At 45.7% G+C, this 41,075-nt stretch carries 24 protein-coding genes and 1 pseudogene; 15 read left to right on the top strand and 10 right to left on the bottom strand.

What is annotated here, in order from left to right; genetic code table 11:
• The 7 genes and pseudogenes from BACCELL_RS13825 to dxs all read right to left on the bottom strand — a co-directional run.
• Window positions 1-275: pseudogene (locus tag BACCELL_RS13825) on the bottom strand (NADH-quinone oxidoreductase subunit B); the annotation flags it as partial.
• Window positions 263-616 (bottom strand): NADH-quinone oxidoreductase subunit A, encoded by a 354-nt coding sequence (locus BACCELL_RS13830; RefSeq protein ID WP_007212460.1) that lies wholly within the window; start codon window positions 614-616, stop codon window positions 263-265. The gene BACCELL_RS13830 and the pseudogene BACCELL_RS13825, both read right to left, overlap by 13 nt.
• Window positions 617-731: 115 nt before the next feature.
• A complete protein-coding gene (locus BACCELL_RS13835) occupies window positions 732-1,109 on the bottom strand; it encodes a hypothetical protein (protein WP_007212461.1) in 378 nt (125 codons plus the stop codon).
• Window positions 1,110-1,211: 102 nt separating this feature from the next.
• Complete coding sequence (locus BACCELL_RS13840; protein WP_007212462.1) at window positions 1,212-2,663, bottom strand: TrkH family potassium uptake protein; 1,452 nt, start codon at window positions 2,661-2,663, stop codon at window positions 1,212-1,214.
• Between the two features lie 39 nt (window positions 2,664-2,702).
• Window positions 2,703-4,043, bottom strand: a complete 1,341-nt coding sequence (gene trkA, locus BACCELL_RS13845) for a Trk system potassium transporter TrkA (RefSeq protein WP_007212463.1) — start codon at window positions 4,041-4,043, stop codon at window positions 2,703-2,705.
• Entirely contained in the window at window positions 4,040-4,891 is an 852-nt protein-coding gene (locus BACCELL_RS13850; RefSeq protein ID WP_007212464.1) for a BRO-N domain-containing protein, read from the bottom strand. The genes trkA and BACCELL_RS13850 overlap by 4 nt, the downstream gene beginning before the upstream one ends.
• Window positions 4,860-6,794, bottom strand: coding sequence for a 1-deoxy-D-xylulose-5-phosphate synthase (dxs, locus tag BACCELL_RS13855; RefSeq protein WP_026367718.1), 1,935 nt, complete (start codon window positions 6,792-6,794; stop codon window positions 4,860-4,862). Before dxs ends, BACCELL_RS13850 begins: the two co-directional genes overlap by 32 nt.
• Window positions 6,795-6,993: 199 nt before the next feature.
• Here dxs and BACCELL_RS13860 point away from each other — a divergent pair, with 199 nt between their 5' ends.
• The 7 genes from BACCELL_RS13860 (at window position 6,994) to BACCELL_RS13890 (ending at window position 16,647) form a co-directional block, all read left to right on the top strand.
• Window positions 6,994-7,464 (top strand): DUF6078 family protein, encoded by a 471-nt coding sequence (locus BACCELL_RS13860; RefSeq protein ID WP_007215273.1) that lies wholly within the window; start codon window positions 6,994-6,996, stop codon window positions 7,462-7,464.
• Window positions 7,465-7,795: 331 nt separating this feature from the next.
• Entirely contained in the window at window positions 7,796-8,512 is a 717-nt protein-coding gene (locus BACCELL_RS13865; protein WP_044154017.1) for a LexA family transcriptional regulator, read from the top strand.
• Between the two features lie 4 nt (window positions 8,513-8,516).
• Window positions 8,517-9,506 carry a GSCFA domain-containing protein gene (locus BACCELL_RS13870; RefSeq protein WP_007212468.1) on the top strand — a complete coding sequence of 330 codons (990 nt, stop codon included), beginning with the start codon at window positions 8,517-8,519 and terminating at the stop codon, window positions 9,504-9,506.
• Entirely contained in the window at window positions 9,482-11,983 is a 2,502-nt protein-coding gene (locus tag BACCELL_RS13875) for a bifunctional UDP-N-acetylmuramoyl-tripeptide:D-alanyl-D-alanine ligase/alanine racemase (RefSeq protein WP_007212469.1), read from the top strand. The genes BACCELL_RS13870 and BACCELL_RS13875 overlap by 25 nt, the downstream gene beginning before the upstream one ends.
• Window positions 11,984-12,116: 133 nt before the next feature.
• Window positions 12,117-12,335 (top strand): Sec-independent protein translocase subunit TatA/TatB, encoded by a 219-nt coding sequence (locus tag BACCELL_RS13880; RefSeq protein ID WP_007212470.1) that lies wholly within the window; start codon window positions 12,117-12,119, stop codon window positions 12,333-12,335.
• 98 nt (window positions 12,336-12,433) lie between these two features.
• On the top strand, window positions 12,434-13,255 hold the full coding sequence (gene tatC, locus BACCELL_RS13885) for a twin-arginine translocase subunit TatC (RefSeq protein ID WP_007212471.1): 822 nt from the start codon (window positions 12,434-12,436) through the stop codon (window positions 13,253-13,255).
• Window positions 13,255-16,647, top strand: coding sequence for a DEAD/DEAH box helicase (locus tag BACCELL_RS13890; RefSeq protein WP_007212472.1), 3,393 nt, complete (start codon window positions 13,255-13,257; stop codon window positions 16,645-16,647). The genes tatC and BACCELL_RS13890 overlap by 1 nt, the downstream gene beginning before the upstream one ends.
• Window positions 16,648-17,060: 413 nt before the next feature.
• On the opposite strand, the gene BACCELL_RS13895 is transcribed toward BACCELL_RS13890, so the two are convergent.
• A complete protein-coding gene (locus tag BACCELL_RS13895; RefSeq protein ID WP_007212474.1) occupies window positions 17,061-18,578 on the bottom strand; it encodes an MFS transporter in 1,518 nt (505 codons plus the stop codon).
• Window positions 18,579-18,879: 301 nt separating this feature from the next.
• On the opposite strand from BACCELL_RS13895, the gene BACCELL_RS13900 reads away from it, so the two are divergent.
• Together BACCELL_RS13900 and BACCELL_RS13905 are read left to right on the top strand one after the other, a co-directional pair.
• A complete protein-coding gene (locus tag BACCELL_RS13900) occupies window positions 18,880-20,100 on the top strand; it encodes a glycoside hydrolase family 88/105 protein (RefSeq protein WP_007212475.1) in 1,221 nt (406 codons plus the stop codon).
• Between the two features lie 4 nt (window positions 20,101-20,104).
• The gene (locus BACCELL_RS13905) at window positions 20,105-21,073 is read left to right on the top strand and encodes a pectinesterase family protein (protein WP_007212476.1); all 969 of its coding nucleotides are present in this window, start codon (window positions 20,105-20,107) and stop codon (window positions 21,071-21,073) included.
• A 114-nt stretch (window positions 21,074-21,187) separates the two neighbouring features.
• Here BACCELL_RS13905 and BACCELL_RS13910 read toward each other — a convergent pair whose 3' ends face one another.
• A complete protein-coding gene (locus BACCELL_RS13910) occupies window positions 21,188-21,535 on the bottom strand; it encodes a cupin domain-containing protein (RefSeq protein WP_007212477.1) in 348 nt (115 codons plus the stop codon).
• Window positions 21,536-21,682: 147 nt separating this feature from the next.
• Between BACCELL_RS13910 and BACCELL_RS13915 the strand changes: the two genes are divergently transcribed.
• From BACCELL_RS13915 to BACCELL_RS13935, 5 genes are all read left to right on the top strand, one after another.
• Entirely contained in the window at window positions 21,683-23,449 is a 1,767-nt protein-coding gene (locus BACCELL_RS13915) for a pectinesterase family protein (RefSeq protein ID WP_007212479.1), read from the top strand.
• A gap of 45 nt (window positions 23,450-23,494) precedes the next feature.
• The gene (locus tag BACCELL_RS13920) at window positions 23,495-24,811 is read left to right on the top strand and encodes an acetylxylan esterase (RefSeq protein ID WP_007212480.1); all 1,317 of its coding nucleotides are present in this window, start codon (window positions 23,495-23,497) and stop codon (window positions 24,809-24,811) included.
• 265 nt (window positions 24,812-25,076) lie between these two features.
• Window positions 25,077-28,418: a SusC/RagA family TonB-linked outer membrane protein gene (locus BACCELL_RS13925; RefSeq protein WP_007212482.1), complete on the top strand. Its 3,342-nt coding sequence runs from the start codon at window positions 25,077-25,079 to the stop codon at window positions 28,416-28,418.
• A 31-nt stretch (window positions 28,419-28,449) separates the two neighbouring features.
• Window positions 28,450-30,579, top strand: coding sequence for a RagB/SusD family nutrient uptake outer membrane protein (locus BACCELL_RS13930; RefSeq protein WP_007212483.1), 2,130 nt, complete (start codon window positions 28,450-28,452; stop codon window positions 30,577-30,579).
• 1 nt (window position 30,580) lies between these two features.
• Entirely contained in the window at window positions 30,581-31,726 is a 1,146-nt protein-coding gene (locus BACCELL_RS13935) for a dienelactone hydrolase family protein (protein ID WP_044153883.1), read from the top strand.
• Between the two features lie 188 nt (window positions 31,727-31,914).
• On the opposite strand, the gene BACCELL_RS13940 is transcribed toward BACCELL_RS13935, so the two are convergent.
• Window positions 31,915-36,333, bottom strand: a complete 4,419-nt coding sequence (locus tag BACCELL_RS13940) for a hybrid sensor histidine kinase/response regulator transcription factor (RefSeq protein ID WP_007212485.1) — start codon at window positions 36,331-36,333, stop codon at window positions 31,915-31,917.
• 85 nt (window positions 36,334-36,418) lie between these two features.
• Between BACCELL_RS13940 and BACCELL_RS13945 the strand changes: the two genes are divergently transcribed.
• A complete protein-coding gene (locus BACCELL_RS13945; protein WP_007212486.1) occupies window positions 36,419-40,891 on the top strand; it encodes a hybrid sensor histidine kinase/response regulator transcription factor in 4,473 nt (1,490 codons plus the stop codon).
• Window positions 40,892-41,075 lie beyond the last annotated feature (184 nt).

Consider the following 41,075-nt stretch of genomic DNA (forward strand, 5'->3'; position numbering starts at 1 on the left):
TGGCGCGGACTGGCACGGGCTACTTCAAATCCGAAACGCGCCATGTCATAGCGCGCGGCACCCAGTGCCATGAACTCGATACCGCAACAGCTTGTTGCAAACGTAAGCGGCCACAGCGAATTGCTGCGTCCCCAGTTGATGAAATCGTCCAGTACGCCGAGGGCGACATTGGCACCTCCGGCATTAAGTTCGCGAACGAGTTTCTCCAACGTTTCATTATCCGTAAATTCTTCATACGGGATAGACTTTATTTTAGGCTTTTTTATTCTTTCCATTCCAATGCTCCTTTCCGCCATGCGTAGGCAAGTCCTAATACCAGGATAAGTAAGAAAAATAAGATACTAAGCAATCCCGCTATTCCCAGGTCGCGGGCAATGACTGCCCATGGAAACAGAAATACCGTCTCCACGTCGAACATCAGAAACAGGATGGCAAACAGATAGTAACCCACCCGGAACTGCATCCATGATTTACCACGGGTAGGAATACCGCACTCGTACGCTTCCATCTTCTGTGGATTGTACGAACGGGGTGATATCGCCTTAGACAACGCGATAACAATACCCACGAAAGCAATTGCCGTCAGCAAGACGACTACTAACAAAGTAAAGTTCATAAATCTAATTAACTTTTAGATGTATATAATAGGATAGTTGGTCGAAGGTAGCAATACCTCTGAATTGCCTTCGACGGACCTTGGCAAGCCTGTAGAACTTGCCTGACTTAGTTTATCAAATAATTATCTTTCTCAGCCCGAATACATAATAGGAGAGCGGGTCGGGCACAGGGTAGAAAGCGGGATGCAACAACGGATTGCTAGTCGGCGAATCGGCCAGCCAGTACATCCGGAAGTAATTCAGTAAAATGAAAAAACTCTTGTTGCCGGGCACCTGTGTACTGTCCACATTGTCCATATATAAGGGCATGGACGAGAAATGATTATATATATTACGAATGTTTTGCTGATGTGAGGTAGGAGCCTGAGAAAGGAAACAGCGCTCGCTATCGTTACTTATCAAAGTGCACGATATACCTGCCGCCTGAGCTGCACCGTCGTACAATAATACGCCGAGTAGGATAATCATAAAGTATTTTATGCACTGTTTCATTCAACTACTTTTTCATTCGGCTGCAAATGTATAACAAATATTGGCTATTTTGTTATATAGAGATGGCAAATAAGTTTCTTTTTAGCACTTTTTTGCCTTATATCAACTTCTCCTCCAGAATTCCGGAGTGAAAAGTAATAATACGGTAAATAATTCCAGGCGTCCCAGCAACATAAGGAAAGCCATTAACCACTTCGCCACATCGGGTAGTGCATTCCATGAGAAGGCAGGACCGGTTTCTCCTAGCCCGGGACCCATGTTGCCGATACTGGATACGACACACCCCACGGATTCTACAAAACCAATACCCATTCCCATCATAATCAATACGCTAATGATAATGATTACTGCATATATAAAGCAGAAAGCCAGTACTGTAGATTGTATGGAGGGGGAAATCACCTGCTTGTTGATACGTACCGGAAGTATTGCGTTAGGGTGGAGGATATGTTTAAATTCATTGCGGGCCACTTTGCCGAGGATTACCATACGGATACATTTAAGACCACCCGTTGTGCTTCCTGCACAGGCACCCATCAGCATGACGATGGTCAGCAAACCCCACGTCACGGCGGGCCACAACATATAGTCGTCCGTGGCGAATCCGGTGGAAGTGTGCAGTGAAATCACCTGAAACAGTGACTTGCGGAATGCATCTTCCATGCCTATGGGGTTGGAATAATAAAGTATCACTGCGATCAGGCCGGTAAATAATACTACCGACCAGAAATACCACTTTAACTCAGCATCGTGGATAACTTTCTTGAACTTTCGGTTGACAAAGAACAGCAGTAACGTGAAGTTGATACCGGATATGAACATGAAGATGGATATTACATATTCAATATAGGGTGATTGGTAGTAAGCTACACTGGCTTGCTTGGTGGAGAATCCACCTGTGCCTGTAGTAGCAAAGGCATGGCAGACACTGTCGAACCAGTCCATTCCCCCCAGCATCAGCAGGGCGACAAGGATACAGGTGATACCAGCATAAATGCTCCAGATCCATTTGGCTGTGATACCGATGCGCGGATGCACTTTGTCATGTGTAGGTCCGCTGGCTTCGGCAGCAAACACTTGTAAACCGCTGACACCGAATATCGGAAGAATGGCGATGGTGAACATGATAATACCCAAGCCGCCTATCCATTGTGTCATGCTGCGCCAAAAAAGCAGACCGTGGGGGAGTGCTTCGATGTCATCCAATATTGTAGCGCCTGTGCTGCTGAAGCCGGACATCGTTTCAAAGAAGGCGTTGGTAATGCTGGGTATATATCCACTGATGTAGAACGGTAGCATACCGAAAAGCGAGAAGGCTACCCAGGCAAAGCTGACGAGTACATATCCGTCCCTTCGTGTCAGTTGGCGGTCACCGCCTTTGCCCATGGCTGCCAGGAGTAGTCCGGCACCTGCCGTAATACCTGCTGATACCCAGAAATCTACCAACGCTTCATCCTGGTAATAGAATGAAACGCCCGAGCAAAGCAATAGCATCACCGTCTCCAGCAATAGGAGGATACCGATAATCCGTATAACTGTCTTGAAATTAATCATATCATATGAATGAAGAATGTTCTTTTTTTAGTTCTTCATTTAATTAAAGTACTTCTCAATCTTCTTAATCATCATGCTTAGGCAGAATACAACTACGTGATCGCCCGGCAGAATTTGTGTATTACCTGTCACTACGACTCCTTCGCCCTGTCGGATCAATCCGCCGATAGTGGTTCCCTTCGGCAGCCCGAGGTCCTTAACCTGGTGTTTGGTAATTTTAGAGTCGGCTTTCACGGTGAACTCTGCAACGTCGGCATTGGCAAAGGTCAGGCATTTTACGTTACTGACGTCAGCATCCAGCATCATCTGATAGATGTGGCTGGCGGTAATCATCTTCTTATTGATTACCGTACCGATGTCGAGGCTCTCTGCCATACCTATATAATCTATATTTTCTACTTCCGCCACTGTCTTGCTGACGCCCATACGTTTGGCGGCAAGGCAGGAAAGAATGTTTGTTTCCGAGTTTTCCGTCAAGGCTACGAAGGCTTCTGTGTTCTTCAGACCTTCTTCGATAAGCAGATCCATATCGCGTCCGTCCCCGTTGATAATCATAACCTTATCGTCAAGAAGTTCTGTCAGGCGGTTGCAACGGCTCAAGTCATTGTCTATGATCTTCACCTGCATATAGTCGGGTACATATTGGGCGGTTCGCACGGCAATACGGCTTCCACCCATGATCATTACGTTGCGTACGTCGGCATAATCTTCCTTTCCGGCTATCTTACGTATATAAGGTACATACTTGCGGGTAGTGGTGAAGTAAACGATGTCATGCAGTTTGATTACATCGTCACCGCGCGGAATCAGTGTTTCGTTGCAGCGTTTGATGGCTACTACGTGATAGGGCTTGTCTGTTTCGGCAAGCTGGTGCAGAGGAATATCCAGTATTTCCGCTTTTTCACGCATCTTGGTACCGATAAGTATCAGCGATCCGCCACAGAATTCCCACCATTGGCGCACCCAACTCATACGTATGGAAGATACGATTTCTTTAGCGGCAAGCATTTCAGGGTAAATCAATGAGTCAACACCCAGTTTCTTGAAAAATTCCTTGTTCTTAGGCAGGAGATACTCGTAATTGTCAATACGGGCAACGGTCTTTTTTGCACCGAGGTTGGTGGCCAGCATACATGCGGTCATGTTACGGCTCTCATCGGGAGTGACGGCTATAAACAGGTCAGCATCTCTAGCCCCCACTTCTTTCAATCCCTGAATGGAGGTAGGCGATGCCGTGACCGTCATTAAATCGAAGTTGGAACTAAGCGTGCTCAACCTCTCTTCATTGTCGTCCATCAATATGATGTCCTGCTTCTCGCGAGACAACAATTTTGCCAAGTGTGTGCCTACTGCGCCGGCACCGGCAATAATAATTTTCATTGCTCTTTATTACTCTTATCCTTGTTTTGTTCTAATCTCAGAACCTCTTTTGCATTCAGCGGAGAAATAACAGCTTGTCCGGTCTCTTCTTCCAATCTTATTCTGGCATCGCGAGCGATACTTCCTCCGCGGCGGGCAACATCAACATGTTCGTTGAAGCTTTCCGGATTATTGGTTTCTGAAATCTCTTTAGTAGAGAGTTCAGCCAGCATATTCAACACTAATTCTTTATTAGTCATATTATCTCGGAGGTTCTCTTTTTTCAAGCCTTTGAAACGTTTGTACTCTTTGGTGGTCTTATCCGCCCAAGTTTGGTAGATAATGTCTGTTAAGGTAGCAAATTGGGCGCCTTCCTCCAGGCCGCAACGTTTCCACTCGTCGGTTAGTTCTTTGCGTATCTCAATACTTTTCAGGCGTTGATTTATCCAGTTGTCCGAATATCCCAATGCTTTGTATTCCATCATGGAACGTTGAATCGTGAGTTCCGGGTCCTGCATTTCATCCAGCCGCTCTTTGGCAGTTTGGGCCATCCAGAGCTTGAAGGGTTCAGCTTTGGGGGAAGGAATGGATTGAATGAGGCGAAACATTTGCTCAGTAGTGGCAACGTCTGTGAAACGCATCTTACCGTCTGCTGACAGCATTTTTAACTGGTGACAGTTTGTCACCGTTTCATTTCCTTCCTCTTTTAATCGTTGTTTAAGCTTATTCCAATATTTCCTACCGTCAACACTTTCGGTAAGAATGCTTACTACATCTACTATTGAGAAATACCATTCCTCCGTCTCGTCATCCCAAGCCGTACGTACTTTTTTCTCCTCAAATATCTTTATTGCTTCTTTCTTTGTCATGACAATTTATGTTTATGGCCTCTAAGATTCCTTCCTCATCCATGCCACACAGATGATACAATTCCTGTATCGTGCCATGTTCTACAAACTTGTCCGGTACTCCTATGCGGTGTACGTGTGGTGTATATTCGTTGTCCGACATAAATTCCAGGATGGCAGTCCCCATGCCGCCTTTCCGTATGCCGTCTTCAATGGTGATGATGCGGGAAAATGAGCGTCCTATTTCGTGGAGCATCTCCTCGTCCAGTGGCTTGAGGAAACGCAGGTCGTAATGTGCTATTGAGATGTCTTTTTCTTTTTCCGCCCGTTCGATGGCCTTTGCGGCAATGTTCCCTATCGGGCCGAGGGTAACGACTGCCATATCTTTACCGTCCTTCAGCTTGCGTCCTTTGCCAACCGGGATTTCTTCCAACGAGCATTTCCAATCCTTGAGCACACCGCGCCCACGGGGGTAGCGGATAACGAACGGACCTTTGTCCGGCAGCTGTGCCGTGTACATGAGGTGGCGCAGTTCGTGCTCGTTCATGGGTGAGGAAATTGTCAGGTTGGGGATAGGGCGGAAGTAGGCTAGGTCGAACACGCCGTGGTGGGTCGGTCCGTCTTCTCCTACCAGCCCGGCACGATCCAGGCAGAGCACAACGGGGAGTTTGAGTATGGCGATATCATGAATGACATTGTCGTAAGCACGTTGCATGAATGACGAATAGATGTTGCAGAAAGGTTGCATCCCTTCTTTGGCCATACCACCTGAGAAAGTGGCTGCATGTCCTTCGGCAATGCCTACGTCAAAAGCACGGTCGGGCATTGCCTGCATCAGCATATTCATGGAACACCCTGTAGGCATGGCGGGAGTGACGCCGACGATGCGTGGATTCTTTTCGGCAAGTTCCACCAAGGTTTCGCCGAAAACGTCCTGATACAGCGGTGGCAGGTTGTGTGTATCCGCTGTAAAGCGTTCACCTGTTTCGGGATCGAACTTTCCCGGTGCATGCCAAATGCCCGGAGCCTTCTCGGCAGGTTCGAAGCCTTTCCCCTTAATGGTGTGCAGGTGCAGGATTTTCGGTCCCTTCATATCTTTGATGTCCCGCAGGATACGTGCGATGTTCTTCACATCGTGTCCGTTGATGGGGCCGAAGTAGCGGATATTCATTCCTTCGAAGATATTCTGTTGTTGGGCAGCTATTGATTTCAGGCTGTTTCCAAAGCGGATAAGTGCTTTACGGCGATCTTCGTTGAGAATGCCCACTTTGAACAGCATCTTGGATACTTTGAAGCGGAGCTGGTTGTATCGGTTTGAGGTGGTCAGGTTGAAGAGATATTGCTTCATGCCGCCTACACTGCGGTCTATGGCCATCTCGTTATCGTTCAGAATGATAAGCAGGTTGTTGGAACTTGCTGAGGCATTGTTCAATCCTTCGAATGCCAGTCCGCCGCTCATGCTGCCATCGCCAATTACGGCAACCACATGGCGGTCTTTTTCTCCTTTTTCTTCTGCCGCTACCGCCATGCCGAGAGCCGCTGAAATGGAGTTCGAAGCATGTCCGCAAGTGAAAGTGTCATAATCGCTTTCATCGGGAGAAGGGAAAGGGCGGATACCTTTGAATTTCCGGTTTGTGGAGAATGTTTCCCGACGTCCGGTCAGTATCTTATGGCCATACGCCTGATGGCCTACGTCCCACACGATGCGGTCGTAAGGAGTATTGAACACGTAATGCAGGGCGACGGTCAGTTCTACCGTCCCCAAACTGGCTGCAAAGTGTCCCGGGTTGCACGAAACTTCTTTAATAATGTCCTGCCGCAATTCTTTGCAAATTTCCGGAAGCTGATCAACGCTCAGTTTACGCAGATCTTCGGGATCAGAAATAGAATTTAGCAAGTTATATGTTGTTGGTTCTGTCTTCATCTCTGTTCTGAGGATTACAAATTGCAAAATTAGTAAAAGAAAACGGAAGGTATTCCCTTTTTTTGGGAAAAATATGAATCCTTGCCGCTTTAACATTAGTTCTTCTCCTTTTTTATCTTAATATTTCAAGAACTCTTCTCCTTTGGATTGTTCCGTCAGAATAGATTCACTACATTTGTCCCCTCAAAAACAGAATATCATGGAAGACTGCTTTAATTATGATTCGGTGCCTTTAAATTACCTCCACTGTCTTAACCCTGATTGTGAGCGAAGTGAAAGTTGCCTGCGCCATCTTGTTACGTTGCATGTGCCGCAAAGTGTGAAGAGTATTGTAACGGTGAATCCTGCCAATTATCCTATGGATGCCGGTCAGTGTCCTTACTTCCGAAGCACTGTGAAACTTCGTTATGCCTGGGGCATCAGTACCCTCTTTGATAACATCCCCTATAAGAAAGCGTTGCTGTTGAAAGGGATGATTCGTACTCTCTTTCCAAAACCCACTTATTACCGTATCCTGCACAAGGAACGTGGACTCTCACCGGCAGAACAGGCGGAAATTGCCGGGCTTTTTGCACAAGCGTGCATTACGGAAACTCCTGCATTCGATAGTTATACCGAAGAATATGCCTGGGACGGATATCATGTGCCAAAAGCCATAAATTCCCTCTAAGCTGTTGTCTGATAAGAGGATGGGTGTGCCACTCGATTTAGTCGTACTGAAACACTCGTTCAGTCGTAGTGGGAAGTACCTTCAGTCGTAGTGGGAGGTGCCTTCAGTCGTAGTGGGAAATACTTTCACTCGTAGTGGGAAAGATATTCTGTTATAGTGCCAGTATTGTTTCCCTTACTTTTATTTGCCCCTTTAAAACAAATTGATTAGTTTTGTTGCTGTAATGTATAACTTCGTTTTCGTATGGAAAACATCATATATTGACTTTTGCATTTAAAAAATGCAGAAGTGTATGTTGAAGGCAACATTAGAACTTATTTACATAAATAAAATGGAAAAGGATCTCTTTTTTAATGTAGCGGATATCGTGAAGCGTGCCAAGCGTGTATTGAACTTCAAAATAGATGCCGATCTGGCTGCCTACCTGGGTGTATCGCGTTCCACACTTAGTAACTGGATTGCACGAAACAGCATTGACTTCCCGTTGTTGCTGAGTAAGATGAAAGACGTGGATTATAACTGGTTATTGGTAGGGAAGGGAACCCCTATGAGCCATTTACAAAGTTACCATAGCGAACTGGCGACAGGTAATGTTGAGATAATACACAATCCCAAAACGCCGGATGCGATGAAAGACCGCAGTGTAGTGCTGTACGACATTACTGCTGCCGCTAATCTGCGTACATTGCTTGCCAATAAGCACCAGTTTGTGATGGGAAGAATACAAATACCTAGTATTCCCGTATGCGACGGTGCCCTTTATATTAGTGGGGACAGTATGTATCCCATCCTGAAATCGGGAGATATTGTAGGTTTCAAGGAAATGAACAGCTTCAGCAATGTCATTTATGGTGAAATGTATCTAGTCTCATTCGATATTGATGGCGATGAGTATCTGGCAGTGAAGTATGTGAACCGTTCGGAGCAGGAGGGTTGCATTAAACTTGTGAGTTATAATCCGCACCATGAACCGATGGATGTTCCCTTTGCTTCCATTCAGGCAATGGCTATCGTGAAATTCTCTATCCGGAAGAATATGATGATGTAAACGTATGAACTTTTCTACCCCTGTTGAATTACCTTCCGATCTGCCCCGTTTTACTCAGGCGGACGAACTTCTGTTGATGGGTTCCTGCTTTGCCACCAACATCGGTGTACTGCTTGCGGATGCCAGATTTCGTCCGGATGTCAATCCATTTGGGGTTCTTTATAATCCTTTGTCTGTTTCAACAGCTTTGCGTGAGTTGGTGACGGGCAGACTGTATAAAGAAGAAGACCTGTTTTTCTTTCGTGAGTGCTGGCATAGCTCGATGCATCATGGTGATTTTTCTTCTCCCTCTGCAGAAGAAGTGTTGCAGCGTATTAATATCCGTCTGCAAACAGCGCACGAACGTATCCACCATTTGAACTGCCTGATGTTGACTTTTGGTACAGCATGGGTGTACGAACAAAAATCCACGGGACATGTGGTTGCTAATTGTCATAAACAACCGGAGTCTGTCTTTACCCGTCGCCGGCTCAGCGTGCAGGAGATTGTATCGGATTATACCTCTCTCTTCTCCGGTTTGATTGCTCGGAATCCGAAGTTGAAAGTGATTCTTACGGTCAGCCCCATCCGCCACGTACGCGACGGGATGCACGCTAATCAATTGAGTAAAGCTACACTTCTGCTTGCCATCGATCAGTTACAGACTTCTTTTCCCGGACATGTCTTTTATTTTCCGGCTTATGAACTCTTACTCGACGAGCTTCGTGACTATCGTTTTTATGCCGATGATATGGTGCATCCATCTCCCTTGGCGGTACGCTATGTATGGGAGAAGTTCGTGCAGACCTGTCTCTCTGAGGACGCGTTAGAGATTATGCAGGAAAGTGAAAATATCAATAAAGCGCTATCTCATAAGCCCTTCCATCCGGAGTCAGACGAGTATAAGCGTTTTTTAGGACAAATTGTGTTAAAAATCGACCGACTTAACAAAAAATACCCGTACTTAGATTTCAAAAAAGAGAAAGATATATGTCATATACGATTGAAACAATAGCCGAACGCATCAGTGCACGACGTGTGGGGGACACGCCGGCAACCATAGATTGGTTACTTACCGATAGCCGTTCCTTGAGTTTCCCCGAAGAAACCTTATTTTTTGCCTTAACTACCAAGCGCAATGATGGCGCACGCTATATTCCTGACTTGTATTCACGCGGTGTTCGCAATTTTGTAGTCAGCAAAGAAGCTTATAAATGGGTGGAAAGCGGACAACTGGCAATGAGTAATTCGGATATGTTAGCTGTTAATTTCCTTGTGGTCGCCAATCCGTTGAAGGCTTTGCAGAAGTTGGCGGAACAACACCGTGAACAGTTTCAGATACCGGTTATCGGCATAACGGGCAGTAACGGAAAGACGATTGTAAAGGAATGGCTTCATCAATTGCTCAGCCCTGAACGGGTGATTGTTCGTTCACCACGCAGCTATAATTCGCAGATCGGCGTGCCGCTGTCCGTTTGGCAGATGAACGAGCAGTCCGAACTCGCTATTTTCGAAGCTGGAATTTCGGAGATGGGAGAGATGCGTGCCTTGCAGAATATTATCAAACCTACCATTGGCATACTGACCAACATCGGCGGAGCTCATCAGGAGAACTTCTTCTCTTTGCAAGAGAAGTGCATGGAAAAACTGTCGCTCTTCAAGAACTGCGATGTGGTGATCTATAATGGTGATGATGAGTTTATCAGTAATTGTGTGGCGAAGTCTATGCTCAGTGCCCGTGAAATAGCATGGAGCCGGAAAGATATGGAGCGTCCCCTGTTTATAAGTAAGGTGGAGAAAAAGGAGGATTGTACCGTCATTTCTTATCGTTATCTGGAGATGGATAATACCTTTATACTGCCTTTTATTGACGATGCTTCTATTGAGAACTCGCTTAACTGCCTGGCTGCCTGTCTTTATCTGATGCTTCCTGCCGAGAAGATTACGGAACGTATGGCGACACTGGAACCGGTGGCTATGCGCCTGGAAGTGAAGGAAGGTAAAAATGGTTGCCTGCTGATAAATGATAGCTATAACAGTGATCTCGCTTCACTGGACATTGCACTCGATTTTCTTTACCGTCGTTCGCAGAGTAACGGACTGAAGCGGACTCTTATCCTCTCGGATATACTGGAAACCGGACAGAATGCGCCGACGCTTTACCGGAAAGTATCGCAGCTTGCCGGTAGCCGCGGCATTGAGCGTATCATCGGAGTAGGCAGTGAGATATCTTCGTGTGCCGCACGCTTTGACATCGAGAAGGCTTTCTATCCTAATACAGAAGCCCTGTTGCGCGCTATTTCCCGTGGAGAACTGCGGTTGGAGAATGAGATTATATTGATAAAAGGTGCCCGTCAGTTCGGTTTTGATGCTTTGACGGAAGAACTGGAGAAAAAGGTACACGAGACCATTCTTGAGGTGAATCTTGGAGCCATGATAGCTAATCTGAACTATTACCGCAGTCGGCTGCGTCCGGATACGAAGATGGTGTGTATGGTGAAAGCATCAGCCTATGGAGCCGGTTCGTATGAGATTGCCAAGACATTGCAGGAACATCATGTCGATTTTCTGGCTGTGGCTGTGGCTGATGAAGGTTCCGAACTCCGCAAAGCGGGTATTACGGCAAGCATCATCATTATGAACCCGGAGATGACCGCGTTCAAGACCATGTTCGACTATAAACTGGAACCAGAAGTGTATAGCTTCCACCTGCTGGATGCACTGATTAAAGAGGCGGAGAAGGAGGGAATCACTAACTTCCCGATTCATATAAAACTGGATACGGGTATGCATCGCCTGGGCTTTGCTGCCAAAGATATGCCGCGATTGATTGAACGGCTGAAAGGACAGAATGCAGTGATTGCCCGTTCGGTATTCTCGCATTTTGTGGGTAGTGATGCGGCACAGTTCGATGCGTTTACACGTGGACAGATTGAAATGTTTGAAGCGGCATCCATGCAGTTGCAGGAAGCATTTCCGCATAAGATACTCCGGCACATCTGCAATTCGGCCGGTATTGAGCGCTTCCCGGGTGCACAGTTCGACATGGTACGGTTGGGTATCGGTTTGTATGGTGTCAGTCCCATTGATAACAGCATTATCAATAATGTGAGCACACTGAAAACTACCATCCTGCAAATACGTGATGTACCCCAGGAAGACACAGTAGGCTATAGCCGCAAGGGGCATCTGACACGTAATTCACGGATTGCCGCATTGCCTATCGGATATGCCGACGGGTTGAACCGTCATCTTGGCAACGGCCACGCCTATTGCTTGGTGAATGGCCAGCGTGCGCCCTATGTGGGTAACATCTGTATGGACGTTTGCATGATTGACGTTACGGACATTGACTGTAAGGAAGGGGATGCCGTAGAGATTTTCGGCGATCATCTGCCTATTACGGTACTTTCCGATATTCTTGAAACCATTCCTTACGAGGTGCTGACAAGTATTTCTACACGGGTGAAAAGAATCTATTATCAGGATTAATCGTCCGTTCGTGAGCTGTATATGCTTCCCGGTTATTCGGCTTGACACAGAAAGTTTTCGTTTTAATCTGTGTAAATCTGTGTAATCTGTGGTGAAACTATTATATTTGCAACAAATTTAAAAGACTACGGATATGACAAACTTACTTTTATTAGGCTTTCTGCCCAGCGGTTCCGAATGGGTTATCATCGCCCTGTTAATACTGTTGTTGTTTGGTGGTAAGAAAATCCCCGAACTGATGAAAGGACTCGGTAAAGGTGTGAAGAGCTTCAAAGATGGTGTGAATGAAGCAAAAGAAGAAATAAACAAGGCAAAGGATGATATAGAAGAGCCGGCTTCAAAAAATAAATGAGTTACATAAGCTACGAGCTACAAGCTACAAAGCTACAAGTGGTTGCGCGATTATGCCGCATGGCACTCGTAGCTTGTAACTCGTAGCTACTTACTACTATGGCAGATAAGGAATTAACCTTTTGGGATCATTTGGACGAACTGCGTCGTGTATTGTTTCGGGTACTCGGTGTATGGTTTGTATTGGCTGTCGGTTATTTTATTGCGATGCCGTGGCTGTTTGATAACGTAGTGTTAGCTCCCTGTCACAATGACTTCGTTTTCTACGACGTGCTGCGCTATGTGGGAAAAGTTTTCGATCTCCATGATGATTTCTTCACACAGGATTTCCACGTTAAACTAATCAATATTAATCTGGCTGCCCCGTTCTTTATTCACATGTCCACTGCATTCTGGATGTCGGTGGTGACGGCTACGCCTTATATCTTTTTTGAAATCTGGCGGTTTATCAGTCCTGCGCTCTATGCTAATGAGCGGCGTGGCGTGAAGAAAGCCCTGTGCATTGGTACGGTGATGTTCTTTCTCGGTGTACTTCTGGGCTATTTTATGGTCTATCCGCTGACGCTGCGCTTTCTTTCCACCTATCAATTGAGCGCGGCTATTGAGAACCAGATTTCTTTGAATTCCTACATAGATAACTTCATGATGCTGGTGCTCTGCATGGGACTGGCTTTCGAATTGCCGCTAGTGACGTGGCTGCTTTCGCTCTTGGGACTGGTACATAAATCTTTCCTGCGCAAATACCGCCGTCATGCACTGGTGCTTATCGTGATTATTTCAGCTATCATTACGCCGACTGGCGACCCCTTCACCCTGACTGTGGTTTCCGTTCCGCTTTATCTGCTCTATGAGTTGAGTATCCTGATGATTAAGGATAAAAAGACCGACGCGGACGAGACTGATGAAGAGAAGGAGGAATAATGAAAGAAGAAGCACGGGAATACTACCATTTCTTGCTCGCTGTCTGCCGGGATGAAAATATTCCGCTGGTAACAGTTTATCGTCAGCTTCGTGAATTTCTGGAACGCCTTTGCCGTACGCAGATGCCGGACGGTAGCCTGCAAATGACGGACCTTTCCGCTCGTGTCAGTTTTGTGGCCTCAAAAGTGGGGCTCTCCGTAGTGGAACAAAACCGCTTGCACACCTTCCGACTGACTTCCAATGCCGTACTGAATCGGCAATCCGAACCTTCACGCGAGAATCTGTTGCGTGACATCAAGACATTGACCTTCTTTGTGAAACGGTTGACGGGTGAGGATATCCCTGCTGAACTATATCATCAGCTTCCCCGTGCGGATGCCACTTATATTGTTGCTCCGCCTGCAAAAGAACGGATACGCCGGATGCGTGTCTGCTTCCAGTATGCTGACGACACTTTTCTATATGTATTGCCTGTAGATACCGTTGCCGATGAACCGCTGAGGGTACGCTACAATGTATCTCAGGTGAATGAGGAATTTGCCGAGACTTGCAAACTGCTGTGGCGTCATGCGCAGGTTAACCTGCTGGATGTAGCTGTAGATGAGGCTGGTATACTGACGCCTTCCTTTATTATACTGGAACCGGACTATCTGTTGGATATCAGCTCGTTGGCAGAGTGCTTTAAAGATTACGGGCATCATCCTGCCAATTATTTGCTGGCACGCCTGCAATCTCCTGACAATACGCGTCCGCTGTTGCTTGGAAATATCGCCAATCTTTTTCTGGATGAGTGGATCTATGCCAAGGAGGAACCGGACTATCTGACTTGTATGAAGAAAGCGTTCCATACCTATTCCATTGATTTGGCCGCGTGTGCTGATTTGTTGGATAAAGAAAAGGAAAAGGAATTCTTCGCTGATTGTAAACGGCACTTCGACCATATCCGACAAACGGTGACGGAGACTTTCCGTGCTCCCGGTTATGAACTGGATAAGACGGATGCCGTACTGGAACCTACCTATATCTGTGAAGCTCTGGGATTGCAAGGCCGCTTGGACTATATGCAGCGCGATATGTCTTCCTTCATAGAAATGAAGTCGGGCAAAGCTGACGAATATTCTATCCGGGGCAAGGTGGAGCCGAAGGAGAATAATAAGGTACAGATGTTGTTGTATCAGGCGGTATTGGAATACTCCATGGGAATGGATCACCGCAAGGTAAAAGCTTATTTGCTCTATACCCGCTATCCGTTGTTATATCCCGCTCGTCCGTCGTGGGCGATGGTGCGCCGTGTAATGGATGTACGTAACCGGATTGTGGCGAATGAATATGGTATGCAATTACGTAATAGTCCGCACTATACGGCAGAGCGGCTGAAGGATATTCATCCGGATACACTGAATGAACGCCACCTGAACAATACATTGTGGAAACGCTATCTTTACCCTGCCATTGATGCCGTGATGCAGCGTCTTCGGGCGCTTACACCGTTGGAACAATGCTATTTCTATACACTTTATAATTTTATTACGAAGGAACTATACACTTCAAAATCGGGAGATATTGATTATGAAGGGCGTACAGGTGCTGCCGCCTTGTGGCTTTCTAAGCTTGAAGAAAAGTGTGAAGCGGGAGAGATATTATACGATCTGACAATCACAGAGAATCATGCGGCGGATCTGCATAAAGCATACCTTGTGTTGGCACGGGCTAATCAGCGGTCGGCGCAGACATTGCCGAATTTCCGTGAAGGTGACTCCATCGTTCTCTATCAACGTAATAATGATACGGACAACGTAACCAATAAAATGGTATTCAAAGGAAATATTGAGCAAATCACCGACCGGGATATCCGTATCCGGCTTCGTGCTTCGCAACAAAATACTTCCGTGCTTCCTCCCGACAGTCGTTATGCCATCGAGCATGATTATATGGATACTTCTTTCCGCAGTATGTATCTGGGACTTTCTGCCTTTCTTTCTGCCAACAAGGATCGCCGGGACCTGTTGCTATCCCAGCGACAGCCGGAGTTTGACGTTTCTTTCGATCCTCGCATTGCAGTTGCTCCGGATGATTTCTCCCGTATCACCCTGAAAGCCCAGGCTGCTAAAGATTATTTTCTTTTGGTAGGTCCTCCGGGCACCGGAAAGACTTCCCGTGCTCTACGCGGTATGGTGGAAGCCTTCTATCGTGAGGGGAAGCAGATATTATTGCTCTCGTACACTAATCGTGCAGTGGATGAAATCTGCAAAACCCTCTCTGCCATTACGCCTGAGATTGATTTCATCCGTATAGGGAGTGAACTTTCCTGCGATATACCTTTCCGTTCACATCTGATAGAGAATGTGCTGGAATCCTGCTCTTCACGTCGTGAGGTGCATGCCTGCATAGAGCGTTGCCGTGTTTTTGTGGGCACTGTCTCCACATTCTCCTCCAAAACGGAATTGTTCCGTCTGAAAACTTTCGATGTGGCTATTGTGGATGAGGCTACTCAGATACTGGAACCACAACTGCTGGGGCTTCTTTGTGCGCGTAATGTGGCGGGTGGAAATGCTATTGGTAAGTTTATCCTCATTGGTGATCATAAACAATTGCCCGCTGTCGTGCTTCAATCCGAATCCCAATCTGAAGTCTGCGAGGACTGCCTGCATAGCATCGGTTTGCATAATTTGAAAGATTCCCTTTTTGAACGCCTCTACCGGAATTCTGCCGATACCACTCATCACTTATCACCCATAACTAACCGCTCCTACGACATGCTTTGTCGCCAGGGACGTATGAATGTGGAAGTGGCTCGTTTTCCTAATCATGCCTTTTATGGCGGACTACTGGAACCTGTCGGTTTGCAACACCAGCAAGGGGAATTGACACTTGCTCCGGGGTTGGAAAATGATGAATTTGCAGATATACTGGTGCGTCGTGTGGTTTTTCTTGCCTCAGTGCCGGAGGTCGCTTCGCAATCTGCAAAGATTAATCATTTTGAAGCGCAGCTCGTAGCCAGACTGGCAGCTGCTATCTATCGGCAATATGACGGTACTTCCGGTTTTCGTCCTGCCTTGACTTTGGGGATTATCACTCCCTATCGTAGTCAGATAGCTCTTATTAAAAGTGAAATAGCCGCTTTGGGTATTCCGTGTTTAAACGATATCCTGGTAGATACCGTAGAGCGCTTCCAGGGGAGTGAGCGCGATGTGATTATTTATTCCTTCTGTGTGAACCGTACTTATCAATTGAAATTCCTTGCCAATCTTACGGAAGAGGGTGGGGTATGGATTGACCGGAAATTGAATGTGGCTCTCACCCGTGCCCGTAAGCAATTGTTTATGACAGGTGTACCCCATCTGTTAAGGCAAAATCCTATCTATGCGGACTTGTTGGATAGTATTTTCTAAAATGGAAGGAACTGTGACTTTCAGGAGGATAATCCGAGTCTCATTTAGCAAATCTTAAACGTTCCTCTTTTCTTTATATCTTTTATTAGTATTTTTGAATGTAATAAACCCTTATCTTTGTCGAACGTTTTTTTCATAGAGATTTAGATTTAAGGTTAGAAGAATTGTGGAAGTCGTGAGACTTCCCTTTTTTTCATCTTAAAGTTTTGCGCTCCTGTATCTCTCATGGACCGTTTGAAGGTAAATTTGCTAAAGTATACTGAGGTTCATGTTTTTCACGGGAGAGTGCAGAAGAGAGTCGCTTCGTGAGAAGGGGCTTTTTTTGTGCCGATACTTTTCTGTCTTTTATATATATCAAAAAAGGTGCTCACTGCTGAGCACCTTTTTTATTATCTATATATACTATTCCAGTATTATTCCAATACAATAGGTTTATACTTCGGAACCAGAGCCTTCATTACAACCCAACCAATCAGGTAAGCTACTGCGCATACACAGAAGATGATGAAGTATCCCGCAGGTTTACCGGAGAAGCCCATAAATTCCATGGCAGGGCGTACGAACTGTGCACCTTGTTCCAGTAAATCATGAGTCATTTCCACTTCTTTTCCATCTACCATTGTACTTCCTGATGAATATACGAACAAGTTACCTGCTACTTTCTGAAGAATCATTGAACCGAAACCACCGGCCATACCACCGATACCAGTGATACTTGCAATGGCTGCTCTCGGGAACATGTCACTTACGGTAGAGAAAATGTTGGCAGACCAAGACTGGTGAGCTGCACCACCGATACCGATCATGATAACCGGTAACCACGGAGAGATAGTACCCAGAGGCTGTGCCAGCAATACTACCAGCGGGAAGAATGCAAATATCAACATGGCACGCATACGTGCTGCATACGGATTCAAACCGGTTCTGTTGATAATGATAGTAGGCAGTTTACCACCATAAATAGAAAGCATCGTGATGGCATACAGAGTAAAGATCAATGCGATACCCAATCCTTCGGAAGTCTTGATACCGAATTGCGTATTCAGATAAGAAGGAGTCCAGAACAGGAAGAACCACCAAACACCATCGGTCATAAATTTACCGAAAGCAAATGCCCAAGTTTGTTTGTAGCTGAAGCATTGCCAGAATTTCATCTTCTTCTCGTCTTTTTCTTCTACGACAGGAGCAGCACCTTCTTCGTGCTTGTCTTGCTCAATGTAATCAAGCTCAGCCTTATTTACGTGCTTGCTTTCAGAAGGTTTAGAGTACATGAATACCCAGAAGCCCATCCAGATAAATCCAAGACCACCAATTACGATGAAAGCCATTTCCCAACCCCATGCTTTAGCCAGCAAAGGAATTGTCAACGGAGCAACCAGAGCACCGATAGAAGCACCGGCATTAAAGATTGAAGTAGCATACGCGCGGTCTTTCTTAGGGAAATACTCGGCAGTTACTTTGATAGCGGCAGGGAAGTTACCAGCCTCACCAAGTGCCAGTACACAACGGGCTGCCAGGAAGCAGTACATACTAATAGTAGCAATGGTTACTACCACATCACCTGTGGCACCCATTAATTCGGCTGCACTATGCAGACCTACGAAATGCTCGGTTACGATACCACAAAGAGCGTGGAGACAAGCACCTGCCGACCATACACCGATAGCCCAAAGGAAACCTTTCTTTGTACCCATCCAGTCGATAAAGCGACCGGCGAACAACATGCAGACTGCATAAACAATAGAGAAAACAGAAGTGATTGTTCCGTAGTGTGATTCATCCCAATGGAATTCGGGTTTGATAAATTCATCCCACGTCAATGACAGCACCTGGCGGTCAAGGTAGTTTACTGTTGTCGCAAAAAATAGCATGGCGCAGATGGTCCACCTGTAGTTGGTCATCTTTCCCACTGCATTTTGATTTAAACTCATGATACGTTGATTTAAAATTATTAATTCTTATTTCTGGGGCCAAAAATACACATTATTTGATGTATATCAATACTTTTTTCGTCTAATTTCCTGCAATTTTTGTTCGAAATGCAAATAAATGGCAAAAAAACTCGTTATCGTGCACGAAAACACTCGTTCTCGCACACGAAATACTAAGTTTATAGAAGGTGAAAATAAATAATGCACCTTTTCAGTCGAAAAGTACACAACGCTTTAGGTGAGAACCGCTATCTTTGTCACATTACTTAATATAATCTATATACCTAAAAACAAGAACAGAATGATGAACAATCTGCTTTGTAAAACTTTTGTGATGGGAGCGCTGATTTGCTCCACTCAGTTGTCTGCTCAGAAAGTAAGCGATAAGCAACCGTGGTCGGTACGTATGGTAGAATCGGAGATGATTCGTTGCCCGGAATCCTGGCAACTGGATTTCCAGCCGAAACTGAAATGGGATTATTGTCATGGGCTGGAATTACAAGCCATGCTGGATGTGTATGATACGTATGGAGATCAGAAGATGTTTGACTATGCACTAGCTTATGCGGACACCATGATACACAAGGACGGAAGTATTGAGACCTATAAACTGAATGAATACAATATCGACCGCTTGAATTCAGGTAAATTCCTGTTCCGCATCTACGAACAGACGAAAGATGAAAAATATAAGAAGGCTATTGATTTGTTGCGTAGTCAGCTTGACACCCATCCGCGTAATGAGGACGGCGGTTTCTGGCATAAGAAAGTATATCCGAACCAGATGTGGTTGGATGGTCTTTATATGGGGGCACCTTTCTATGCTGAATATGCTTTCCGCAATAATCGTGTACAGGATTATAAAGATATTGTGAACCAATTTATTACAGTGGCACGCCATACGTATGATCCGAAGAATGGACTTTATCGCCATGCCTGTGATGTCAGTCGTAAGGAACGTTGGGCAGATCCCGTTACCGGACAGTCACAGCATAGCTGGGGACGTGCGATGGGATGGTATGCAATGGCATTTGTAGATGCACTGGACTTTATTCCGAAACATGAGGCAGGACGTGATTCCATGCTCGTTATCCTTAATAATATTGCCGCACAGGTGAAGCGCATACAAGATCCGAAGACCGGATTATGGTATCAGGTGCTGGATAAGAGTGGTGAGAAAGGAAATTATGTAGAATCTTCCTGTTCTACTATGTTTGTCTATGCTTTGTTCAAAGCTGTTCGTAAGGGATATATTGATAAATCATATCTGAAAGTGGCTCTCAAAGGATACCAAGGTATTCTTGATAACTTCATAGAAGTAGATAAAGACGGTGTGGTGACTATTACCAGAGCCTGTGCAGTTGCCGGCCTGGGTGGCAAAAACTACCGTATGGGAGATTACACCTATTATATAAATGAAACAATCCGCAGCAACGACCCCAAGGCAGTAGGTCCGTTTATCATGGCAAGTCTGGAGTGGGAGCGTCTGCAACAAGTAAAGGAAATCGTTAATCAGAAATAAGACAATGAAACGGCTAACTTATTATTTATGCGGCATACTTCTTCTCTTGGTGGGGATCATGCCGCTATCGGCACAGTCTCAATATAAAGATACGCTTGTGGTTGCCCGTGATGGTTCGGGAGACTATCGCACGTTGACGGAAGCTATGGAAGGCATTCGTGCTTTTATGGATTACAAGGTTACAGTGCTGATAAAGAATGGAACATATAAGGAGAAAGCGATAATTCCTTCTTGGGTGCAAAATGTGGATTTCATCGGTGAAAGTGTGGAAAATACGATTATCACGTATGATGACCATGCCAACATTAATAAGATGGGTACTTTCCGTACCTATACTGTAAAAGTGCAGGGAAACAATATTACCTTCAAAAACCTGACTATAGAAAACAATGCTGCCAGACTGGGACAAGCGGTTGCCCTTCACACGGAAGGGGATAAACTGGTATTCATCAACTGCCGTTTGCTGGGAAATCAGGATACCATTTATACAGGTGCCGCAGGTACACGCCTTTATTTCGTAGATTGCTACATTGAGGGAACTACCGACTTTATTTTCGGTCCTTCTACCGCTTTGTTTGAGAACTGCGAAATCCGTAGCAAAACAAATTCATACGTGACGGCAGCTTCTACGCCCGAAGACATTGCGGTGGGCTATGTTTTTAAAAATTGCAAACTGACGGCCAATCCGGGTGTGGACAAGGTTTATCTGGGGCGTCCTTGGCGTCCGTATGCTGCCACCGTATTTATCAATTGTGAAATGGGTAAGCATATTCGTCCCGAAGGATGGCATAACTGGGGAAAAGAGGAAAATGAGAAGACAGCCCGCTATGCTGAGTACAATAGTACAGGAGAAGGTGCTGCGGCAGCCGGTCGGGTAAAATGGGCGAAACAGTTGACCAAGAAAGAAGCAGCCCAATACGATGATCTGAATTACATCTATCGGATGTGTAGTGACTGGAAACCTGAAAATTAATAACTTAGCTTCCTGTCTACAAAGAGCCAACTTCCTGCTTACAAGGAGTTAACTCCTTGTCGACAGGAAGTTAACTTTTTGTTGGCAAGAAGTTAACTCCTTGCAGACAAGGTATTAGCGCTTTAGAAAATCCGCTCTCATGGGGCTGAAACAATCTATCAGAATACCAGCTTCCAGACATACGCACCCGTGTTCCGCATCCGGTTCAATGTAGACGCCGTCTCCGGTTTCTACAATTTGTTTTTCACCGTTCACGGTAAACTCAAATTTACCGCTTGCCACATAGGTGGTTTGTGTATGGTAGTGGGTGTGTGGTGTACCGATGGCACCTTGCTCGAATTTTACTTTAACCAGCATCACTTGCCCGTCGTAGCCCATTATTTGGCGTACTACTCCTTCGCCTGCCGGCTCCCATGCGATTTCTTTTTCAAGAATGAAAGTGTTACTTCTTGTCTTTTTCATTTTGTTGCCAGATTAGTTGTTTTGTCGGCAAATATACGATTAATATTAATTTTTCTACCGATTGCGACTTTTTTTACACTTCAGATCCTTTGTTTTTGGGTAATATTGCACCGGAAAATAATAATACTATTTATATTTTGATGAATTATGAAGCACAAGTTGACATTATTGCTGGGGTTGTTTTTCCTGCTCTCGGCTTTCAAGGCTGACAAGCCTGTGATTACGATTTTCATGATTGGAGACTCCACTATGGCCAATAAGTCATTGACAGGTGGAAACCCCGAACGTGGCTGGGGACAGATGTTGCCCGGCTATCTTTCCGAGGAAATCCGTGTAGACAATCATGCTGTGAATGGACGTAGTTCCAAGAGTTTTATTGACGAGGGACGGTGGGAAAAGGTAATCTCACAGGTGAAGAAAGGGGACTATGTATTTATTCAGTTCGGACATAACGATGAGAAGTCCGATCCGAAACGGTATACGACTCCGGGAAGTACTTTTGATGAGAACCTGAAACGTTTTGTAAATGAAACCCGTGCCAAAGGTGGTATTCCTGTTTTGTTTAACTCCATTGTACGCCGTAATTTTGGTACGGCAAATGGGAATGCAGTGGCTCAGGCTATTAGTCAGGATGATATACAGAAAGGAGTGAATCCGGATGCAAAGCGGGAGGCTTCGGAGCAACCTGCTGTTACTGAAGGTGACAAGCTAATTGATACACACGGTGCTTATCTGGATTCTCCGCGGAATGTAGCGAAAGAATTGGGTGTGGCTTTTGTGGATATGAATAAGATTACGCATGACCTTGTAGAGGGCATGGGGCCGGTAGACTCCCGAAAATTATTTATGTGGGTACCTGCCAATCAGGTTGCCGCGATGCCGAAGGGACGTGAAGATAACACTCATCTGAATGTTTATGGCGGGCGTGTTGTGGCTGGTTTGGCCATGGATGCCATTGCCAAGGAAGTACCGGAACTGGCTAAGTATGTTCGACACTATGATTTTGTAGTGGCGCAGGATGGTAGCGGAGATTTCTTTACCGTGCAGGAGGCTATTAATGCTGTTCCTGATTTCCGCAAGAATATCCGTACTACGATATTGGTGCGTAAAGGCGTGTATAAGGAGAAGATTGTGATACCGGAAAGTAAGATCAATATTTCTCTGATAGGTCAGGACGGGGCAGTGCTTTCGTATGATGATTATGCGCAGAAGAAAAACTGCTTTGGCGAAGAAAAAGGGACCTCCGGTTCGTCTTCCTGTTATATTTATGCTCCTGATTTTTATGCTGAGAATATTACGTTTGAGAACTCTTCCGGTCCGGTAGGGCAGGCAGTGGCCTGTTTCGTAAGTGCCGATCGTGCTTATTTCAAGAATTGTCGTTTCCTTGGCTCTCAGGATACACTTTATACGTATGGGAAAAATTGCCGTCAGTACTATGAAGATTGCTATATAGAAGGTACGGTCGACTTTATATTCGGCTGGTCTACGGCTGTCTTCAATCGTTGCCATATCCATAGTAAGAGCGGTGGGTATGTCACTGCACCTTCTACGGATCAGGGACAGAAGTATGGTTACGTATTTTATGATTGTCGCCTGACTGCGGATGACGGTGTACGGGATGTCGCTCTTTCACGTCCTTGGCGTCCGTATGCGCAGGCTGTGTTTATCCGTTGTAATCTGGGCAAACATATCTCTCCTGCCGGCTGGAATAACTGGGGAAATAAAGAAGCGGAAAAGACAGCTTTCTATGCAGAATATGAAAGCACGGGTGAGGGTGCTAACCCCAAAGCGCGTGTTCCTTATTCCCATCAATTGAAGAATCTCAAAGGGTATGAGATGGAAACCGTACTTGCCGGAGATGACGGATGGAATCCGGTGAAAAATGGGGATGAACTGCTAAGCATAAAGCGCTGATTGATATTTGGATTTGATAAATAAACTTATAACAATTAGAACACAATGATGAAAAAGAATTTGTTTGTATTACTGCTCGCTCTGATACTTCCACTTTCGTTTGTATGTGCGGAGAATTACCCGTATCGGAGTGATGTGCTTTGGGTTACCGTGCCCAATCATGCTGACTGGATTTATAAGACCGGAGAAAAGGCTACGGTTGAAGTTCAGTTCTATAAATATGGTATTCCGCAGGATGGAGTAACTGTATCTTATGAAATAGGCGGTGATATGATGCCGGCAGAAACTTCCGGTTCGGTTACGTTGAAGCAGGGAAAAGCGGTTATTCCTGTGGGAACCATGAAAGAATCCGGCTTTCGCGACTGCCGCTTGACAGCCACTGTGGATGGAAAAAGTTATAAGCATCATGTAAAGCTGGGTTTCTCACCGGAGAAGATTAAGCCTTATACGCAGATGCCGAAGGACTTTAAAGAGTTCTGGGAAAACAATAAAGCGGAGGCTGCCAAGTATCCGTTGACTTATACGAAGGAATTGGCAAAGGAATATTGTACCGACAAGGTGGATTGCTATCTTATTAAGCTGATGTTGAACAGTCGCGGACAGAGTATTTACGGCTACTTGTTCTATCCGAAGAATGCAACAAAAGGTTCTTGTCCGGTAGTTCTTTGCCCTCCGGGTGCCGGAATTAAAACAATCAAGGAGCCTTTACGTCACAAATATTATGCAGAACAAGGCTGTATTCGTTTTGAGATTGAGATACACGGATTGAATCCTACCTTGACAGAGGAGGCATTCAAGGAAATCAGCAACGCTTTTAACGGTAGAGAGAATGGCTATCTGAATAATGGACTTGATAACCGTGACAACTATTATATGAAACGAGTGTATCTGGGTTGTGTGCGTAGCATCGACCTCCTGACTTCCTTGCCCGAATGGGATGGTAAGAATGTAATTGTCCAGGGCGGTAGTCAGGGAGGAGCTTTAGCTTTGATTACGACCGGTTTGGATCCTCGTGTAACAGCTTGTGTAGCCAATCACCCCGCTTTGAGTGATATGGCAGGGTATAAAGCAGGGCGTGCCGGAGGATATCCCCACTTTTTCCGTACCGAAGGGATGGATACGCCGGAGAAGTTAAAAACGATGGCATATTATGATGTAGTGAACTTTGCCCGTCTGATAAAGGTTCCTACTTATATTACCTGGGGATATAATGACGATGTGTGTCCGCCGACCACCAGCTATGCTGTTTATAATACGCTGGATTGTCCGAAGGAAGCATTGATCACCCCGATTAATGAGCACTGGACTTCCAATGATACGGAATACGGACAGTTGCAGTGGATATTGAAGCATCTGAAATAAATAAAATCTATCTTATTTCTCATCCCCCCGGATCTCTCTTCAATGAAAAGAGTGAATCCGGGGGGATTTTTTGTGATTTTACTGTGAGAAAATCCCCCTATCTCTTTGTCTGTGGTGTTTTGAGTGGTATAGAGCGATTTTTCCACCGATTCAAGCATATTTTTCACCTGAGAGAGATAGATTATCTGCTATTTTGCAAGTGCAAGGCAGACATAAATGCTTTGTAGTGAATTCAGAATTTGTTTAATCAATAAATCATTTACTTATGAATTACAGGAAAAAGGTCGTGTTAATGCTCGGGGTTTTGTCCTACCTCAATTTGGGAACTTTTTCTCAAGCTGCTCCCCTGACAGTGGATCATACTTCAGTAGCCGGTGTGCAGCAAGCCTCCAATGACAAGAAGACAATTAAGATTTCCGGTTCGGTCAGAGATGCGGCCGGTGAATCTATTATTGGTGCTACCATTTTAGAGAAAGGAACTTCAAACGGTGTCGTTTCCGATATGGACGGTAACTTTTCTATGACTGTGGCTGCTAATGGGATATTACACATCTCATATATAGGTTATGTAGACCAGGACATAGCGGTTGCAGGTAAGAGTCTTTTCAATATTCAGTTGCTTGAAGATACGGAAATGTTGGATGAAGTGGTTGTTATCGGTTACGGTACGGTGAAGCGTCGTGACCTGACGGGAGCCATAGCTTCGGTAAAAGGAGATGAGGTTGCTGCCAATCCTGTATCCAATGTTGCACAGGCCTTGCAGGGACGTCTGCCGGGTGTGAACGTTGTGTCGCAGGACGGTCGTCCGGGAGCTACAATCTCGGTACGTGTCCGCGGAGGAGGGTCCATAACCCAGTCCAATGATCCGCTCTATGTAGTCGATGGATTTCCGGTAAGCAATATTGGCGATATACCGGCTTCGGAAATAGAATCTATCGATGTGTTGAAAGATGCGTCATCTACGGCTATTTACGGTGCACGCGGTGCAAACGGTGTAATCCTGGTTACCACTAAGAGCGCCAAGGAAGGTCAGATTAAGGTAAGCTATGATGGCTATGTACAGGTCAAAAATGTATCGAAGACGCTTGAGACGCTTTCGGCTCAGGAGTATATCCTTCATAACTGGAGCTATGCCGCATCCAGAGGAACTGCTAACCAGGATGCTGTTGAGAAATACTTCGGTCTGGGAAGTAAGTATGGCAACCACTATGCCGACTATGCCAATGTGAAAGCCCATGACTATACGGATGATGTACTGCGTACCGCACTGTCTCATAACCACAGTGTGAATGTTTCGGGCGGTACAGATAAAACGAAAGTGATATTTACACTCGGCTACGTTAATGATGAAGGAATCAAGATCAATTCGGACTACAACCGTCTGAATGCTTCTTTCAAGATTCGGCAGAAACTTGCCAAGACACTGGACCTGGATGTTGATTTCCGTTATACGGAGTCAAATCTGAATGGACGTGAGAATGTAACGAACGGTAAAGGTTCTAATGTGTCGGGAGCTTATCGCTATCGTCCCATTGACAATCCGTTGGGTGGTGTCTCTTATTCGGAAGTTGCCTCAGGCTTCAGTTTCGGTGTGGCTAATATCGACGACAAGCACAATCCGGTAGAATTGATCAATGATATCACGAATAAATCCTATTCCCGTTCATTGAGAGGATCGGCAGCTTTGTCATGGGAGATCATCAAGGGGCTTGTGGCCCGCAGTGAATTATCACTTACCCGCAGTTCATCGAAGAGTACTTATTATGAGAACGGATATACAAACGGAGATAAGCGTGCCACCCTTAACCGGGGCATGGGAGATGGATTGCGTTCGGTGAGCACTTTGAATTATAACTTCAATATCGGCAAGAACAATGTATTCTCGGCATTGCTGGGTAATGAAGTCCTGAAGTCGGATTCCGAATCGTCGCAAATCACGGGCCGTGGCTATCCTTCTACATTTGATTATGACACCACGATGGGATTGATCCATACGGCAACCACCTCTTTCTCTGCAACCAATTCTTATAGCGTGCCTGCCCGTACGGTTTCCTTCTTCGGACGTTTGAGTTACACTTTCATGGACCGTTATCTGTTCACCGGTACGTTCCGTGCCGATGGCTCTTCTAAGTTTGCGCCGGATAATCGTTGGGGATACTTTCCCGCAGGTGCTTTCGCATGGCGCCTTTCGGAAGAACCTTTCATGAACGGCACAAAAGATTGGCTTTCCAATCTGAAGCTTCGTTTGTCCTATGGTACTTCGGGCAGTGACAATATTAGTTCCAATCTGTGGCGTGAAACCTGGTCGAGCCTTGGTTCGGGCAGCAATCATACCCCTATCAACGGTGAACTCGGTTCATTCTATCGTCCGGACGGTTTGCTGGCTAACTCTAAGCTGAAATGGGAAACTACTATTTCGCGCAACTTCGGTATTGACTTTGGATTCCTGAACAACCGTGTTAACGGTAGTCTGGAAGTATACTGGAATACTACAAAAGACTTGTTGATGGCCGTACCTGTGGATAACACTACCGGATACTCTTACCAGTTCCAGAACTTCGGTAAAACATCCAATCGTGGTATTGAGCTTTCGGTGAATGTAGATGTGATAAACAAAGGTGATTTCCGTTTCAACGTAGGTGCCATCTATAACTACAACCGCAATAAACTGGATGAACTGCCTAATGCCGACCAGTATCTCTATTCTTCATACTGGGGTTCTTCCTCTCTGGTTCCTACCAACGACTATATGTTTGTGGAAGGGAAAGCGATCGGCCTGGTACGTGGCTTTATCAGCGAAGGATATTATACCGTGGATGATTTCAATTACACCAATGGCCAGTACGTTCTGAAAGAAGGTGTACCCGATATTACGAAAGCCTTGACCGCTACATACATGCACCCTTACGATCTGCCTGCCGGACAGACTGCATTCCCCGGAGCTGCCAAATTCCGTGATGTGGATGAAAGTGGTACGGTAGACCTGGATGATGCTACTTGCCTGGGCGAAGTGATGCCTCGTCATACGGGAAGCTTCCAACTGAATTTCAACTATAAGAACTTTGATCTTTCTACTAATTTCAACTGGACAGCAGGCGGTAAGGTATATAACGTGGCTGCTATGATCAATGCATCCGGTCAGGAGTTTGACGGAATCGGTGCGCAACGTGCATCCTGGGTGGCCGATGCTTTCAAGGTTTACAATGTGAATGCTGCCGGTGACTTGTATGCCGTTACCAATCCCGATGAGTTGAGAGCTTTGAATGCGAATGCCAAATATCATTTACCCTACCATCAGAGTGGCATAACTTCATCGGAATGGTTGGAGAATGGTTCCTACCTTCGTTTGCAGACGCTGACGCTCGGATATACATTGCCCAAGAACTGGTTGACTAAAGTACATGTGGATAAGATACGCCTGTATCTTACTGCAACCAATCTCTTCACCATTACCGGTTATTCGGGCATAGATCCTGAAGTGAATGCCAATCCTACGGGACAAAGCGGATTCTACAGTGACCTGAGAATTTTCCCGACGCTCAACATGGACTTCGGAACTTACCCGCGTGCACGCACATTCACTTTCGGTGCTAACATAACTTTCTAAATAGTAATTGTAAAATAACAGAGAAACAGATATGAAAAAGATATTGAATATAACTCTCGCAGCAGCTTTCGCATGTGCGATGACCGGCTGCCAGGACTTCCTCGACACTTCGTCTCCGAGTGTAGTAGACCGCGATTTTGTCTTCTCAAATGAAGAGTCTGCACGTGGTGCATTGTATTATGGTTATGAAACCCTCCGTGCAAACAGGAGTGTGCATAATGTCGGATTCTTCTGGCATCCGGTTTGGGGATCGGATATTGAAGACTCTCAGGACATTTACGATGAAGGTAGCGCCGGAATCTGTGAAAAATGGTATTATCCGGGTGGTACGGGCAACTATAACATTAACTCGGGAGAAGGAACCGAAGTATTTACCAAGCTTTACGAAACGATATCCGTGGCCAATTCCTTGATATCCAGTTTTGAGGCGCTTGATAACTTCCAGTCAATCATGACCGGAGAACCTAATAATCTTTCGGATATCTACGGACAGGCTGTGGCTCTGCGTGCTACGTGCTACTGGGAATTGTGCCGCTGGTATGGCGATGTGCCCCATGCACTGAATGCCGGTGAGCAGGCAAAAGGACTGACTTCCCGTTATGCCATTTATGACTATCATATCCGGAAACTCAGGGAGGTAGAGCCTCATATGTATCGTCCGGGTGAAGGCAGTACGAGAGCGGATGTCATGAATCGTACATATGTTCAGGGACTTATAGGACGTCTTTGCATGTATAATGGTGGTTATGCAACTCGCCGCACAGACCTGGGTGCAGACTTCTATGTGGATGGTGACGGAAAGGTGCTTACTTTCGACGATTGGAGTGTGGAAAAGAACGGTGCCATTTATGGACGCCGCAGCGATTGGAAAGATTTGTATGCCATAGCCAAAGAATATCTTCAGGCAATCTATATGAATCCCGGTTCGGTGGTATTGCGTACAACGGATCCCCGTTCCACAGGGAAGAATGGACAGGAGTATAATAATCCTTACCAGTATATGTTCCAGCAGATGCATGCCGCCGATAATATAACATTGGCTGATGAATCTATCTACGAACTCCCTCATGAATACAATGGCGGATCTTCCCGTCCGGCTTATATTGGTCGTCCTTCGTCGGGTGGTGACGGTCAGGCACCTTGCGTGGCTTGCGGACAAGATCGTATTCAGGCACATTTCTACTACGGTTGGTTCGATAATAACGACTTGCGTCGTGACGCTTCTGTTGCTGTAACAGGGAGCACAGGTGGTGGTCAGGAGTTGATGCAGTCATTCGACCGCAGTGCATGGGGTAAAGGATGCGGCCCGGGTACCAATAAGTGGGACTGGAACCGGATGACTGCGCCTGATACGAAAACTTATGGTAATTCCGGTATCAATTTCTCTTATATGCGTATTTCCGATGCTTACCTGATGTTGGCTGAAGTGTGTGCGGCATTGGGCGATGAAGGCAGCGCCAAGACGTATCTTGCCATCGTCCATAACCGGGCGTTCCCCGGCAACAACGACCCGAACTTTGAAAAATATATATCGGATTGCGGCTCTGTGTATAATGCAGTGCTTAAAGAACGTGCTCTGGAATTCAGTGGCGAAGGCGTGCGTCGTTTTGACATTATCCGCACCGGTATTCTTCCGGAAGTTGCCGTTGAAAACAGAAAGGTAATGTCGGCTATCATTGAGGGCATACGTCAGGATGGTTACTACACGTTTAAGAATGGCAATCAGATACCTGCCTATATCTGGACGAAGATGGTCGATGCTAAATCCGAGTATGGATATAGACTGACATCACAAACTCCGGCTGACAAGCAAGATGATCCGGTATTGTTCCCGGGATGGCGCGGACAGCATGATGATTGGGGAAGTCTGGTTCCTGCTTATGCAGGAGTGACGATGACCAACGTTGCAATCAAAGGTTTGTTTAAGTATATCGAACCGGGTTCTGCCGAAGCGCTGGCTTTGGAAGCTGATGGATATGTACAGACTCCCTGGGCTATTGATATGTTGAAATATGAGGATTCTTATGCGAAGAAACTCTTCGCCGGTTATACGGATGCCGATTATGCGGCAAAGAATCCGCCCATCCATTTATTGCCGAATATCTATCAGGTATTGCTGAATTCGGGAATTACGAATGGTTATGGTTTTAAGCAGCAGTAATATGGTAAGAAGATGTATTCTTTGCATGATGTTAGGGTTGGCTACTTCGGTAGCCGCCCTTTCTCAGCATTTATCCGGTTACGAACTGGAAAGAGAGATGCCTGTTTTCCTGGATCAACTGAAAGCAGAATTGACTTACCCCATGGCTTGGGGAAATAGTCCGGTTAAGAATTTTAAGAAGTGGCGCAAACAGGCACGCAATGCCGTGCTGGATGCCATGCTTGCCCCTCCGCCTCGCACTACCGACTACCGGACTGAGGTTGTAGCCGAAGAGCAGCGGAATGGGTATAAAGCCCGGAAGTTACGTTTCAATCTGACCGGTTATTCCCGTGTGAACGCCTATATGCTGGTGCCCGATGGTGAAGGTCCCTTCCCGGCGGTAGTGCTTTTGCATGACCATGGAGGTCATTATACGATTGGTAAGGAGAAGATGATCCGTCCCTTCGGAGTGTCTCCCGAAGTCCTGGCTGATGCCGATGCCTGGGCTAAACAATGCTACGGTGGGCAATATGTAGGCGATTATCTGGCTGCACATGGATATGTAGTTATTTCTATTGATGCTATATTCTGGGGGGAACGCGGACGGAAAGAAGGAGTTGACGGTGACAAACACATGGCTGTGGCAGGTAACTTCATGATGCTGGGACGCAGTTGGAGTGCTTTCATGAACTACGAAGACATGTACACCACTGACTTTCTGGCTACGTTGCCCGAAGTCGACTCCAAACGTATCGGTTGCATGGGCTTTTCGATGGGAGCTTACCGTGCCTGGATGCTTTCGGCACTCTCTGATAAGGTGAAAGCCGGAGCTGCCGTCTGCTGGATGGTGACTACGGACTGTCAGTTCTCATGGGAGTATGGAAAAGAAAGGGGAGGTTTTGCCAATATGTTGCCGGGTATCCGCCGTTATCTGGATTATCCGCATATCGCGTCCATTGCCTGTCCTAAACCGATGTTTTTTCTGAACGGGGAACATGACAAGCTCTTTCCTCCGGTAGGAGTGAATGCCGCCTTTGCAGAAATGCGGAAAGTATGGGAAAGCCGTTCGGCAGGCGACAAACTGGTTACGGAACTGTGGGATATGCCGCATGATTGTGGAGTGAAAGTCCAGGAAGCCGTACTATCCTTTTTGAATAAGAGTTTATGATGGGATAGCGACAATATATAGGTATAGCGATCAACGTAATAGTTTGTGTGATAAAGCATTTAGTGTTCCACTAAGATTTGTCGTAGTGGAACACGTGTTCAGTCCTAGTGGGAAGGTACTTCAGTCCTAGTGGGAGGTGGCTTCAGTCCTAGTGGGAAGTACCTTCACTCGTAATGGGACCTCGGCACTTAGTTTTGCTTTCGGCTTTCCTTGTATTCAGTCGGGGTCATTCCATATTGCTGCTTGAAGCACTTGCTGAAGTAATGCGAGTCATTCAGTCCCACCATGTAGGCAATCTGTGCCATGTTATACTCCTCTGTCTCTATGAGTTGAGCTGCCCGCTTCATACGTATTTCTTTCAGGAACTCAACGGGAGATAAACCGGTCAGTGTCTTCAGTTTCTTGAAGAATACGGAACGGCTCATGTTTACTTCGCCGGCAATGTCTTCCACTGTAAGGTCACCGTTATCCAGATGCTTCTCTATGGTTTCCATCACTTTATCCATAAATTTCCGGTCGTTGGGCGAAAGGGCCGGAGTGGTGGTTTCCTTTTTCCCTGCCAGAGGTTGTTCGGTGGATGCAGGCAACAGACTGGCGCAATACAATGCCTGTAATTTCTTGCGCTGTTCAAGCAGATTGAAAATACGTGCCTTCAGGTAGGCAGCGCTGAAGGGCTTTGTGATGTAATCGTCCGCTCCCAGCTTCATGCCTTCTATCTTGCTTTCGATGGTCGACTTAGCCGTCAGCATAACGATGGGAATATGGCTTGTGGTCATCTCATCCCGCAGTTCGCGCACCATTTCTATACCATCTTTTTCGGGCATCATAACGTCGCTGATGATGATATCCGGCATATACAATTTGCTCTTTTCCAGTCCGATGTTACCATTTTCAGCTTCTATCACATTGAAGTACTGGGCAAAGATGGTCCTTATGAAGAAGCGTAATTCCTGGTTATCTTCCACTATCAGGATAGTTTCTTTTTCACTGTTCAGGTTCTCCTCTTCGTTTCCGGTGAGAGAAGAGAACTGATTTCCGGTGTATGCCGGTGAGGTATCACTTACCACGTAGTCGGACAGGATGAATTCAACGGTTTCGTCGAAGTGTTCTTTTCCTTTCTGTAATCTGATGCTGAAGCAACTCCCTTCTCCAAGTTTGCTCCGGATGCTGATGGAGCCGTGGTGCATATCGATCAATTCTTTCACCAGTGAAAGGCCGATACCGGTGCTGGCCTGGTTGAAGAGGTTCTTATCCACTAAATTCTCGAAGCGGACGAACAGGGACTTTTGCTTGTTCTCCGCAATCCCTATTCCCTGGTCTTCCACAGCAAGAATCACATCCTTTTCTTCTTCCTGCACCATCACTTTGATCTGCTTCCCTTGGGGAGTATATTTGAAGGCATTCGATAACAGGTTGAACAATATCTTTTCCAACTTGTCGGAGTCCGCCCATATCTTGAGGCTGGAGACTTTCGTATCCATACTGAAATCAATCTGGTGTTCATCGGCAAGGCTGTTGAAACTTTCCATAATGTGGCGGATGAAAGGGATCAGGTCAATCTGTTGCACCCTCATCTTCATCTTCTTGTTCTGTATCTTGCGGAAGTCCAAAATTTGATTGACAAGCCTCAACATCCGGTTCGTGTTTCGCTCTACCAGTACCAACTGTTCCCGTTCCTCATCATTCAACTTGCCATGTTGCAGGACTTGCTCTACGGGACCGGCAATCAGCGTCAACGGTGTACGCAGTTCGTGCGATATATTTGTGAAGAAACGTAACTTTATATCTGAAATCTCCTGTTCAACAGATACTTTATGCTTCAGCCGGAAGATGGTGAAGAGAATATAGGTGGCTGTAAAAATGACCAATAAGATAAATAGCACGTACAGGGAATATGCCCACGGTGTCTCCCAGAAGGAGGGAAGTATGTTGATGTCCAGTGTACGCGTATTCTCCACCCAGATGCCGTCACTGTTTGTAGAGCGGACTTTCAGGGTGTAATGCCCTTTCGGAAGGTTGGTGTAAGTGGCGGTTCGCTGGTTGCCAATATTGTTCCAGTTGTTTTCAAAGCCTTCCAGTTTGTAGGAATAGGAGATGTTGCCGGGATACTTCATATCCAGGGCGGCAAACTGGATGCTGAATCCATTCTTATCGTGAGGCAGGGTCAGGAGGTTCGTATCATCGATGTGGGTGGTCAGTATGCCACCTTCTTCGGGAGTCACCGTCTTCTCGGCCTGTTGCAGGCGGGTGAAGATGATGGGAGGAACGTATGTACTTGTATGGATGGAATCCGGAAAGAAGTATAGAACACCTTTCACGGTGTTGAACATCAGATAATCGGATGCTGTTCGCAGAGCCGCCCCTTCATTGAAACTAATTCGTAGGGGGAAGGCTCTGGAGGGGTAGTTTATTATTTTATCCGTGGAAGGAATAAACTTGCATAGTTCTTTCTCTGTAGCGCACCACAAATTGCCGTGTGGGTCTTCTTCGATGGATAGTAATACGTCCGAAGGAAGCCCGTTTTTCATGGTGTATGCCTGAAAGCGGGCTTCAGCACCATCCAGTGAGAGTAGCTTATTGAGTCCGCCTCCGAAGGTGGCTACGTACATTTCGCCTTTCCGGGTGAAATATATGTTGTGCACGTCGTTATTGCTGAGGCTGTTGGCGTTTCCCGAAATACGGCAATAACGTTGGAATTCTATCTCTTCCGGTTCTTTGAAATTGCCCTTGCACATCAGTAATCCTGTGGCGCTGCCTATCCATATATTCCCTTTGGTGTCGGAGGTGATGAAACGCGTACGGTAACATTGGCTGATAGGATAGTTCTTTAGCCGGTTCCGGTAGTTGATGAAACGGTCCGCTTCTTTGTCTGTTCCCCGTTCCAGATAGTTGATTCCTCCTTCGAATGTGGCAATCCATATCCGTTGCTGCCGGTCTTCATGCAGACTGTATATCTCGTTACCGCTCAGACTGTATACATCGTTTGCGTCGGCGCTGTACTGAACGAGATGATAAGTCAGAGGCTTTCCTTGAGGCCTGGCGGCGAATAGTCCGTTGCCTTTGGTGCCTATCCAGATGGTGCCTTCGTGATCTTGTATGATGGAATAGCCGATTCCTAACTTGTCCGTACTGTAAGGGGAGATAGTCCCTGAGGATGTGAGGTTGCCCACATAGCGCCATTGGCTGTCGTAGACACGTATAACTTTGTCTTTATTGCCCGTCCATATATACCCGTTGCGGTCCTGATAAACGGCACGGACGTTGCTTCCCGGGAATTCCGTGTCATCCGGGGCAGCGGTAAGCAAATGGAAATGATTGGTATTGAAAGAGATCTTCTCCAAGCCGTTTCCGTATGAACCGAGCCATAAATTACCTTGTTTATCAGTAAAGACATTGGTCACCTTATTGTCAGCGCTCCAGCCCGATTGCAGGGCCGGATTGTAAAACGGATGTATCCGGTTGTTCTTACGGTCGTACCAGGCAAGTCCTCCTCCCGAAGGATGTACCCATAAAGAGCCGTTAACATCCTCGTATATATACATTTCCGGTCGGGAATCGACGATATCTTTGCCGTACTTGTCTTGCAGAATGAAGTGATCGAACTGCTCGTTTTCAGGATTGAAGTGCGTCACTCCTTTGGTGTTGAGGCGTATCCATGCTTCACCGTTGGTATCGATATAGACTGCTTTAATCTGGTTGTCCTTTAATGAAGGATAATTCCGGGTATTATAGTGACGATGGTTTCCGGAACTTTGTTCATACACAAAGAACCCGTCGCTGGCTGTGCCAATGAATAGCTTGTCCTTTTTGAGTTGTCGGATGGTTTTAATAGACGAGCCGGTGGGGAACTCTTGCCTTACAAACTGGCCGGTGTCCGGATTATATTCGTATACACATCCCTGTTTGGAAGTAAAGTAGATGCTATGATTGTTCTCCAGTGCATCGTAAAAAGGTTGTTTGTCCTTTTCCGGAGGAGCGACGAAGTAAGAAGAAAGTTTCTCTTCATTCCCGTTACGAGTCAGGCGGTATAATCCGTTCTCGGTAAGAATCCATTGGTTCTCCCGGCTGTCCTGAAAGATAGACTTGATAGGCTCTGAGTATGAAATCTGGTGGGATTTAAAGAAGTCTGTGGCTTTCATTTCATGTGTTTCCGGATGAGTGGAAATATGAATCAATTCATTTTGTACGGTAATTATCCATACGTCTCCACACGGAAGCACATACATGTCCAAAGACAGGTAGTTGTCGTAAGGGATAGCCTGGAACCGTTCAAGCCGCGGATTGAAACGATAGACCTGGTGATTGTAGCTTTGTACCCAGATATATCCGTATCTATCTTCTTTAATATTGTCCAGACGGTTGTTGCTCAATCCGATGCTGTCGCCCGGATGGGCTTTATAGTTGTTAAATGTATATCCGTCAAATTTGTAGAGACCGTCCCAGGTAGCGAACCACATCACTCCTTTGTCATCTTGCAGGATACTCATAATGGTATTCTGCGAGAGTCCGTCTTCTGAGGTATATTGTGTAAAGGTATGTGGTAATTGTCCGAAGCAGAAGCCGGTGGCAATTACGCAGAGGATTAGCAATATTACGATTCTTCTCATGACCAGTGGTTGTTAAAATCTAAACAAAGATATATGAATTTTCTATGAAATACTTATCTTTACCGCATAGAATAAGCCTGTTATTATGAAAAAAATCTTATATCTGATCCTTGGGTTGATAGGTGTGTTGTCAGTAAAAGCGCAGCCGGATTGTTTTTTCACCCATTATTCGTCTGAAGACGGACTTTCTCAAAATACAGTAATGAGCATCCTGCAAGACCGCAAGGGAAATATCTGGCTTGCTACTTGGGATGGCATTAATAAGTTCAATGGTTATTCATTTAAAACATATAAGGCACGTCTTGATAATCGTATCGTGTTGAGTCATAATCGTATAGATCATATGCTGGAAGACAAGTATGGTTTCCTTTGGCTACAAACCTATGACAATCACGCCTATCGCTTCGATCCCCGTACGGAAACGTTTGAGCGTGCGCCGGGTGATGATGAAGAGGGAGGCACAGCCAATATAACAAATATCAAAGTCCTTCCGGGTGGTTCGGTATGGTTGCTGACGGAGACTGAAGGGGTGATCCGGGTGGCAACTGATCCACAGGATTATAGCCTGACCTCCCAATATTATTCTACCCAATCGGGACAGTTTTCTGCCTCACGTGTGTTTCAGGTATATGAGGACCGGGCAGGTAATGAATGGATATTGTCTGATAACGGATTAGGGATGTTGGCACCCGGAGAGAAATCACCGGTCTTTTATTTTGCAGAGACAGCAGAGCGGGAGAAGAAAGGCGGGCAAGCCTTTTATTCCTGTTTGGAGCATGGTCCCGAAATCTATTTCGGATCGGATAACGGGCGCGTATGGCGCTATCAGAAGGAGAGCGGGCAGTTCTTGTTGCTGAGTCTGCCGGTTTCATCCCACATTGTGTCAATCAATCATATAGATGGTAATGAGATCATACTGACCACTTCAAAAGACGGATTCTTTACTTATAAATGTGATACAAAGAAGACAGAACACTTCCCTGCCTCCCGTTTTCCTGATGCGCCGATTCATGGTACTTATGTGGATAAAGCATCGGAAGTATGGTTCGAGCAACATATTCCGGGTACAGTGGTACACTTCAATCCGCATACACAGGTCTTGAAGCGTGAAGTAATAGCTGTGGAACCGACCAGTACGGACCGTTCTCGTCCGGCTTTCCATGCGCATGAAGATATCAACGGCATGCTTTGGGTACATCCGTATGGCGGCGGTTTTTCATATTTTGACCGTGAAAGTAATAGTCTGCGTCCGTTCTATAATGAGTTGTCAGGGCATGACTGGCGCTTTTCCAATAAAATACATACTGCCTTTTCCGACAATCAGGGGAATCTATGGATGTGCACTCACTCTAAGGGATTGGAGAAGGTCACTTTCCGTCCGTCTCAGTTTGGCATCGTAACGCCGGTACCACACGATTATGAGTCATTGAGCAACGAAGTACGTGCCCTTTGCGAAGATGCTGACCAGAATTTATGGGTAGGCTTGAAAGATGGTAAACTACGGATATATGATAAGAACCGTGTAAATAAGGGCTATCTGACCGAAAACGGTACTGTGTCGCACAGCGGCACTCCGTTGCGTGGTAATGTTTATTTCATCTTGCAGGACAGTAAACAGAATTTCTGGATTGCAACCAAAGGGGATGGCCTGGTGAAAGCTGAAAAACAGAAAGATAGCTATCACTATAAGCTGACACGTTATCAGCATCAGGAAGGTGATATTTATAGTTTGAGTGACGACAATGTTTATTGTGTATACGAAGATAAGCATGGACGCATCTGGATTGCTACATTTGCAGGCGGCATCAACTATATGGCGCACAGTCAGGGTGGTAAAGAGATTTTTGTGAACCATCGTAATAACCTGAAAGGATATCCTATTGATTATTGTTACAAGGCCCGTTTTATAACAGGTGATGATCAGGGGCATATCTGGATAGGGACTACCGTGGGCGCCTTGATGATGGATGCAGACTTCAAGAATCCCGAAGATGTGAAGTTCCGTCATTTCCTGCGTGTTCCGGACAATGAGCATAGCCTAAGCAATAATGATGTGCATTGGATTGTATCTACCCGGAATAAGGAACTCTTTATTGCAACATTTGGCGGAGGACTGAATAAGTTAGTATCGCTGGATGAGAGCGGTAATGCCTGTTTTAAGTCTTATACGGTACAGGACGGCCTGCCTTCGGATGTGTTGCTTTCCATCCAGGAGGATAAAGCCGGTAATTTATGGCTCAGTTCGGAAAACGGTATCAGTAAGTTTATTCCTTCCAAAGAGAAATTTGAGAATTATGCCGATAAGGAGATATTTTTCCGGGTACGTTTCAGTGAGGCGGCTTCGGAATATACTGCTTCGGGTAATATACTTTTCGGGGCAAGTACAGGTATTTTCTATTTCAATCCCGATTCCATCGGAAAGAGTAATTATGTGCCGCCGATGGTTTTCTCCAAATTGTTGGTGGCGAATGTGGACGTGGTGCCGGGACAGGGTTCCGTACTGAAACAGGGATTGGATGATACCAAAGAATTGGTACTGTCGCATCGGGAGAATATTTTCACCATACAGTTTGCTGCACTCGACTATTCCGCACCTTCCGAAATACAGTATGCTTATATCCTGGAAGGTTTTGAAAAGGCCTGGAACTATGTAGGTAAACAGCGTGTAGCTACTTATACCAACTTACCAAAAGGGCATTATGTCTTTAAAGTCCGTTCTACCAACAGTGACGGTATATGGACTGAAAACACGCGTACATTGGACATTGAGATACTACCTTCCTTCTGGGAAACTCCGTTTGCTTATTTCCTGTATGTGCTTTTCTTCATCATGATTATTGTAGCGGCGGTGTATATCTTGTTCACTATTTATCGTTTGAAGCATGAGGTGTCCGTCGAGCAACAAATGACGGATATGAAACTGCGTTTCTTTACCGATATCTCTCATGAACTGCGCACTCCGCTGACTTTGATTTCAGGGCCTGTGGAATATATACTGGGGAATACCAAACTTCCGGATGATGCCCGTGAACAGTTACAGGTGGTAGAACGGAATACGAACCGCATGTTGAGGCTTATCAACCAGATACTGGACTTCCGGAAGATACAGAACCGGAAAATGAAGATGCAGGTTCAACGTATGGATGTGGTGGCTTTTACTCGCAAGATCATGGCGAACTTCGAGTCTGTTGCCGAAGAACATCAGATAGACTTCCTGTTTGAAACGGAGAAGGAAGAACTGTATCTTTGGGTAGATGCGGATAAATTTGAGAAGATTGTGTTCAATCTGCTTTCCAATGCTTTTAAATACACTCCGAATGGAAAGATGATTACGGTGCTTGTGCGTGAAGATGAGAAATCAGTTTCCGTAAGTGTGGAAGATCAGGGAATAGGTATTGCAGATAATAAGAAAAAGTCGCTGTTTGTCCGTTTTGAGAATCTGGTAGACCGCAATCTGTTCAATCAGTCCAGCACCGGTATCGGTTTGTCATTGGTGAAGGAATTGGTAGAAATGCATAAGGCGACCATTACCGTTGATAGTAAGTTAGGAGAGGGGAGCTGCTTTAAGGTGGACTTCCTGAAAGGTAAAGAACACTATGATGAATCGGTGGAATTCTTGCAAGATGATGCTACGGTGGGTATGGGAGTTATAGAACAAGTGACCGATATTCTTAGTGAAATACCGGAATCTTCTGGAGAAGAGAATATAGAGGAGGAATCGGAAGAGAGTATGGACGCCAAAGGGACTATGTTGCTTGTGGAAGATAATTCGGAACTCCGTTTGTTCCTGCGCAGCATCTTTGCTTCCGAGTACAGAATCGTGGAAGCAGTGGATGGTATGCAAGGTTGGAGTAAAGCTTTGAAATTCCTTCCGGATATCATTATTAGTGATGTAATGATGCCCGGAAAAGATGGCATCACCATGACGCGTGAACTGCGTGCCGATATGACCACCAGTCATATTCCCATTGTATTGTTGACGGCTAAGACTTCCATTGAAAGCAAATTGGAGGGGTTGGAGTATGGAGCGGACGATTACATCACTAAGCCGTTCAGTGCCACTTATCTGAAAGCACGCGTAAAGAATCTGCTCACACAGCGCCGAAAGTTACAGGGTATCTATCGGGATAACCTGATGACGGGAAATGCAACGGTTGACTTAACGGAAGAAACCGTAGAAGAGCAAGGACCGGAAATGTCCCCGAACGATCGTAAGTTTATGGACAAACTGGTGGAACTGATGGAGAAGAATATGGATAATGGAGAATTGGTAGTAGACGATTTGGTGCAGGAACTGGCAGTCAGCCGTTCAGTCTTCTTTAAGAAACTGAAGACACTGACTGGTTTGGCACCTATTGAGTTTATTAAGGAAATGCGTATCAAGCGTGCTGTGCAATTCATTGAAACCGGAGAATATTCCATGACTCAGATCTCTTATATGGTGGGTATTAATGATCCCCGTTATTTCAGCAAATGCTTCAAACAGAAGATGGGAATGACCCCAACTGAGTATCGGGATAAGGGAATGAATAAGATCAATTCGTCAAAAAATACATGAATTCATCAAAATAGACATCTTTGTAGTCTTGTATAAGGCTGATAAACAATTGATTGCTAAATAATGCGGAAAATACTGATTTATGGAGTTACATTTTGTATTTTCTATATACTTTTGCCCGTGTCGTAAAGGTAAGAAGATGATAATTACTTGAATTCAAGAAATTATGACTGGTTAGGGTTAA

Origin of the sequence: Bacteroides cellulosilyticus DSM 14838, from assembly GCF_000158035.1 — a bacterium.
Lineage (GTDB): Bacteria > Bacteroidota > Bacteroidia > Bacteroidales > Bacteroidaceae > Bacteroides > Bacteroides cellulosilyticus.

Excerpts from the sequence above, each read along its gene's own strand:
- BACCELL_RS13830 (WP_007212460.1), bottom strand. The coding sequence starts at position 616 with ATGAACTTTACTTTGTTAGTAGTCGTCTTGCTGACGGCAATTGCTTTC.
- BACCELL_RS13835 (WP_007212461.1), bottom strand. The coding sequence starts at position 1,109 with ATGAAACAGTGCATAAAATACTTTATGATTATCCTACTCGGCGTATTA.
- BACCELL_RS13840 (WP_007212462.1), bottom strand. The coding sequence starts at position 2,663 with ATGATTAATTTCAAGACAGTTATACGGATTATCGGTATCCTCCTATTG.
- trkA (WP_007212463.1), bottom strand. The coding sequence starts at position 4,043 with ATGAAAATTATTATTGCCGGTGCCGGCGCAGTAGGCACACACTTGGCA.
- BACCELL_RS13850 (WP_007212464.1), bottom strand. The coding sequence starts at position 4,891 with ATGACAAAGAAAGAAGCAATAAAGATATTTGAGGAGAAAAAAGTACGT.
- dxs (WP_026367718.1), bottom strand. The coding sequence starts at position 6,794 with ATGAAGACAGAACCAACAACATATAACTTGCTAAATTCTATTTCTGAT.
- BACCELL_RS13860 (WP_007215273.1), top strand. The coding sequence starts at position 6,994 with ATGGAAGACTGCTTTAATTATGATTCGGTGCCTTTAAATTACCTCCAC.
- BACCELL_RS13865 (WP_044154017.1), top strand. The coding sequence starts at position 7,796 with ATGGAAAAGGATCTCTTTTTTAATGTAGCGGATATCGTGAAGCGTGCC.
- BACCELL_RS13870 (WP_007212468.1), top strand. The coding sequence starts at position 8,517 with ATGAACTTTTCTACCCCTGTTGAATTACCTTCCGATCTGCCCCGTTTT.
- BACCELL_RS13875 (WP_007212469.1), top strand. The coding sequence starts at position 9,482 with ATGTCATATACGATTGAAACAATAGCCGAACGCATCAGTGCACGACGT.
- BACCELL_RS13880 (WP_007212470.1), top strand. The coding sequence starts at position 12,117 with ATGACAAACTTACTTTTATTAGGCTTTCTGCCCAGCGGTTCCGAATGG.
- tatC (WP_007212471.1), top strand. The coding sequence starts at position 12,434 with ATGGCAGATAAGGAATTAACCTTTTGGGATCATTTGGACGAACTGCGT.
- BACCELL_RS13890 (WP_007212472.1), top strand. The coding sequence starts at position 13,255 with ATGAAAGAAGAAGCACGGGAATACTACCATTTCTTGCTCGCTGTCTGC.
- BACCELL_RS13895 (WP_007212474.1), bottom strand. The coding sequence starts at position 18,578 with ATGAGTTTAAATCAAAATGCAGTGGGAAAGATGACCAACTACAGGTGG.
- BACCELL_RS13900 (WP_007212475.1), top strand. The coding sequence starts at position 18,880 with ATGATGAACAATCTGCTTTGTAAAACTTTTGTGATGGGAGCGCTGATT.
- BACCELL_RS13905 (WP_007212476.1), top strand. The coding sequence starts at position 20,105 with ATGAAACGGCTAACTTATTATTTATGCGGCATACTTCTTCTCTTGGTG.
- BACCELL_RS13910 (WP_007212477.1), bottom strand. The coding sequence starts at position 21,535 with ATGAAAAAGACAAGAAGTAACACTTTCATTCTTGAAAAAGAAATCGCA.
- BACCELL_RS13915 (WP_007212479.1), top strand. The coding sequence starts at position 21,683 with ATGAAGCACAAGTTGACATTATTGCTGGGGTTGTTTTTCCTGCTCTCG.
- BACCELL_RS13920 (WP_007212480.1), top strand. The coding sequence starts at position 23,495 with ATGATGAAAAAGAATTTGTTTGTATTACTGCTCGCTCTGATACTTCCA.
- BACCELL_RS13925 (WP_007212482.1), top strand. The coding sequence starts at position 25,077 with ATGAATTACAGGAAAAAGGTCGTGTTAATGCTCGGGGTTTTGTCCTAC.
- BACCELL_RS13930 (WP_007212483.1), top strand. The coding sequence starts at position 28,450 with ATGAAAAAGATATTGAATATAACTCTCGCAGCAGCTTTCGCATGTGCG.
- BACCELL_RS13935 (WP_044153883.1), top strand. The coding sequence starts at position 30,581 with ATGGTAAGAAGATGTATTCTTTGCATGATGTTAGGGTTGGCTACTTCG.
- BACCELL_RS13940 (WP_007212485.1), bottom strand. The coding sequence starts at position 36,333 with ATGAGAAGAATCGTAATATTGCTAATCCTCTGCGTAATTGCCACCGGC.
- BACCELL_RS13945 (WP_007212486.1), top strand. The coding sequence starts at position 36,419 with ATGAAAAAAATCTTATATCTGATCCTTGGGTTGATAGGTGTGTTGTCA.